This window comes from Periweissella ghanensis (genome assembly GCF_918814755.1).
Classification (GTDB): domain Bacteria; phylum Bacillota; class Bacilli; order Lactobacillales; family Lactobacillaceae; genus Periweissella; species Periweissella ghanensis.
Genome location: NZ_CAKKNT010000005.1, coordinates 57,672 through 99,965 on the forward strand (window position 1 = coordinate 57,672; position 42,294 = coordinate 99,965).

Sequence of the window (42,294 nt, forward strand, 5' to 3'; positions counted from 1 at the left end):
ATTCGTTTTCTGGGTATTTTAACCCTGCATCAAATATAAAAATTTCATCATTGTATGTGATTGCATACATGTTCTTTCCGTTTTCGCGTACTCCTCCGAACGGAATAATTGATAATTTATTCGTCATTGTTTACCTCTAAAAAATTTTTTTGTGAGGTTATCCTCACTTTTACTCGCACAAAATATTCTAATCACAATTTTAGCATAATTTTGTATCTATAAACAATCAAACGTTATGAACTCCGTTAAATTCAAAAAAACTACCTGGGCATAATTCCACCCAGGTAGCTTTAAATAGTTATTTGGTATTGTTATTTTGTGCGACTAATTTAGCATTCAAAGCATCATGTTCTTGAATGGTTTGGGTAAAATACACCTTCCCTGTCTTTAAATTAGCAATAAAGAATAAATACTTTTTATCCCGATCAATTGGATGTAACACCGCCAAAATTGATGTCAATGATGGTGAGTTAAATGGTCCCGGACCAAAACCTTGATTCTTGTAAAGATTATACGGTGAATCAACTTTAGTATCCGCAATTGATAAATTAGTTTTGGTAGTATTTAACGCATACTTAACCGCAACATCTGAACCTAAGGTCATTTTGTCATCAATCCGATTTAAAAAGACCCCGGCCACAACGCCCCGATCGTGTGGCGTAACTGCTTCACGCTCAACTAATGACGCTAACGTCAAAATTTGTTGCACGCTTAATTTTTGCTTTTTGATATCAGCATAATATGGTTGTAAGACTTGGTTCGTTTTAGCAACCATTTGAGTTGTAATATCCGCTGGTGTCTTGGCATTCCGTACATCATAGGTTGCCGGATATAAATATCCTTCCAACTTATAACGGGTTGGCGCATTAATTGCCGAGTTCAACAAATCAGGATATTGTTTGGCTAATTTTTGTAAATATGCTTGATCATTAAGGGTCGCCAACCATGCTTTTGCCGAAAACTTAGTCTGTTTAGCGACCGTTTGCGCAAATTGGGCAGCATTTTCACCTTCACGCATGAGGACAAACCCTGGTTGAAGCATACCTTCTTTAGGCGTTAGTGCCCCTGGCTTTTGTAATTGGGCGACAATGGTTGCAATACTCATCTTAGGCGATAAGGCAAAATAACCAGCATTTAAATTATTAACGTTATTCAAATCAACGTAATTTTTAAAGGCACTCGCATATTTAATAACCCCAGCATTTTGCAATTGCTGACCAATCATGCCCGCATTGGCCCCTTGTGGCACTTTAAATTCGATGATTTTAGTACTCTTAAGATCTTTAGCACTAAAATCACTTCGTTCGTGTAAATAAGTTCCACCCACAGCTAACAGTATTAACACGCCTAAGCCAATAATTGTGATAATTATCCAGCGAAGTTTGGCCCCATGTCCCCCACTTGTCATGCCCGAACGACGTGTTAATGGTCCATCAAAGTTATTGTTATCTTTCAAAGTAAATCTCCCCTAGCGAATTTCAGCAGTTAATTGTTCCTCTAACGCTGTAACAACGTCAGTAAATGCTGAGTTAACTTCTTCTTCAACTAGTGTCTTATTTACATCTTGATATGTCAACGTAAATGCTAATGATTTTTTGCCTTCAGCAACATTGCTACCTTGGTAAACATCAAATAAATCAATATCAACTAAGTGTTGACCACCATTTTCACGAATGATTTCAGCGATTTGGGTATAAGCCACATTTTCGTCAACCAAAATCGCGATATCACGACTCATCCCTGGGAATTTTGAAATGGCTTCATAACCACGATCATTTTTAGCAAGATCAAGTAATAATTGTAAATCAAGCTCAAAAACATATGTGGCTTTAATTTTAAACGCTTTGGCAATAGTTGGGTGCACTTGCCCAACAAACCCAACCACTTGTTCCCCAACAAAGATTGCTGCCGTTCGACCTGGGTGCATTTCTTTAAACTCAGCACTTGGTTGGTATGAAATTGGCGCCACAAAATCAAATTGATTCAAGTAAGCCGCTACTAAACCTTTAGCGGTGTAAAAATCAACTTCTTTGGCCTTACCTTGCCAAGTATCCCGACCAAATTTACCAGCAATCGCACCGGCAATGTGTTCAACTTCAGTTGGTCGCACGGCATCCCCAAAGCGGTAGAAGACGCGTCCTTGTTCATATAAAGCCACATCTTGTTGTTTCCGGGCCACGTTATAAGCTACGTCATCCAACAAACCGGTTACTAAACTCATCCGAGTAGCGGTACGTTCTTGCGTCATTGGGTAATCTAACTTAGTAATGTTAGCCGTTGCATCCAAGGTGAACATTTGGGCTTTTTCATCCGTCGTTAAACCATATGAAATTGCTTGGTTCAAGCCAAGACTTTCAAGGAAGTGCCGTGATTTACGAATTACTTGTTGCTTGTAAGTTAATTTACCAACTGTTGCCGTCGTTACTGGCAAGGTCGCTGGAATATTGTCGTAACCATACATCCGCGCGATTTCTTCAATTAAATCAGCAGGAATGCTAATGTCCCATCGACGACTTGGGATCGTCACCGTAAAGGTTTCATCGGCAACTTGGGTTGGGAATTGCAGTTGCGCAAAAATGGTCGTAATATCAGCCACCGTTAAATTCAAACCTAACACGTGGTTAATCCGTGATAACGTAACAGCGACCTCAACTTTAGCTTGCGCTGTATCAGTTGCGACTACTACGCCAGGTTGCACTTGACCATTACCAAGTTCAGCAATTAATTGAGCGGCAAAATCAAGGGCTTGTTCAGTCGCATTCCAGTCAATACCACGTTCAAAGCGTTGTGAAGCTTCTGAATGTAAATCATGACGGCGGGCAGATGAACGAATATTACGTGGGTTAAAGTTAGCAGCTTCAAGCACAATCGTTGTTGAGTTAGCATCAATTTCAGTTGATTGACCACCCATGACACCGGCTAACATAATTGGCGTCGCACCGTCTGTAATAACGATATCTTGGTCCGCCCGTAAATCACGTTGTTCACCATCAAGTGTCACTAAGGTTTCCCCGGCAGTTGCTAAACGAACACCCAATTGTTTAGTCGTTAATTTATCGTAATCAAAAGCGTGCATTGGTTGGCCAAAAGTCATCAAAGCGTAGTTAGTAATATCAACAATATTATTAATTGGGCGCATGCCAACATTCCATAACTTACGTTGTAACCACAATGGTGAATCTTGCACCGTAACATTTTCAATCATACGGACTTTATATTTAGGTGCTAATTGTTCATCCGCCGTTGCACTAATTAATTCGCTCGTTGCTTTTGAACCATTTTCAACTAATTGAACCGTTGGTAAGGTTGGGGTTTGATTCAACATGGCTCCAACTTCCCAAGCCGTACCATTCATTGACAACATGTCAGCACGGTTAGGCGTAATACCCATTTCGAAGATAAAATCATCCATGCCTAAAGCGACTAAGGCATCATCCCCAGGTTTAACACCGTCATTTTCATTGAAAACCCAGATACCATCTTCAAAATCTTTAGGTGACACTTTTTCATCAAAGCCAAGTTCTTGTAAAGCACACAACATCCCGTTTGATGCCACGCCCCGTAACTTACCTTTTTTAATCTTTTGACCATTTGCAATGCGTGAATTGTGCTTAGCTAAAATAACTAATTGACCTTCCGCCACATTAGGGGCCCCCGTTACGATTTGGATGAGGTCGTCTTCACCCGCATCAACTTGGGTAATTACCATGTGATCTGAATCAGGGTGGGGTTTCACTGACATCACTTTGGCAACGACAACTCCACTCATTCCAGCTCCTGGTTGCGTTACATCTTCAACTTCAACTGAAGTCCGTGCAATCCGTTCTGCTAAAACATTTGGATCACCAGTAATTTCTAAATATTCTTTTAACCAATTAAGAGATACTTTCACTTGCTTGACTCCTTTTATTTAAATTGTGATAAGAACCGAACATCATTTAAATAGAAGTTCCGGATATCATCAACACCGTATTTCAACATTGCAAAGCGGTCAGGTCCAAGCCCAAAGGCAAACCCACCGTATACTTCAGGGTCAACTCCCGCCATTTTTAAGACATTGGGATGAACCATACCGGCTCCTAATACTTCAATCCATTCAATATCTTCTGGTTTTGTATTTTCATCAACGTCATTCCATGACACATCAACCTCAACAGATGGTTCCGTGAATGGGAAGTATGAAGGCCGTAAACGAATTTGGTGTTTTTCACCAAATAATTCTTGGGCCACTTTAAGTAAAGTCCCCTTTAAGTCAGCCATCGTGATGTGCTTGTCAATTACCAATCCTTCAACTTGGTGGAATTGGTGAGAGTGGGTGGCATCATCAGTATCACGACGATATACCCGACCGGGTGAAATCATCTTTAAGGCCCCTTGCGTGAAATCGTGCTTTTCCATTGTCCGGGCTTGGACTGGGGATGTTTGCGTTCGCATTAAAATTTCAGGTGTAATGTAAAATGTATCTTGCATATCACGGGCTGGGTGATCTTTAGGCAAGTTCATCATTTCAAAGTTATACTTATCTTCTTCAACTTCAGGTCCTTCAGCGATTTGGTAACCCATACCTAAAAATTGATCTTCAAGTTGTTCAATAATTTGTTGGATCACATGGGCATGTCCTGGTTCAAAGTTCGCCCCTGGTAAACTAACATCAATTTGTTCGGCCGCTAATTGGGCATTTAAGGCTAACGTTTCTAATTCTGCTTTTTTAACTTCTAAGGCATCTTTAAGTAAATCCCGAATTTCATTTGCAAACGCCCCGATAACTGGTCGTTCTTCGGCTGAAAGGTCTTTCATTCCCCGTAATACTTCGGTAATCGGTCCTTTCTTTCCTAACGTGTTAACGCGGATTTCGTTAAGTAGATCCAAATGCTTGGTATCATTAATTTGTGTCAATACAGTTGCTTTTAATTCATTTAAACGATCTTGAAGTGACATATAAGGCTCCTTTTTATTGTTTTAGCGCCAAAAAAAGCCCCTGTGTAAAAAATTACACAGGGACGCTTCACCGTGGTACCACCCATCTTTAGTCAATTGACTACTCAATTGTCACGTAACGGGTGACGCTCGATAATTGTTACCGAATAATTCGTTCCAATTATTGCTCCAAGAGTGAATTCAAATTAATTAACATAATATTGTTAGTCTCAGTCATGCTAACAAATCCCTGGATTAATCATTAATTTTACTATTTCTTTTCAACGCTGCTATATATACTTCAGTAAGTATAGCACATTTTAAAAATTGCTTCAGCTTAATTTTTGCAACAAAAAAGACCGACACAACGGCCGGCCTTTGATTAGACTGTCGTCGCGTAAGTTTGATCAGCCCATCGATGAATCTCATCCATTAATGGCCGCATCGCTTCACCGCGTTCAGTCAAGGCATATTCAATTAATGCTGAATCGACATATGTCCGTCGTTCAACCAAACCTTCTTCTTCTAACTCTTTTAAGCGTTCTACTAAAACCCGATCTGAGCACGTACACACTGCCCCGGTCAAATCTTTAAAACGTGATGGTCCATTACTCAAGAGAACTTCAATAATTAAGCCATTCCATTTGCGACCTAGAATTTCGAAAGTTTTCATGAACTTTGGACAAAGCTTACCATCTTCTTTAATTCCCATTTCATTCATACCTGCAACTTTCTTTCATAATATACCTTCAAGTAAATCACTTACTTTTAGTCAACTATGATTATAGCACGCATGCATAAAATTTACATTGTCTAAATCTTAAAACTGTTATTTTATTATACTATTAGTTAACCATTAAAACGGGCCTTAACCGCTTGCCATTTAGGTGCAAAATATTCTTGCACAGCCGCCACATTATCAACCATGTCAACCAGAAAACTTTCGCGATATTGCGGTAATTCTAACGTTGCACCAAACATATGCTTCAAAATGATATCTTTTTCCATTGGGCTCAAAGGCGTTAATTTCTCAGCATTACGTAGTGATACCCGTGGATGAATATAGGCATGCGTCCCCAGTTCAAATTTAGTTTCGCGCCAATCATAGTAAAATAAGTCATGTAACAAACCGGCGCGGGCAACTGCTTTAGCATCTAATTTTAATTTTTTTGCCCACAGATAACTTTGATAAGAAACTGAAATTGAGTGTGTTAACCGATCAGAATGATGATGTTGGACATAATTTTGCAACCGTAAAACTTCTGGCCGCGCTAATAAATCAGCCACATACATATTGTACTCTTGATCATCTTGCCAATTTATTTTTTTCAAATGTGTACCTCACCTTCGCATGTGGAATCTCCCACTGAGGCAATAATACAATATCTCACGGCCAAAACCAACTCTTGTGTTTAATTTTTGTTAACGTGTTTTCGTTGGTAATCGGCAATCGCTTCATACTCTGATTTTAATTGCCGATCAAGGCGAATATAGATGGGCATTAAGTCGCGATAGGCACCATAATTAGCTGGTTCTGGTTGATATGTTTTCGTCGTGCCAATCACTTTTTCCATAATCTCGTAGGAATCAATAATCCCTAACGCCTTCATTGCAACTACCGCAGCTCCTAAGGCTGAGGACTCAAAAGAATCAGGAATAGTCACCGGTTGTTCAAAAACATCCGCTAACATTTGCCGCCATAACGCTGAGCGCGCAAATCCACCGGTAGCTTGAATTGCGGTTGGCTTACCAACTACTTCTTCTAATGCTAACGTCACTGAATATAAGTTATACACAATCCCTTCAAGCACTGCCCGGAGCATATGTGCCCGCGTATGTTTTTGGGTTAATCCAAAGAACGAACCGCGGGCATTGGCATCCCAAATGGGAGCCCGTTCACCACCAAGATATGGATGGAAAATTAACCCATCCGCACCGGCCGGAACTTTCGCGGCAATATCTGTTAATAAATCATACGCGTCCATCCCTAACAATTTCGCGGTACTTTTTTCAGCATCAAACATATTATCGCGGGCCCACCGAAAAACGACTCCCCCGTTATTAACTGGGCCACCAACCACCCACATATTTTGGTCTAAATAGTAGGTAAAAGTCCGCCCTTTGGGATCAATAACTGGTTTATCAGTCACTACTCGGACTGCTCCTGATGTCCCAATTGTAACGGCTACGACACCTGGTTTAATTGCGTTGACCCCTAAGTTTGATAAGGTCCCATCTGACGCCCCAAAGACAAACGGCACATCGGCAGCTAACTGCATAAATTGTGCATATTCAGGTTTTAAACCCGTTACATAATCAGTTGGCGCAACTGGGGTTGGTAATTGTTCCCGTTTAAGACCCGTAATGGCTAACGCTTGTTCATCCCAATCTAAATTAAAAATGTTAAAAATTCCCATTGCTGAAGCAATTGAGTAATCAACTTTATTGACGCCTAATAAGCGATAAAATACATATTCTTTGATTCCCATATAATGGGCCGCAGCTTGATAAATCGTTGGTTTTTCCGCTTTGAGCCAAAGTAATTTAGCTAAGGGCGCCATCGGATGAATTGGGGTTCCGGTTTTAGCATAGATTGCTTGTCCAATTCCGTTGGTCTTTAAATCAGTTGCATATTGCTCCGCCCGATTATCGGCCCACGTCAACACGCGCGTCAAGGGCTGATAATCCTTATCTAAGGCTATGAGGCTGTGCATAGCACTGGAAAAAGAAACGGCACGAATAGTATCCCTTGCAGCATCTGTTTTTTGCACGACTTCACGAACTCCTTCAAGGACCGCCTGAAAGATTTCTTCTGGATCTTCTTCTGCCATATCTGGAATATCTTGATATAAAGGATATAATTTATTGGCATAACCGTGGACTTGGCCTTCCAAATCAAATAAAACAACCTTAGTTGATGTTGTTCCTAAATCTACCCCGATAATAAATTCCATGCTATCTACCTCAATTCAAAATAAATTTTATTAGTACTAACTGTTATTATTTCTCTTATCATCTCTTATATCTAATGGTACTATATGTTGCCCAAAAGACCTAATCCTTGGTAACTATTGTCGTAATTTACTCGTTAAAATATCATGAAATAAAAAAGACCTAAACGAATTTTAATTTCGTTCAGGTCTTTAACTGATTTAAATTAGAGTTTTAAGGCAAACATCAAGACACCCGCGGCCACCCCAACATTAAGTGATTCTGCATCACCCGTAATTGGAATGTACAAGTTAGCGGTTGTTTTGGCTGCTAATTCTTCCGTCATTCCTTGACCTTCATTACCCATGATTAAGGCAAAATCAAGCGTTGGATCAATTTCACGGTAGTTTTTAGCTTCAGGGTTCAATTCTGAACCGTAAACTGGCAAGTTATTAGCTTGTAAAGCATCCGTCCAAGTGGCCAAATCACCCTTTAAAACTTCCAAGTGGAATTGGCTACCTTGCATTGCACGTACAACTTTAGGTCCAAAGACATCAGCAGAGCCTTCACCAAGCACAACTCCACGGAAACCAGCGGCATCAGCTGTCCGTACCATCGTACCAATGTTACCTGGATCTTGAATGGCATCAAGTAACAACCAAGCACCATCGTGAACATAACTTGGGTCAAATGTTTTTTCAGGTAAAGTTACTTCGGCAAAAATTCCTTGTGGTGTCACAGTGTCACCGATGAACTTGGCAATGTCAGCTGGCACAACAAAGACTGGTACTCCAAGTGGGAAATCTTCTTGGTGTTGGGCAAGTAATTCATCCGTTACGATAATGGCGTGAAACTTAGCTTTGTGGTTCAAAGCTTCTTGAACTAAGTGCCAGCCATCTAACAAGTAGGTGCCACTTGCTTCACGACCTTTTTTGGTTGCTAATTTCGCCCATGCTTTAACACGTGCATTTTGTTTACTGGTAATTTTTTCCATAATTATATCCGTCCTTTTCGTTAATGCTAGTTTAACATATTTTAGTAATAAAAAATTCGTTAGACTCACGTGAATCTAGCGAATTTCTAAATCTCGTTAATGACTACTTATGATTTTGCTTACCGGCGTTGCGCTTAGCATTATCATCGGTAGTTGAAGCTGGTTTAGTTGGTGTTACACCAGCAGTTGGCGTTGCCGTTTGACTCTTAATATTTTTAATAATATCATCGGCAACATTTTTAACGACAAAGTTAGTTGCCACATGTGTTTTAATCCGTGGTCGTAAAATATTAATGATTAATGTTTGAATAACCGCAAATACTCCGCCGACAAAGAAGTACAATCCTAACGCCGCACTAGTTTGCCATGAGAAGATTAAAATCATTACCGGGCTGAGTAACATCGTTGTCCGCATCATCTTCTTTTGATCGTCAGGTACCCCTAACATCATTAGGTAACCTTGTAATAAGTACACCACAAACGCCAAAATAGCCAAGATGGGACTTGAATGTTTCAATGCAATCCCAAAGAATTCAGTCCCTGAAAGGGATGGTGAATATCGCACGGCACCGTATAGCCCAGAAAAGATTGGTAGTTGAATCAATAATGGTAAACAACCAATTCCACCAGTTAATGACACATTATTTTCACGATAAACTTGCATGGTCGCTGCTGAAGCTGCCGTACGTTGTTCTTGGGTTTCAGCATTTTTGGCCAAATCTTGTAACTTTTCAAGTTGGGGCCGTAACATCCCCATCTTTTCTTGTTGAATTGTTGCCTTGTGTTGTTGTGAAACCATTAATGGTAACAATACTAAGCGGACAATCAAGGTCAAAATCATGATTGCAAACCCAACCGCATTGGGGGCATGAACACCACCGAATAAGCCGGCAATCGCATTCATTAATTGTTCTAACGGGTGACCTAAGTAATTCCAAATGAAACCGTAAGGAACTTCTTCATGATTAACATTTTTAACCCGGACACAACCGCTTAAAAATACTAGCATCATTGCAACAATCGCAATCATACCTAGTTTTTGCTTCTTTTTCATTAATATTTCTTCCTTTTACTACGTTCTTTAAAAATACACTCCCTATTATTCTACATAATTGTGAGCTGAATAACAATGCTTAGCTGAGCAATGTTAACAGATTTTCTTTCTAACGTAAAATGAAACGTTTGTGAAATATATGTCATAAAATCATAACCTGATAACAGTTAGTTAGTAATATTTACACGGTATATTTATTCTCAGATGCAAACCTATAATAAAAAAAGAAATTTATCCGCATCGTAAATTTCAAGGAGACTATATTAAACATGAAAAAATCAGTAAAATCCTCAATTATCGGTTCATTAACAACTTTACTTACTTTAGGTGGCGTCGTTAACATCGCCAATGCCGACACACAACAAGTTAAGAGTGGTGACACACTTTCAGGAATTGCTCAAGAAAACAACACAACGGTTGCTAACTTATTAGCTGCTAATAAAATTGCTAACCCTAACTTGATCTACATTGGTCAAGACATCAACATCAATGCTAAAAACAACACTCCTGCTAAAACAGTTACTGTACCAACTTCTGTTACTGTTAAAGCTGGTGACACGCTTTCAGGTATCGCACAACAATTCCACTTAACTGTTAGTGGTCTTGCTGCTGCTAACAACTTGAGCAACCCTAACGACTTAATGGTTGGTCAAAAACTTGTGCTTAAAGAAGCCCCTGTTCAACAACAAGCTCCTAAGGCTCCTGTTCAACAACAAGCACAACAAGCTCCTGTTCAACAACAAGCACAACAAGCTCCTGCTCAACAACAAGCACAACAAGCTCCTGCTCAACAACAAGTGCCACCAGTTGCCGCAGCAACATCACGCACTAACACATCATATGCTGCTAAGGCCGCTGCTAACGTAGCACCAACACAAACTGCAACTACGACTACTTCTGCTTCAAGTGCAGCTGCCCAAGCTGCTCAATACGCCCGTCAATTCGTAGGTAACTCATCATATGTATGGGGTGCTTCTAACGTTGCTGGTCACCAATTTGACTGTTCTGGTCTTGTAATGGCAGCCTTCCAAAGTGTTGGTATCTCATTACCACACCAATCTGGTGCACAAGCTGCCATGACTACGCGTATTTCAGCATCACAAGCACAAGCTGGTGACTTATTATTCTGGGCCAACGCAAGTGGTGATGTTTACCACGTGGCTATCTCACTTGGTAACGGTAACTTCGTAAACGCACTTGACCCACAAAGTGGTGTCGTTTACGGTGGTATGGGAATCGCACCTAGCTTTGCTGGTCGCGTTAACTAATTAACTTACATTAATTAAAAAAACGGGGAGAAATTTTCTCACCCGTTTTTTAGTACTTAAAATTTATGCATCAAACAAAAGGTCCCTTGAAGAAAATCTTCAAGGGACCTTTTTAATGTAATTCTTACTAGCATCTGACTACTGTCAGCCACTTTTTCTATTGTTTGTAAAGATCAGCCATTGGCTTAGTTACGATGTCGTTAATTTCACGCATCAAAGTATCCATGGCTTGTTCTTGCGTCATCAAGTCCTTAACCAATGGGTATTCTTCTAACTTAGCAGCAATTCCTTGCCATTCTTGCATTTTAGCTTCGTCAGGTGCTTCACCTTGACTCATCATCCGTTGAATTTCAAGTTGAGCACTTTGGAATTCCTTAAATACTGTGTATGAAACTTCGTCAGCTTTCATCGCTTTAAAAGTTTTTTCAAGTGTTTGGTATTGTTCCGTTGTACGCAAATCGCGTTCCAATTGGTTGGCTGTATCATAGATATTAGTCATATTATCACCCTTTTCTAAAAGTATACCATTATGATAACACGTCTTATATGCTCGTTTCTACTAATTTATTTGAATAAGCCACTAACTGAATCCCAAAGGTTTTTAGCTTGGTCTTTAACCTTATCAACCCCTTGTTCCACTGTTTTTTTGGCGTTATTCGTAAAATCACTAAAGATCCCATCACTTGAATCATTATCATTATTAGCTTTAGCCACTAATGTATTAACGTCAGGAACACTAAATTTAGTCCCTTTGGTGTATGGTAACATCGCCGTTAATTCTGATTTAAACAAGACACCGACATTTTGTGATGGATCAACTGATAAACTCTGACCAGCTTTATTGTTATCATAACCTTCCCAAGTTGCCACAGCAATATCAGGAGTATAACCAACAATCCACTTATCATTTGAACCCCCAGCGGTACTCTTAGTATCTTCGGTTGTCCCAGTTTTACCAGCAATCGCATAGCCATATGGTTTAGCGGTCGCCCCAGTCCCATACGTGAAGACCCCTTGCAACATACTAGTCATCTTATTAGCCGTGTTCGGTGAAATGACCCGCGTTGAAGCTGGATGCGTATTATCAACAATGACGTTCCCTGAAGCATCAACAATTTTACGAATAAAGTATGAATGTTGCATCACGCCGTTATTAGCAAACGTGCCATATGCTTGGGCTAATTGAATTGGTGAAACCCCAGTATGGGTTCCGCCAAGGGCTAATGATAGATTTTTATCACTATCATTTAAATTCATGCCAAATTTTTGGGCCATTGCAAAGCCAGTATCAATCCCGATTTTGTGTAATAGCCATACCGCCGGAACATTAATACTTTGTTGTAAGGCTTGATACATTGGAATGGTATCTTGATACACGCCATTTTCATTAGTCGGCGTGTAGTTATTAGAACCATATGAATTTTTTTGATCATTTAACTTAGAATCATACGTATAGCCATTTTGAACCGCTGGTGCATAGACTGCCAATGGTTTCATGGTTGATCCCGGTTGCCGTTTCATTTGCGTAGCACGGTTAAAGCCCCGGAAAACATGCTCACCCCGGCCACCAACAATCGCTAAGACACCCCCCGTTTTAGGATTAACTGCTACGGAAGCTGCTTGCACATTTTGGGTTGGGTAATTATATTGAGCATCAAATTGCGTTTGCATGGCTGTTTGTAGTCGTTGACCGAGCGTAGTGTAAATTTTATAACCGTGATTCATAATATCCGCTTCACTAAGCCCATAACGGTTAATCGCTTCATCAATGACCGCATCAAAGAACCATGGATATTGATAAGTTGCTTCGCGTTTATAATTGTTCACAATTTGAATTGGTTGTTGCTGGTATGCTTTGGCCGCACTCGCTGATATTTTTTTATTTTCCGTCATTAAATCTAGAACTAAATTACGACGGGCAAACGCATTTTTAGGATTTCCAATCGGATCATAAATCACCGGTGAGCGTAACATTGCTGCTAACATTGCTGCTTGAGGAACGTTCAATTGACTAGCATGCACTCCAAAATATCGTTCTGACGCATCTTCAACACCCCAAATACCACGGCCAAAGTAGGCATTATTGAGATACATCGATAAAATTTCTTGCTTTGAATAGATATTTTCAACTTCAACTGATAGAAAAATTTCACGTGCTTTCCGATCAAGCGTTTGTTTTTGTGAAAGGAGCGCATTTTTTACTAGTTGTTGCGTAATCGTTGAACCCCCACCAGAAATATAATTTCGCCGTAAAATTTTATTTTTAACTGCTAATAACGCCGCACGGCCAATCCCTTTAATGGAAAATCCGTATTCATGGTAGAAATTACGATCTTCGGTTGATAAAACCGCATTTTGTAAATTTGGTGAAATTTGATTTAAATTCACAAAAGTCCCTTTTTGTGAATAGAGCGTTCCAGCTTTATCGTTATCTTTATCATATACGACCGTTGTTTGTGATAACGCAGCTTTTAGGCCCCGTACATTGGCTGTTTTGGCTTCAATTGTTAAATAGGCACTCGTCACAAAAATCAAACTAAGGATAATTACAATTATCCACCGGTTAATTTGAAAACGCCGCCAAAACGGTCCAAAAATTGCATCTATTTTGTGACCAACTTTGCTAAGCAAAATCCATCCTTTTGTATTTCTCATTTTAACTCCGTTATATATTATTCTCTAAAATTTAGGGCCTGTACTAGTACTTCATGTAACCGCACTGCCGCGTCTTCAGTTGGACTAGTAATGTAAATAGTATCATGTCCCGCTAAGGTCGCCAAGACATCTGGTAATTCCTGCTCATCGATCAAGGCAGCTAATAAATTTCCATTAGCTGGTAATGTTTTAACAATATTCATAAATTGGACGCGGGTCACACTTAACATCACTTCACTCATTAATTCATGTAATTGATTTACTTTATTACTAGCCTTATTAGCCATGGCTTGGTAACTCACGAAACCATGTTGATCAGCCACTTTAGCATAATTCAACGTTTTTAAATCACGTGAAATTGCGGATTGTTTAACTTCAACTCCCCGTTTTTCCAAAGCGACCATCAATCCTTTTTGACTCCCAATTTGTTCTTGTTCGAGTACTTCTTTTATAATTTCTAATCGTTGCTTTTTATTCATCAGACGTCCTACTCTTACTCCCCTTAGTTTAAGTCAAACAAAGCCATTATACGTTGTTAGAAACTATTTTATCAAAAAATTGCTTAAATAAATAATTTATTTAAATATCTTTTTGATTGCTAATCATAGCGTAAGTGAACTACTCGTCCATGAATGAACGAGCTTCAATTTTTAATTGAAAACGTTTAGGCAATGCACTCTCGTGAGTGGTTTCCACATTGGAACTCGTTGGATATATCGCACTTATTTTGCACGCTCAAAGTGATACGCACATATCCGTCCTCAAAGCCTTTAAAGACGACTAGGTTCTGTCTCGCCTATCTTAAAACTAATTTATTGCAATCAGACTACTTGGCTTAATCGTTGGGTAGTCTTTTAATTTGATGTGTTTTTCTGGGTCCAAGCCCCATGCCAAAATATTTTTAGAAGCATTTAAGTCACGAGAAACCATGTTTCCAGTGTGTTTTGAAATCCAATCACGGACGGCCACGGGGTGCTTTTCTGCAAATTCGGTGCCATATTCAACTTGTGATGTTTTATAACTATCAACGCGAATCAACGTTTTACCAGTTTTATTAGCGGTCATTTCAATTAATGCCATGAGCCGATAAGGTTTGATTTTTGCGAGTTTCCGGTTTAACCCCGTATTGGTTCGTTTTACGGCCCGCATTTCCTTACTATCGAGTTGTTCAACAACAACTAAATCGGTAGCTTGGAACAGCGCCCGTGCTAATTTTTTATAAGTTTCATCCAAGATATTGGTCCGTTTAATATTTAAATATTTAATCTGCTGATTTAGCTTAATCAACCGTTGGCTAGTGCCCCCCAACCAAATCAGTTTGTCGCGTCTGGATTTTAAAGTATTAATTTGGGTTTCTAAATAATCTGCTTGGTCTGCAATCGCAGTGGCAAGGTAATGTGTTTGATCAGTCGAAGTATGAAAAATTTTATTATCTTTCATATTCCAATCAACGCCAATTTTATTGTTAGGTTGCTTACGCGTAATTTGTTCACGGATTACCAATTGTAATTCGTAGTGTCCATTGCCTTTTAGCTTTAAGTTAGAAATCACAATCTGTTTATTAGCAAGGTTTTTAATATTTTCAACAACTTGTAGTACCCCAAAATCTTGAATCTTGATACCGTGATTTGAAACCACTTTAATTTGCTTGTTATCAGGCAATGAAATCGTTTTGTAGGAGTTGTTTTTACGTAAGAAGTTGAGTGAACCTTTGCGATACCACGACCTATGCTTTGTGTTGTTACCATGTTCATTATTTTTATAGTTGCTCTTTTCCTGGCTACTCATCTTAAAAGCTTTAAACAAGGTTTTGCGGTACTGGCTAAAATTAGTTAGTAATGTCAGCAAAAACAACCGTGCTCCTTGCGAGTGCAAGCCAATTTTATTAGCTTGCCAACGATCTAAATCATAGCAATCTTTAGCAAATTTGCCGGCAATTTCTGCAACTAAAAACTGTTTAGCGGTTAATGTTCTGGGGAAAGGGCGTAATACGTGTTTACGTCCGTATGTTTTTTCCAAATATTTAACGGTATAGTTATGCAATTCATTTTGGACATGTAACCCCCGTTGATGTTTTAACACCAACGCTGGGGTAGTTACGATACGATAGTGTCGTACGTAAACATATTCAGTTGTTGGTGTTAATTTAAGCATTATTCTGGTAAGTCCTTTTCTTTGAATAGGCAGATTGTACCATATTTAATCGGAACTATAAGGAAAAATAATTTGAAGATAGGGGCTTTCGTCACGGCTTTGAAAAACCGTGTCTTTCGCCCCTAAAGCAATAAAAAAAATCGATCAAAAGATCGATTTTTTTACTATTACATTTCTTTAGGAGCATGCACTCCAAGTAAGCGTAAACTTTCAGTTAACACAATTGATACGGCTTGAACGAGTGCCAAGCGGGCATCTTTTTCATTATCTTCAACCAAAATCTTAGAGTTAGCATAGTACTTGTTGTATGCCCGTGATAAGTGCAAGGCATACTTAGCAATTACTGATGGTTCGCGGTCGTTCAACGCCCGACGAACGGTTGCTGGGAATTCACCCAATAACTTCAAGGTATCCCAAGCAGCCGCATCCGTTAAGCTCAATTCAGCATTCACAAGGTCTGGGTTACCAGCTTTACGCAAAATTGAGTTAGCCCGGGCATTTGAATATTGTACGTAAGGACCAGTATCACCTTCAAAACGAACAACTTCAGCTAAATTAAAGTCAAAACTGTTCATCCGTTCATTTTGTAAATCGTGGAAAATCACGGCACCAACCCCGACTTCTTTAGCAACTTGTTCCTTGTTAGCTAAATCAGGGTTTTTGTCATTGATTTGTTCATTAGCAAGCTTAACCGCATCATCTAAAACGTCTTGTAATAAGATAATCCGACCTGAACGCGTTGATAACTTCTTACCATCAACAGTAATCAAACCAAATGGAATGTGTTCGATATCGTCTGCCCATGCCAAACCAGCTTCTTTAAGCACGGCCTTTAATTGTTGGAAGTGTTCACGTTGTTCACCACCAACGACATAAAAGCTCTTATCAAAGTCGTATTCACGCTTACGATACATAGCAGCGGCTAAATCACGCGTCATGTAAAGGGTTGCTCCATCGGTCCGCTTAATCATCGCAACGGGTAAGTTGTATTTTTCAAGGTCAACAATTTGGGCCCCTTGTGATTCAACAAGTAAGCCTTTATCTTCAAGTAAATTAACAACTTCATCCATTTTATCGTTGTAGAAAGCTTCACCATTAAATGAATCAAACGTAATTTCAAGTTGATCGTAAATATTTAAGAATTCTTGTAATGATTCATCACGGAACCATTTCCAAAGTTGTTGGGCTTCGACATCACCATCTTCAAGCTTTTTAAACCAGGCCCGACCTTGGTCATCAAGTTCAGGATTAGCTTTGGCTTCTTCGTGGAAACGCACGTAGTAACCCACTAAAGTGTTGATTGGGTCAGCTTTAACTTCGGCTTCTGAACCCCACATTTTGTAGGCCACCATTAATTTACCAAATTGTGTTCCCCAGTCACCTAAGTGGTTAATTTTAACAGGGTTGTAACCATTTTTAACAAGGATGTTCGCCAAGGCATTTCCGATAACAGTTGAACGTAAGTGCCCCATTGACATTGGTTTAGCAATGTTTGGTGATGACATATCGATTGGCACATTGCGCATTTCACCATCGGTATTATTACCGTAAGCCGCACCATCGGTTAAAATCTCATGTAAGATGTTGGCTCCAACCAACTTCTTATCAAGGAAAAAGTTAACATATGGGCCGGTCGCCACAACTTTTTCAAAACCTGTTTGATCAATTTCAGCAACGATATCTGCGGCAATTTGTTGGGGTGCCTTTCGTAAAGCTTTCGCCAACATAAACGTTGGAAAGGCTAAATCTCCTAAATCAGAAGTTTTTGGCATTTCAATTTTGTTTTGAATATCAGCAACACTAAGTTGGTCTTTTAGAACGGTTGCCAAGGCATTAGCAACTTGTAACTTGTTATCCATGTTATATCCTCTTTTTTATCTTTGATTATAATGAAAACGGGGTCAGATTCATACGAAAAAGACTCGCCCCTTACACTACTGTAAGAGACGAGCCTTCACCCGTGGTACCACTCTAATTGAATTGAAAATTCCACTCAAATTATGTAATTTTAATAATTAGCTAACGCGCCTAACAGTTATTTTGATTTGGCTTCCATCATCCCAAATTTGCTAAACAAAATAAATCTGTCTTCCTTTAACTAATAAAGCTTAATCTGACTAAGCGAAGTACGGGAATCGGACCCGCGACCACAGCTTGGGAAGCTGTTGTTTTACCACTAAACTAACTTCGCAATACAAGATTAATTATAGCCTATTACTTAAAATATGCAATAACTAATCTAACATTTATGGTTATTCTGCATCCGTATCAGTAGCTTCAGCATCTTCAGCTGGGACTACTTCAGGTACTTCAGCGGCAATTAAAACCTTAGTTTCACTCATTCGCACAACTGCGCGGTGATTGTATTCATTAACTGTGGCTTGATCTTCTGGATCATTTTCAGTTACTAATACAAGTAATGAGTGTTCGTAAATTTTTTCAACCACACCTTTAAAATCGTGTTCAAAGTTGGCGAATTTCTTAGCTGCAACAAAGTCCCCAATGTTAAAACCTGAATCATTAACAATTTCTTCTACTGCCATATCACGCCTCCAGTCATATAACTATCCGATATATATTATCAAACCCACTATAAAATAGCAACAATTTTTAACCTTTAATATAAATGTAATATGCTATAATCAAGCTAACATATCTTGAAAGGTGGCTTTTTATGTTTATTTTAATCCATTTAATTGCAGCAATTATTTTACTCGTTATCGCATGTGGCGTGATTCTTGCCAAAACCAATAAGCAACTTGGAGCGTTAATGGTTGTTAGTCGGATTTTATATCTTGTCCTATTAGTAACTGGCGTGCGGTTAGCTTTTTTCACGTTTGCGCCCCATCCAGTGTTAACCATCATTAAACTCTTAGTCGCGCTTGGCTTAATTGGTACAATTGAAGTTCTCGGCGCTCACAAAAGCCAATCAAAAGTCGGCTTCCGTCAAATTTTGCCAGTCGGATTATTGTTTGTCGTGGTAATTGTTTTAGGATTTTCACTACATTAAAAATTTATATGCAAAAAGCCGAAGAAATGTTCTTCGGCTTTTTTACGCGCACAATCAAATGATTATGGGCATTTTATATTAATCACTAAATTCAAAACGGAAGTTCAAGATGGCAACTTCATCCCCGTTTTCAGCACCGGCTGCACGTAAAGCATCATCAACACCCATTGAACGTAATTGACGAGCAAAACGAAGGACACTTTCATCATGGGCTGTATTAGTCATGCGGAAGAGTTTTTCAATCTTCTCACCACTCAAGACCCATTCACCGTATTCACCAGTTGAAATTGTAAAGGCTGGTTCATCATCCTCTTCAAATTCGTAGTGTGCAATCGTTGGATCGTCTTCAATCATCATATCCTTCATTGGGAATTCAGGTGTGACATCAAGAAGATCTGCTGTCCGGTTAAGTAATGGTTCTAACCCCGTGCGTGTAATGGCTGAAATTGGCATAATTTCAGGTTCATTTTCAAGGTAATTACCAGCGGCTAATTCTTCTTTAAACTTAGCTAAGTTTTCAGCTGAATCAGGCATATCCATTTTAGATGGCACGATAATTTGTGGCCGATCTAATAAGGCTGGATCATATTGCTTCAATTCTTCATTAATCTTAACAAAACTTTCGTAAGGATCGGTTTCATTCATACCACTCATATCAATGAGGTGCAAGATTACTCGAGTCCGTTCAACGTGCCGCAAGAATTGAATCCCTAAACCGACCCCTTGTGAGGCCCCTTCAATCAACCCTGGTAAGTCAGCCATAACAAAGTCACGACCATCATCCAAACGAACCATTCCTAAGTTTGGTACCAACGTTGTAAAGTGGTATTCCGCAATTTTAGGCTTAGCAGACGTTACAATTGAAAGTAATGTTGATTTACCAACAGATGGCAGACCAACCAAACCAACATCGGCCAATACTTTTAATTCGAGTTTAATAGTCCGCACTTGACCAGGTTCACCATTTTCGGCAATTTCCGGTGCTGGATTATTAGGGGTCGCAAAGCGCATGTTACCACGACCACCACGACCACCTTTAACAACGACGAATTCTTCACCGTTAGTTGTTAAATCGGCTAAAATTTCACCAGTTTCAACATCGGTAACAGTTGTTCCTTGTGGGATTTTAACATATAGGTTGTCAGATGAACGACCTGTCATCCCCTTAGTACCACCCTTAGCTCCATTTTCAGCTTTAAAGTGGCGTTTGTAACGGAAATCCATCAAAGTCCGCAAACCTTCATCAACTTTAAGAATGATTGAACCACCACGGCCACCATCCCCTCCGAAAGGACCACCCATATCAACAAATTTTTCACGACGGAATGAGACAATCCCATCTCCACCACTTCCGGCTTTAACTTCTATCTTAACTTGATCGACAAATGCCATTTATTTCCTCCACCAATCTATTTTTGATTGTTATCTTTTAATATTTCCACAGCTATATCGCGCAAAATTCCACTATTTAGTATACTAGTTAAATGTCAATGGGTAAAGTAGTCAAATCAATAGTTCCGGAATATCTCACGCTTTCCTACCCTTATTATCTTATTTTGACCGTTAAATACCAAAAAATCAGCCCAACAATATCGCTTGGGCTGATTTTCATTATATATATTAGTAGATATCGAGGTAGTTATCGATTTCCCATGTTGAAACTTCCTGACGGTAAGCTCGGTATTCAATCTTCTTAGCATCAACAAATTGTTGTGCTAAATCTTTACCAATCGCATCTTTAACCGTTTCGTCACCTTCAAGGTTAGCAACCGCTGCAAGGAGGGTATCTGGTAAATCAAAGATACCAGCCTTTTGACGTTCTGCTTCGTCCATCAAGTAGATGTTACGATCAACAGAAGCCATTGGTTCGATGTGGTTAACGATTCCATCAAGTCCTGAAGCTAAAATAGCTGACAAGGCAAGGTATGGGTTAGCAGTTGGATCAACGGCCCGTAATTCAAGACGCGTTGATTGGCCGCGCGCAGCTGGGACCCGAACCATTGGTGAACGGTTTGAACCTGACCAAGCAACGTAAACTGGTGCTTCGTATCCAGGTACTAAACGCTTGTATGAGTTAACGGTTGGGTTAGTAAAGGCCGCAAAGTTAATCGCGTGCTTCAACACACCACCTAAGAAGTTGTACGCAATTGGTGATAATTGCATATCATCAGTTTCATTAAAGAATTGGTTTTTACCATCGGCAAACAATGACATGTTGATGTGCATTCCGCTACCGTTAATCCCTGAAACTGGCTTTGGTAAGAAAGTGGCGTACAAATTATTCTTACGTGCAATTGTCTTAACAATTAATTTAAAGGTTTGGATGTTATCAGCGGCTTCAAGGGCATCAGCATACTTAAAGTCAACTTCGTGTTGACCAGGCGCAACTTCGTGGTGGGCAGCTTCAACTTCAAAGCCCATTTGTTCTAACGTCAAAACAATTTCACGACGCACGTTTTCACCTAAATCAAGCGGTGCCAAGTCAAAGTATGAACCAGTGTCATTTAATTGCGTTGTAGGCTTACCATCAGCATCAAGTTTGAACAAGAAGAATTCTGGTTCTGGTCCAATGTTAAAGGCATCAAAGCCGTTTGCTTTCATGTTTTCGATGTTTTTAATCAAAACATTCCGAGGATCACCCATGAATGGTTGGCGATCAGCAGTGTATACACTTGCAATAATCCGCGCAACTTTACCACCATGTGAATCAGTTGCCCATGGGAAAATCATGAACGTTGATAAATCAGGGTATAAGTACATATCAGATTCTTCAATACGAACAAATCCATCAATTGAAGAACCATCAAACATCATATTATTGTCTAAAACTTTTTCAAGTTGTGATACTGGTACTTCAACGTTTTTGATCATTCCAAACATGTCAGTAAATGTTAAACGTAAAAATTCAACGTTTTCTGATTTAATTAAGTTACGGATATCATCTTTAGTGTAGTCGTGCTTTGGCATTATTAGAGGCCCTTCCTATTCTGATTAACTTTAAAACCAACTAAATTCAAAAATTCTGATTGTAATGCTTGTCGTGCTTGATGAGCAGTCATATTATCACTCTCGCGCTGTGCTTGCTTTGCATATATTTTTTTAATATTTGCAATTGAATCACCAACCAACAAATAATCTTTTATCTCAAGTAAACGATCGATATCATTTAACGAATACACCCGTTGATTGCTCGCTGTCCGTGCCGGTGTTATCAATCCTTGCGCTTCATAATAGCGAATTTGTCGGTCAGTTAAATCAGTTAATTTCCGAACCGTCCCAATTGGTAACACGGCCATATTACGTCGCAACTCTTTTTCAGCCATTCGTTATATCTCCGTTTATTAAGATAAGTTAATTTTAGCAGATTTTTACTACAGGGCAATCTCTCGTGTTAGGAAACCTCACATGAAACTTTTTTATTTTTCCATTAAAAATTGTTCAGCCGTTTTGATGATTGTCGGAATTTGTTCTGGGCTTTGGACTAAATCAAACCATTGAATTGCTTCAATTTGATGGCGGAACCACGTTAACTGCCGCTTGGCAAAGCGCCGAGAATTGCGTTTAATCAATTCAACGGTGGTTGTTAAATCACTTTGCTGTTCGAAGTATGGATACCATTCTTTGTAACCAATCCCTGTGCCACTTTGTAATTCTGGCCCCCCCGCCATAAATAGCGTCCGGGCTTCAGCTTCGAGCCCTTGCGTTAGCATTTCATCAACCCGCGCATCAATGCGTTGGTATAATACTGAACGTTCAGTATTTAACCCAATAATAAAGGCATCATATTCACGTTGGCCAACGGTACGAGGTTGTGCTGAAAATGGTACGCCCGTCAATTCAAATACTTCCAGGGCACGAATAATGCGCCGATTATTATTAACCGGAATTTTTTCAGCTGCTTTAGGATCAACTTTCGCTAATGCTTGCCATAAAGCAACGGGTCCAAATTCATCAACAAACGTTTGCCATTTTGTTCGAATCGTTTCATCAGCCCCGGCATCATTACCACCAAGCGGCATATCACCTAAAAGTGCGGCAATATAAAATCCTGTCCCACCGACAATAATCGGTACCTTGCCCGCCGCACTGATGGTATCAATGGCTTGGCGGGCTTCACTAACCCATTCAGCAACGGTAAAGGTATCATCAACTTTTTTCGTATCTAATAAATAGTGTTTAATCCCGGCTTGTTCTTCAGGCGTGGCCTTAGCTGTCCCGATATCAAGCGTTTGATACACTTGCATCGAATCTCCCGAAATAATTTCACCATTTAATGCTTGGGCTATCTGAATTGATAGCGCTGTTTTACCGACGGCAGTAGGACCGACAATTACAATTATTTTTTTCAATCTTGAATTTCCTTTCGTAACTTAACCGCTAAGGCAATATCATCCGTAATAATACGACCTAATTGCGCTTTAAAAACTGCCCGCATCGCCCGTTCAGTATTAACCGTCCATGGTGATACATGGGCTTTTTTTAACCAAAATAACCGATTAATAAACCACCGATTATCGGGGTTAATCGCCGTAATAATTCCTTGGCGATACATTTTCATGACCCGTAGCGTTGGATAAAATACTAACGCATTCAATGTTAATGTTTGGTCTAGGGCAGCAAGTTTTTGTAATGTATCTAAATTAAAACTTTGATAAACTACCTGATATTGTGGAGCTTCTTTTTGCATGCGTTGCCATAAAAGTAATTCAATATCAGGATATGCGATATGATCAGTTTTAACTTCGATTAATAACGTTTTATTAAAGTTAGTTTCGCGTAATAACTTTAACACATCTTCCAGACTTGGCAGATGCTGTGATGCAAACTGTCCGTCAAACCAACTGCCGGCATCCATGGCTTGTAACTGCGCTAACGTATGTTCATGAACGTACCCATGTTGATTAGTTGTCCGTTCGAGTTTTTCATCATGAATTACTACCAACTGGCGATCTTTAGTCAAATGAACATCAATTTCTAAAACATCTAATTCCCTAAAAGCTAGTGCTTGTTGATAGGCAATCAAAGTATTCTCTGGTGCGTTTTTGCGATCACCACGGTGGGCAACAATTTGTGTCCGCATAATTTCTCCCTTAAAACTTAGCCTTTTATCAACAAATTATTTTAAATTCATATATAATTTATAGTAAGACTACTATGTACATTTAATTATAAACTATGGAGGCAATTTAAGATGAAAAAATTTGGTGTTGGAATTATTGTTGGGGTTGTTGCTACCGTTGCTACAGGTGTTGGGGCCTTTCTTGGTTTTAAACAAAAAGTTGTTAAGCCAATCGAAGATGAAGAGGCTAAATTTGATGCCACACGGATTCAATCTGCACGTAAAGCCCATCAAGCCCATAACGCACGCTATTAATTAGTACGTGCATGTGATTACATCTTTAACACTCGTACTCGCATAAACGCTAAACAGGCTGAAGATTTTCTTCAGCCTGTTTTTAATATGTTATACCGTTGCTAAATATCACTTGTCACACTTATTTTAGTGTTGCGTACCAATGCTATCCAAACGCTTTTCGACATTTAAATTTTTAGCTAATTGCGTACTAACTTTTTGTGCTTGCGTATCCGAATTAGTAACAGCTTTTGCGGTGGCAGCAATAATCACCGCAAAATTATCATGAAATTGTGAGGCGACACTGGGATCTACCGCATATTTATTTTTAACTGCCGATTGAATAATGCCTTTAATGCCGTGTGGTGAATTATCCAATTGAATATCTAAGCGTTCTTTTTCGGTAGTTGTTAAACCTTTTGCATTATCATGCATGACCGCATCAACCGCTTCATATACTTGATCAGCCGAACTGGTTTTTTGGTAATTAAACGTATTCAAGCGTGTTAATAGAGTATCAATATTCTTATCATTCTTCATTAATTGTTCGTATTCACCACTATCCAATTGCACACCGGCGTAATTTTTTTGTCCACAGGCAGCCAACGTTCCCCCTAGCAATAATGTGCATACTACTAACCAAAATTTTTTCATATCCAAACTCCCCTAGGAATGCCTACTGACATTGCTTATATCAATAAGCATACAAGATATTTTTTGCCCTTCCGTTTAATTTCTGTAAATCTCTTGTATCCTTTAGACAAATATTGACTATTCGGTTTGTAGCAATTATACTTTTAAGTATTGTGTCGGGCTAGCTCAGCTGGATAGAGCAACAGTCTTCTAAACTGTAGGTCATGGGTTCGAATCCCATGCTCGACATCATATCAACCGGGCTAAAAACCACAGCGTGTTATAAACATGCTGTGGTTTTTATTTTAAGAGCGCTATGCTAATCGCGAGATAGCCATCCAAGCTATTTGAAATACGAAAATAACCCCCTCGAAGCAGAGTGCTTCAAGGGGGTTATTTAGTGTATTTATCGCTAGTAGTCGACTACTGTCATGCGCTAGCTTTTAAAATTATTCTTCAAATCCTTCAGCAACAACTTCTGGATAGTATTGACGCACAATATCAGCTTCATGTTTACTCAACATTGGGAAGGCTGCATCGGCACCTAAATCAGTGTGGTACAAGCGGTCACGGGCACTAACTTCCCCTTCAGCATGGGCCACAACTAACTTAAGACCTTCAATGTCTTTGGCATCGGCTGGCGCATCAACGCTCGCTGCTAAGTGTAATTGTGATACTAATAACATCACGCGCACATCAACGGCTAAGCTATCAATCAAAGCCTTTTGATCGTCATCCAAGTAAAGGGTTACCGCTGCTTCAGCTGGCTTACCAATTAACTTTTCATCACGGGCTTCTTCAAGGGCTTTATTAACGTTATCACGTAAATCACGGAAAGCGGCCCAACGGTTAATTAATTCAGTTGTATCGCCTAAGTCTTCAACAACGGGCATTTCTGACAAGTAACCAAACTCTTCAGTTTCCGCTGGCAAGTATTCCCAGATTTCTTCACTTGTGTGTGGCAAGATTGGCAAGAGTAACTTAGTTAAGTTTACCAAAGTCTTGTAGATGACTGTTTGCATTGAACGACGTTGTAAGCCATCTGGTGCTTCAACGTAAACAACATCTTTAGCGTAATCTAAGTAGTAAGCTGATAAATCAACGTTAATGAAGTTAAGTAAACGCTTTGAGAGACTTACAAAGTTATAAGCGTCATAGTCGTTTAATAATTCCGCCGTCAAATTATTAACCAAGGCGTAGAAGTATTGGTCTGATTGTGGCATATCAGCAAACGCAATCGCATCCTTAGTGGCATCAAAATCATCCGTATTAGCTAACAAGAAACGCATCGTGTTACGAATCTTACGGTAGGTTTCTGAAGATTGCTTCAAGATATCCATTGATACCCGTACATCACTGTCAGTATCAACTGAAGCTACCCAAAGGCGGATAATTTCAGCCCCCATTTGCTTAATAACATCGTTTGGAGAAATAATGTTACCAAGTGATTTTGACATCTTCAAACCTTTACCATCAAGGACAAATCCTTGTGATAATAATGATTTGTATGGGGCCTTACCTGTTACAGCCACTGAAGTGATTAATGAAGAGTTAAACCAACCACGGTATTGGTCAGAACCTTCAAGGTACATATCAGCTTGATCAGGTAAGTAGTCACGCGCAGCCATAACGGCTTGGTGTGATGAACCAGAATCAAACCACACGTCCATAATATCTTCTTCTTTAGTAAAGATACCATTTGGTGAGTGTTCTGAAGTGAAGCCTTCAGGAAGTAAGTCCTTGGCTTCACGTTCAAACCAAACATTTGAACCAAATTCAGCAAATAAATCAGCTACATGGTTAACTGTTTCTTCAGTAAGAATGGCTTCACCATCTTCAGCATAGAAGATTGGCAATGGCACACCCCAAACCCGTTGACGTGAAATTACCCAGTCACCACGGTCACGAATCATGTTGTAAAGACGTGTTTTACCCCATTTTTGCACAAATTCAACATCATCAAGCGAATCAAGAATTTGTTGACGGAATGCTTCAACAGAAGCAAACCATTGTGGCACGGCCCGGAAAATAACCGGCTTTTTAGTCCGCCAGTCAAATGGGTAACTGTGTGTAATATCTTCTTGTTTTAAAAGCAAGTTTAAATCAGCAAGTTTTTGTAATGAAATCGCATTGGCTTTTTCGTAGAAGACGCCTTCAAAATCAGCCCCAGCTTCTTCAGTCATCATACCTTGGTCATCAACTGGTACGGCCACCTCAAGGCCGTATTTTTGTCCAACCCAGAAGTCATCTTCCCCAAAACCAGGTGCCGTGTGTACTAAACCAGTTCCGGCATCAAGCGTTACGAAATCACCAAGCATGGTAACAAGCTTAATATCTTCATAGAATGGGTGTTGGGCGATTACATTTTCAAGGTCGGCCCCTTTGACCGTCTTTTCAATGCTGTATTCATCCCAACCAAAGTTTTCAGCCGCTTTGGCTACTAAGTCAGTGGCAATCACAAATTTGCGATCATCATTAGCGGGCTTAACTACTGAATATTCGTACTTGGCACCAATCGTAATCCCACGTGAACCAGGAATTGTCCAAGGTGTCGTTGTCCAAACAACCATGTATGTATCAGTATCAAGAACTCCTTGACCATCAACAACCTGTTCCGCATAAAAGGCAGTTGGTGAAGTTACATCGTGATATTCAATTTCACTTTCGGCTAAAGCAGATTCAGATGACCATGACCAGAAAACAGGTTTTTTACCCTTGTAAATGTAGCCTTTTTTGGCCATTTCACCAAATGTGCGAATTTGAGCGGCTTCAAATTCAGGGTTAAGCGTCAAGTATGGGTTATCCCATTCGGCACTAACTCCTAAACGTTTGAAATCAGCCATTTGTGTTTCAACTTGTTCGCGCGCATATTGTTCGGCAAGCTTACGCCATTCAACTTTGCTAAGTTCCTTACGGTTGTGACCAGCTTTTGTCAATTGTTGTTCAATTGGTAAACCGTGCGTATCCCAACCAGGTACATATGGTGAGTAAAAACCATTCATTGACTTGTAACGAACGATGAAATCCTTCGTAATTTTATTTAAAGCGTGACCCATGTGAATGTTCCCATTCGCGTATGGAGGACCATCATGCAACGCAAAACTTGGTTTGCCCTCATTTAATGCTTGTCGCTTTTCATAGACTTTGTTTTCAAACCAGACGTTTTCACGTTCAAGTTCTTTAGTTGGTAAACTACCGCGCATTGGGAATTTAGTTTTACCAAGATTTAAAGTATCTTTAACTTTCATCTACATTTCTCCTTATTTTTTATTAAATAAAAACGCCCCTGCGTTCAAATTGAACACAGGGACGACTTTTTTAATCGTGGTACCACCCTAATTTGGCTAATTTAGCCCTCATTAAAGTATGCAATTGTTAAAATACGAATTGATAATTACAAATAATAGGGCCTACTAAGTTCTCACTTTTTCTTAGCTCACTAAAGGATATTATTGGTCATTTGCCTAATTAGGCTTCGTATTGGTTAGAATTTTTCACCAGGTGTAACTTCTGGCATAACGATAAATGTTTGTGGATCTTGATCTGTTGTTGCTTCTGCTTCAACAGCTTCTTCCACGTTTGAGTTTACGCTATCTTCAGCAGGAATGTCAATAACTTTAGGTTCATTTTCTGCAAGATATTCGCTCGTAGCTGGCGCGTCTGTAAGGCCCTTTTCAGTTGTGAGGCCGGCCCAGTCTTGGCTGTTAATTAAATCCATTTGTGCTTGTAAAAGTACTAATGCTTTCGCTTTGAATTCAGCCGTATCACGCTTAATTGCGTCTGTTTCACGTAACATTTTTTCATTTTCGTGAGCAGCGCTAGCTAACATTTCATTTGATTTACTTTCCGCATCGGCAAGCATTTGATTTGATTTAGTCAATGCTTCATCAACTAAACGGTGTGCTTCTTCTTGCGCCTTTGACAAAGTCTTTTTGGCTGATTCATCAGCTGTCCGTTTTAACCGATCAGCGGCTTCTTGGGCAACCAAGATTGATTGCGTAACTGATTGCTTCATTTCTTCAATTTGCGTATCGTTTGCTTCATAATCTGCAACACGCGTCTTTAATTGTTGATTTTCTTCAATGACCGCTGCAAAATCAGTAATAACTTGGTCTAAGTAATTATTAACTTCAGTAGCTTCGTAACCTTTACGACCACTTTTAGTGAATTCTTTATTCTGAATATCAATTGGAGTTAATGCCATTAATTTTTCCTCACTTTTTTTTATTTTGTATCATTGCAACCGTGATTTTAATTTTTTCTTTTTTCGTTAAACCGTTTACTTCGGTGACTTGTAAACGCCCGAATCCGCGCACGGAAACGACATCATTAATCGCCAATTCATAATCGGGTTTATTCATTTCTCGCCAATTCACCCGCACATTTCCAGCTTCGATATGTTCTTTAATGCGATTACGTGAAAAATTAAAGCAAGTTGAGATAACCGTATCTAACCGTAACGAAGCAACGGTAGTTGTCATTGTTTCCCAATCGTCTTGGGGCTGAATAATTTCAGCGAGTGTGATTGGGGTTAAATGGACTTTGATTTTACCAATTCGATCAATTTGTAAATCAAAAAATTCAACCATTTTTTGTTCAACAATAAATTGCCACGTTTCATCATTCCCAACAATATCACCAAAAATATTTCGTTCAATACCTTGATTGGCTAACGTTCCCAAAATTTGATGATGTTTAATTTCGGCAAATTTAACGGGATAAACGATTTGTAACGCCTGTAATTCAAAGTCAGCCACTTCAACTTCATGATATGCAGGATAAATTAACATCCGTTGCATTTCCGCATGTAAATAGCCACCATTACTAGCATGTTTAAGGTCATCTTCACGATTTACTAACGTTTCGGCAATTAAGCGTTCGCGAGGATTCAAAAAGTGAGTCAAAATTGGTCGATACTCATCATTTGCTTGGCGAATCCATCCTTGAACTTGCTCTATAAAGCCGATTTCATCGGAACGAAAATGCTGCGTAATTCTTGTATCGTCAATCATTTGACTCACCTTTCAAAGTACATATTAATTTATTAATAGGCGAAATACAGCAAATAAGCCTTGTTGCGCCATTTCTAGGACAATAATTGCCACTAGTGGAGAAAAGTCAATTCCTCCGAGGGTTGGAATAAATCGGAAAATATCTAAAAATGGTCGAACTAACCGCGTGATTATTTGACCAAGTTTTGATTGATATGCTCCCGGTAACCAACTCATTAAAGCATTCGCAATAATCAACCAAGTATAAATTTGGATGATAATATTGATCAGATTTAATACTGTGTATAAGGCCATGCATGTTCTCCCTGAAGGTTAATCATTTAAATGATTAGCCGCTGAAACTTCACCACTAATAACATAATTCGGTGGTGTTACTAAAAAGATTGCATCATCCACACGTTGAATTTCACCATTAATTGCAAAAACTGCCCCCGTTAAAAAGTCAACGATTCGCTTTGCTTGCGCGTCATCAATCGTTGAAAAATTAACAATTACGGCTTGATTTGCTAATAAATTATCCGTGATTTCTTTAACGTCTGAATATGCTTTGGGGGCAAAAAGGACAATTTTACGATTATCATCACCGTTTAACCCACGCTTTTCATCCATTGATACGACATTTTGGCGACGAACACGAGGAGCTTCATGCTTAGCAGTATTAACTGGTTCAGGGCCTGGTTCAAAGTTCTCCCGCATAGGTTCATCATCGAAGTCGTCACCTAAATTAAAAAAGTTTCGTAAATTAATTGCCATTGCTTCTCCTGTCCGTTTCTAAATTACTTACGCCGTTTAAAGAATACTGGTGTACTCAAATCACCTTCATCGTTATCATCGTTTTGTGATGGTGCATCATTAGTATTAAACACCTTAAATTCAGGTTTTTCAATTCCTGAGAATTGGTTATTTGCTTCAGGATCATCTAATACTGAACGAGATTGTAAATCATTCCAACCTTCAAAGCGATCTTGGCTCACTGGTGCTGATTGCATTGGTTGAGTTGGTTCAGCAGCTTGCACACTTTCAGTTGGCTTAGCTTCTGGTTGCGTTGGGCGTTCAAAAACTGAAACTGGTTTTTGAGCCGTTACTTGCTTGCCATTTTCGATACCAGTTGCAATTACTGTTACGCGAACTTCTTCGTTCATTTCCATATCAATTGATGTTCCAAAGATAATGTTCACTTCAGTACCGGCAGCTTGGGCCACAACATCAGAAGCTGATTGTGCTTCGTAAAGTGACATGTCTGGTCCACCAGTAATGTTAAGTAAGACTTGTTCGGCACCCGCAATTTCAGCTTCAAGCAATGGTGAAGAAATCGCTTTTTTAGTAGCTTCAGAAGCTCGGTTTTCACCATTTGAAGCTCCAATCCCCATCAAAGCAGTTCCTTGATTTGACATCACTGTTTTAACGTCGGCAAAGTCAAGGTTGATGAATCCAGGGTTCATGATCAAGTCAGAAATCCCTTGAACCCCTTGACGAAGTACGTTATCAGCTTCTTTAAAGGCTTCCATCATTGGCGCTTTTTTATCAACAATTTCCAATAAACGGTTATTGGCAATCACAATCAAAGTATCAACGTTTTCTTTTAATTTTGATAACCCTTCAGCCGCATATCGGCCACGACGAGGTCCTTCAAAAGTAAATGGGCGCGTTACAACCCCAACTGTCAAGGCCCCTTGTTCCTTGGCAATGCGTGCAACTACTGGGGCAGCACCGTTACCAGTACCACCACCCATTCCGGCAGTAACAAAGACCATGTCGGCACCAGCAAGGGCTTCAGCAATATCTTGTTCAGATTCTTGTGCTGCTTTAGTACCGACTTCAGGGTTTGATCCAGCCCCTAAACCTTTAGTTAGTTTAGGTCCCAATTGGATCTTCGTTTCTGCACGTGAAGCTTCAAGAGCTTGGACGTCAGTATTAGCAACTACGAATTCAACTCCTGAAACCCCCTCTTCGATCATGCGGTTAACGGCGTTTGATCCACCACCACCAACACCGATTACTTTGATTTTTGCGCCGAATTGCTCGGTTTCATCTACCATGAATTCCATGTTTTTTCCTCCAATTTTTAGTCAAAGAAATTCGCAATGAAGTTTTTGACTTTGTCTTTCACATTTTTTTGTGGTTCATGTTGAAAATCATTTTCTTCCATGGCTTGTTCATCAACCATCTTAGTAGATGCTTGATATTTTTCTTCGTTGCCAAAATTTGACGTAAAGAAACCATGCTTTTTTTCTTTTTCTAGTACTGGTTCATCTTGTTGTGCGGTTGTTAATTGATTACCAAAAATCACTTCTTTAACAACCCGTTCCGTCTGTGTTTGTGCAGCTGCATAGCGTGCAATCGCAAAACCAGCCATATAACTTGGATGGCGGATTCCAATTTGACTTGGAATTTCAATCCGAACATTCATCCCAAACATCTGTTGTAACAATTCTGGTACGCCACCCAAGAGTGATGAGCCACCGGTTAAGACGATTCCACCGGGCATTTCCAAGGCTCCTGTTGGTTGGAGCTGCTTGAAAAGATTTGAAAATATCTGATCAACGCGGGCTTCGATAATTTCTGATAAATACTTTTCAGAAACACGAATTGGTTCACGTTGACCAACACTTTCAATCAAAAATTCATTTTGTTCGGATGTTAACGTTGAATCAGCACAGCCATAATCGCGCTTGGCTTTATCCGCGTATTCATACGTCGTGTTCAAGACAGTTGATATATCACGCGTGATATATTCACCGCCTTCTTGATCAACCGTAATAAATTTCAGTTGGTGGTCATGAATAACGGCAGCCGTAGTTTGACCGGCCCCCATATCAATTAAAATTGTCCCAAAATCTTGTTCGCCATCATTTAGTGCTGTTCGACCAACTGCTAGAGGGGTTACCACAAATTCACGTAACTTTAAACCAGCACGTTCAACTGCCATCCGTACATTATGGGTAATTGTTTTAGGACCCGTAAATGCAATCCCGCGCATTTCTAAGCGCACACCAACCATATCGTATGGATCACTAATGCCATCAAAGCCATCAACAATGAATTCGGATGGTAAAACATCAATAATTTCACGTTCTGGTGGTAAATTACTAATTAATGCTTGGCGGGCTACTTCACGAACATCATCATATGAAATTCGCTTAGTATCGTTAACAATCGCTGTCATACCTTGGATTTGTTCAATTTTTAATTGGTTAGCTGGGATTCCGGCCACAACCTCGTCTATTTGGATATTTGCTTTTGTTGCTGCTTGTGCAACAGCTGCTTTAATTGCTGCTGCGGTTTCGTTGATATCAACAATCACACCGCGTTTAACACCCTGTGACGGTACGTTACCAACACCGATAACGTTCACCTGACTAGCTTGTGTTTCAACAACAATTACCTTTATCATTGCTGTTCCAATATCAAGGCCAACGTAAATTTCATTGTTATGCATCTGAGGTAATCCCCCCTAAGTTCCAACACTTTTAAGTTAAGTTTGTAATATTATATACTGTATAATTTTAGCATAGATTTTGCTTTAAATGGACAAAAAATTGTGATATACAGCTATATTTATTGACATTTTTTAAATCGCCGCTTCACCATAATTTATCCATAAAAAAAGCGTATAGTTCTCTTTTGACTATACGCTTTTTCTATTTAATTTTCATCTCAGAGCATCGCTAATTTTATCCATCAATTACCTATTAGTTAATTCTTACTGATGTTGCTCGAGATATTTAATAGCATCCATAAAACTCGTAACGGGGACAACTTTTAAATTCGGGGCATATTTTTTCGCGGTCGCCACCGCCACTTGATAATTAGTTGCCCCACCATCAATTAATTTGTTAATTTTTGTCGGTGGAATATACGGGGCAAAGAAAATCGTGGCCCCGGCGTTTTTTGCGGCAATGATTTTTTTATCAATGCCACCAATTTCACCAACTGAACCATCAAGGGAAATTGTTCCCGTACCGGCGATGTTGCGTCCTGCCCGTAAATTTTTACCGGTTAATTGGTCATAAATTTGCAAACTAAACATTAATCCACCTGAAGGCCCACCAATTGAACCCGGATCAACTTTAACCGTTGGTGTTGTGCTTACTTGGACATTATCCGCTAACACAATGCCCAAGCCAGCGCGGCCACCGATATCAATCAATTTTTGTGTCGTAGTCTTGGTAGCCTTATTACGAATATACGTAACTGTGACTTGGTCATTAGGTTTCTTAGTTGCTAAATAAGTCTGGTAACCTTTAGCGTTATTAAAGTGCTGACCATTAATTTCAGTCACGGTATCGCCAACTTTTAATGTCTTAGCAAAGTGTGATTTAGGATTAATATCTGTAATAAAAATACCAATGTATTTTGATGTTACTGGCTTATCCGCCGCTTTAAATGCAACCGCCACGGCTTCACTGATTGCATTTTGCATATAAAAATTTTGGACTTGATTATACGTGGCATTATCAACGCCACCCGTGATATCTTGTGCTTTATCAATTGATGCATGCGGATCAAAGTGGGCTGCTAGTAACTTAAATGGAGTTGCTCCAGCTAATTCTACATAGGTAATCATATATTTACCCTTAGCTTTATCAGGATGACCAGCGATACTGACAAATGGTTTTAAATCACTTGCCCCTCCTGGGGTTTCAACGTATGCATTGATGGGCCAAAAAAAACCAATCAGTAGGCCGATAACCAAAACAAATGGTAAGCCCCATGTAATAATTTTTCGCTTATTTTTCATGTGTAATCCTCATTACCTACTTGTGGGCGTGCTTAATCTCGAGAGCATCGTTAATTACTTTGGGGACCAATTTTGAAACATCCCCTCCAAAATGGGCAATTTCCTTAATCATACTTGAAGCAATATTTTGATTTTCATGATGCGCCATCAAAATCACCGTTTCAATGTCTGGCCGTAAACTCCGATTCATTTCGGCAATATCACGTTCGTATAAATAATCATTCTCATTTCGTAACCCGCGCACTAAATAATTAGCTTGGAGGTTATCCATGACATCAACTGTTAAGCCACTGATTTCGATGACATCAACATTTTTAAAGGCCGCCGTTACTTCATGAATCAAAGTAATTTTTTCTGGGGTTGAAAATAATGGTGTCTTGCTCGTATTCGTTCCAACCCCAACAATTAAGCGGTCAAATAATTTACTGGCTCGCTCAATGATGTCTAGATGACCATTCGTTAATGGGTCAAAACTTCCTGGATACAATGCAATTTTCATGTGCTTTAAATCCCTTCAAATTGATATACGGTCACTTCCGTAATCCCATAATTTTTTTGATTTGTAATTGAAAAGCCCTTTAAGGTATCATCTAAATCTGCTTTTTGATCAGTTTCAGCAATAATTCGAGCCGCTGGTGCCAATAAATTCAGCTGTACCATTAATTCAATATCTTGCAAAATTTGTTGTTTGGCATATGGTGGATCTAAAAAAATCAAATCAAACTTAATTCCTTGGCCACTTAATTCTTGTAAGGCGGCACGAGCATCGCGTTTGGTAACAGTAAAGCGGTTCGGTTGCTTAGTAACCGCGATATTTTCATTAATCGTTTTGATGGCGGCAAATTGTTTATCAACTAAGTAAGCATGGTCAATTCCACGTGAAACAGCCTCAATTGATAAACCACCTGAACCAGCGAATAAATCTAGACTATTACCACCATCAAAATATGGTCCAATCATGCTAAACATTGCTTCTTTAACCTTATCAGTGGTTGGTCGTGTTGCCATGCCAGGCACAGCTTTTAATGGACGGCCCCCAAATTCTCCTGCAATAATTCGCATTAAATCTCTACTCCCTCATTTGGAACTTCTAGTGTTTCGGTATCTTCTAATGAAAAACCACGGTCTTCATTATCAGCTTGTAAGTTAACGTTCAAATCTGGCCGGACTGAAATTTGCGTCCGTAAGACAAAACCAAGTTGCTCAATTTTATCTTGATTCATTAATATTTTGTCGTCGTTCATATATAAAACGACATATCGCATCCGCCGTGATACATACTCAACATTGCCATAGCGCCGTAAATTCCGGACTTGGCGGAGGTTACGCATATAGACAATTAAACTTCGACGGGCTGGTGCATTAAATGTTTGTTCCATAGTATTCTCCTATGCTCGGACGGGCTTTAGGTTTGTGCTGCTCCGTTGGCGATTAATATTAGCACTGGCATTCAATGCCAAACCAATCATCGTACCAATAACTAATGATGATGAACCCCCATATGACATGAATGGGAACGTGACCCCAGTAATTGGTAATAAACCTGAAACCGCCCCTAAATTAAAGAGGACTTGAATCGTAATGTAGGCACTTGTTCCCATTAAGATGGTTCGCATAAAGATATTATCAGTTTGATTTGCTAATTGCACCATCCGTCCAATAATCCAAGCTAACATCAATAAAATTAAGACGACTACAATCGCGCCCCATTCTTCAGCAATTACGGCCATAATAAAATCCGTATTCGGTTCCGGTAAGTAACCCGTTTTTTGAATTGAATTTCCTAATCCCACTCCAAACAACCCACCGTTACTAATTGCATAGTATGAATTAATCAACTGCGAACCTGACGTTTGGATATATTCCCACGGATCAACAAAGGCGACTAAACGTGCAAGGGCGTAATGAGTTGGATCAATGTGTAAGGCTTTAACTAACATTGGCAAGCAGGCCCAACCCAAAATCCCGGCTGAAAATAATCCAAGTGACCATAAAAAATTAAACCCAACGGACACCAACATTACTAAAATAATGAAGGCACAAATTGCAGCATTCCCAGTATCAGGCATCAAAAGGATAATCGTGACAATTATGCCGGGCCACAACCATTTATACCCATCAAAAGTGGTTGTTTTTAAATTATGGGGATCATATGGTTTCCGTTCAAAGAAATTTGCAAAGTATAACACTAAAATTACCTTAGCAAATTCGGCTGGTTGTAATCCAAACCCGGCCACCATAATCCAACCGTGCGCCCCATTAATTTCTGGCGCCAATAACCGCGCAATTAATAATAATGCGATTAAAATACCAATCGACCAGGCGCGAATTTTAAAGTTCCGTAAATGGTTTAAATTAATTTTAAACATAAATCCGGCACTAAAAACACCAACCACGACAAAGATAATTTGCTTAATCAAATAACTAAGCGCTGACCCAGAGGCCATATTTGAACTTGCTGAATAGACATTTACAATCCCAAACAATGCTAATAGCATGCTGGGAATTGCAATGTACCAATCCAGAAAATTGATTTTCTTTAATTTATTTTCTGTCATTTTTAATTCCTATATTTACTAATTTTTCCATCACCTAACTTATACTATGATACCACTTACTTTTTCAATTCATTAGCCCTTAATGTGGCTGCAACCGAAACTTTAATCAAATTAGCAGTTTTGCTAGCAATTCCTAAGGCTTCAATCTCCTCAAGGCTTGCTTGACTAATTTTCTTAAGTGAGCCAAATTGGCTTAATAACTTTTGCCGAGTCTTGGGGCCAACTCCTTGGATCTCATCAAGTCGGGAAGCTAACGTATTTTTACCATGTAATTGTCGATGAAAGGTAATCGCAAATCGGTGGACTTCATCTTGAATGCGTTGTAATAGCATAAATCCTTGCGACTTAGGATCTAAATGCAGATGTTCATCGCCCGCCGCTTTAATCAAATCAGCCGTTTTGTGATGCTCATTTTTGACCATTGCTGCAACCGGAATTGCTAAATCAAGTTCATTTTCCAAAACATCTTTTGCCGCATCTAATTGAATTTCACCACCATCAATCAAAATTAAATCAGGTAACTGCCCTTTTTCCTTCAGTAAACGCGTATAACGTCGACGAATAACTTCCCGCGTGGCGGCGGCTTCATCAGCATGGTCAAGTGTCTTTAACTTAAATTTACGATAAAGCTTTTTTTCGGGCCAACCATCATCAAAAACCACCATAGCCGAAACTAGGTCAACCCCTTGGGTATGTGAGTGGTCAAAAGCTTCAATACGGTGTCCTAATGGGATATCGAGAGCTTCGGCAAGTTCTTGCATTGCTCCAGTTGTTTTTTGATCACTGAGTAACATTAACCGCAATTTTTCATCTAATGCAATTTGAGCATTTTTCCCCGCTAACTCTAATAATTCACGTTTAGCGCCCCGTTGTGGTGTTTTGACGTTAACTTGTAAAATCTGTTCCAAGACATCCTTATCGATGGCTGTGGGAACCAAAATTTCACTTGGTAATTTAATGTTTTTCCGATTATAAAACTGCAAAATGAAACTAGCCATTGCTTCGGCGGGATCATCAACTAACGTAAAAATCCGTTTCTCACGTTTCATTAAACGTGCTTGACGGATAAAGAAGATTTGCACCGACAACCAGCCATCTTTGACGTAATAATTGAAGACATCTCGTGGGGTAGCGTCTTGTGAAATAATTTTTTGCTTTTCAACCGTTGCGTCGATAAATTGGATTTGATCGCGAATATCAGCTGCTTGTTCAAACGCTAAATTTTCAGCCGCCGCTTCCATTTTAACCGTTAGTTTTTTCTTCACTGCACCGGTATTACCGTTCAAAAAAGCTTTAATTTTTTTAATTTCAACGGCATATTCAGCTTCTGGTACATCGCGGAAACAAGCGCCTAAACATTGCCCCATATGATAGTAAAGGCACGGACGGCCTTGATAGCCATTACACCGCCGCAATGGATAGACTTTTTGCAAAAAGTGTAACGTTTCTTGTGCAGCATAGACATTTGGATACGGTCCAAAATAAAAGGCCCCATCTTTTTTTACTTCACTTACTAAAATAAGTTGTGGATCACGTTCATTAGAAATTTTGATGTATGGATAGCCCGTTCCACGCTTCAAGCGAATATTATAGTAAGGTTGCCACTTCTGAATTAACGTTATTTCTAACAGAAATGCTTCTTTATCAGAATTTGTTACAATAAATTCAAAATCAGCGATATTCTTGACTAACTCCGCGGTTTTACCAGTATGTTCAAGTTTAAAATATGAACGGACGCGGTTGCGTAAATTTTTGGCCTTACCTACATAAATAATTTTGCCGTTCTTATCTTTCATTTGATAAGAACCTGGTTCGTTAGGTAATAGGGCTAATTTATTTTCAATGTGTTCTGATACCACTTTGAACCCCCTTTTTGAACATTAATCGACTTCGGTATCTAAAATAATCGTGACCGGACCATCGTTAACTAACGCCACTTGCATATCAGCCCCAAAGACCCCGGTGGCAACTTTTAAACCACTAGTTGCCAGCTGGGTATTTAATTGTTGATATAATTCATTAGCATACGCTGGCGCACCGGCATCGGTAAAACTAGGCCGATTACCTTTTCGCGTCTTAGCATATAGCGTAAATTGCGATACCGATAAAATCTCACCTTCAATATCAAGTAGTGATTGATTCATTTTACCATCTGCGTCTTCAAAAATTCTTAAATGCAAAATTTTTCGGCAAAGATAGTCGATATCAGCTTGAGTATCGCTATCTTTGACGGCTACTAAGAGAAGCAACCCGTGCTTAATGGCACCTTGAATTTCATTTTCAATCGTAACTTGTGCTTCACTAACTCGTTGAACTATAACTCGCATACTTTCTCCTAAAAAAACGAGGATGGAATAAACCGTAGTTTGCATTCCATCCTCTAGTTTTGATTATTATTTAAACTTAAAAATAGCATTTACCCTAACGGTAGCATCCTAATGAAGCGCCCGTTTGACATCATAGACATCTGGAATGTTGTTTAACCCATTCATTAACTGATCCAAGTGCGTTTTATTACGGATACCGACAGACAATGAAATCAAGGCCAAACCATTATGGTCAACCCGCCCATTGACTGATGTTAAATATTTCGTATTATTATTAGCAACTTTAATCACGTCATTAAGTAAGCCATTACGGTTATTACCACTAATGGTTAAATCGGCATCGTAATTTGGCCGTTCACCATCTGGATTTTCCCATGAAACTTCAATTAACCGTTGCCCGTTATTTTCAGCATCTCGGACATTCGGACAATCCGCGCGGTGCACTGAAACGCCTCGGCCTTTAGTAATATACCCAACGATTTCATCACCTGGGATTGGTGTACAACAATGACTTAAGCGCACTAACAAGCCATCGACCCCTTGAATCATCACCCCTTCAGATGATGAATTACTACGCTTTTGTGTAAATTTAGAAGAGACATCCATTTGCTTGTGTTCTTCTAATAATTCACGTTGCTGTTGTTCAATCCGATCTGCTTCCATCTCGGCACGTTTTACTTCAGTTAATTTATTCGCCACACCTTGTGGGGCTAAATCACCAAAGCCTAGCGAAGCAAACATATCAGGAATACTCATTACGTGTAATTTACTGATGGTGCGTTCTTCGTTTTCCTCAGTTAAAATTTCATCCGGATCAAAGCCTTCATTTTGGAGGAAATCAACAATTAATGTTTTCCCGGCTTCAATGTTTTCTTCACGATTTTGCTTACGGAAGTATTGACGAATCTTATTACGCGCCCGCCGAGTTGAAACAATGTTAAACCAGTCACGGCTTGGACGGGCCGTGTTACTAGTAATAATTTCAACAATATCACCAGTTTTAAGCTCATAGTTTAATGGCACCATTTTACCATTAACGCGCGCGCCGGTTGTTTTATGACCAATTTCTGTGTGAATCGTATAGGCCATATCAAGGGGGCCAGCTCCCTTAGGTAATTCATAAACATCCCCTTTAGGAGTAAAGGCAAAGACGCGATCAGTAAATAAATCACCTTTAACGGAATCCATAAAATCATCCGCATCTTTGGATTCTTTTTGTAATTCCAAAATCCCTTGAATCATGTTCAATTTTTGCTGATCATTACTTTGGACATTGGCCCCATCAAAGTTACCTTCTTTGTACGCCCAGTGAGCAGCCACCCCATATTCCGCAATCCGGTGCATTTCATGTGTCCGAATTTGAATTTCAAGGCGCTTACCTTCAGGACCAATAACGGTCGTGTGTAAACTTTGGTACCCATTGGCTTTAGGTAAGGCAATATAATCTTTGAACCGTCCTGGAATTGGTGTCCATTTTGAATGAATAATTCCTAAAACAGCATACGTTTCAGGAATTGTATTGACCTCAATTCGAATTGCCAATAAATCATAAATTTCATCAAATTGTTTTTTCTTGTCGACCATTTTTCGGTAAACCGAATAAATGTGTTTAGGACGACCATAAATTTTAACGTTATGATAGCCTAATTCATCGGTTGCATTGGTGATATAGTCAATCGCATCACGAATATATTCCAATCGTTCATCCCGCCGACTATCCATTAAATGCGCAATGCGATGGTATTGCTCAGGATTTAAGTACCGTAGCGAAGTATCTTCTAATTCCCATTTAATGGTACTAATCCCCAAACGATCCGCTAAGGGGGCGTAAATTTCAAGTGTTTCTGCTGAAATTCGACGCTGCTTTTCGGGCCGTAAATGTTGTAACGTCCGCATATTGTGTAAGCGATCCGCTAGCTTAACAATAATCACCCGAATATCTTTTGACATTGCCAATAATAATTTACGGTGATTTTCAGCTAACTGTTCTTGGCTACTCTTGTATTCGATTTTACCAAGTTTAGTCACCCCATTGACAATTAGGGCCACGTTATCGCCAAATTTTTGTTGTAAGTCGGTAATTGTTGCATCGGTATCCTCAACAACATCATGCAAATATCCTGCGACAATCGTTTCCGGATCCATGTGTAATTGAGCTAAAATGCCGGCCACTTGGATGGGGTGGATAATATATGGTTCACCTGATTTACGTACTTGATCTTTGTGCAAAGATGCCGCATATTCATATGCGGCATCAACAAACGCAACATGCTCAGGATTCATGTACGTCGTTACTGCCTGATGAACTTCATCAGCGGTCCAATTTTTCTGTTTTGGCATTACTTTCACCTTACTTTCGGTAAGATAAATGTCCGATTCCGGAACAATAGCAGACAATTACCTTGCATGTTTAAATTAATGTATATTATAGCGTAAAATTTCTCGAAAATGTACTGTTCTAAATTTTAAATATTCGCTAATCCGTAATTTATTATTCAAATTCACTAAAGTAGCCGTTAAAAAAAGCCGGTGCTGCACTGACCCCCTCGAATTGGAGTAAATCCAATCGAGGGGGTTTTCTTATGTATTTTTCTCAAAAAATAAAATTAGATGCAATTATTGAGTACCAAAATGGTGTTCCAATTTCAGAGGTAATGCGTAAATATCAGATAAAAGGTTCGGCAACA

The 42,294-nt window shown here is 39.4% G+C and carries 39 protein-coding genes, 2 tRNA genes and 1 other annotated feature (1 of these 42 cut by a window edge); of the genes, 4 read left to right on the plus strand and 37 right to left on the minus strand.

The window, feature by feature from the left end; genetic code table 11:
• The 9 genes from LQZ76_RS03080 to yidC all read right to left on the minus strand — a co-directional run.
• On the minus strand, positions 1 to 127 hold the beginning of the coding sequence (locus tag LQZ76_RS03080; protein ID WP_230098302.1) for a ribonuclease J. The gene continues 1,745 nt to the left of window position 1, outside the view; 127 of the gene's 1,872 nt are visible here — the first part of the coding sequence; the start codon lies at positions 125 to 127; its stop codon lies beyond the left edge, outside the window.
• 171 nt (positions 128 to 298) lie between these two features.
• Positions 299 to 1,456, minus strand: a complete 1,158-nt coding sequence (gene mltG, locus LQZ76_RS03085; RefSeq protein WP_230098303.1) for an endolytic transglycosylase MltG — start codon at positions 1,454 to 1,456, stop codon at positions 299 to 301.
• A 12-nt stretch (positions 1,457 to 1,468) separates the two neighbouring features.
• Positions 1,469 to 3,892 (minus strand): phenylalanine--tRNA ligase subunit beta, encoded by a 2,424-nt coding sequence (gene pheT, locus LQZ76_RS03090; protein ID WP_230098304.1) that lies wholly within the window; start codon positions 3,890 to 3,892, stop codon positions 1,469 to 1,471.
• Between the two features lie 14 nt (positions 3,893 to 3,906).
• Positions 3,907 to 4,938 carry a phenylalanine--tRNA ligase subunit alpha gene (pheS, locus tag LQZ76_RS03095; protein WP_230098305.1) on the minus strand — a complete coding sequence of 344 codons (1,032 nt, stop codon included), beginning with the start codon at positions 4,936 to 4,938 and terminating at the stop codon, positions 3,907 to 3,909.
• A gap of 55 nt (positions 4,939 to 4,993) precedes the next feature.
• Positions 4,994 to 5,211: a binding site (T-box leader), on the minus strand.
• An 88-nt stretch (positions 5,212 to 5,299) separates the two neighbouring features.
• Complete coding sequence (locus LQZ76_RS03100) at positions 5,300 to 5,638, minus strand: winged helix-turn-helix transcriptional regulator (RefSeq protein ID WP_230098306.1); 339 nt, start codon at positions 5,636 to 5,638, stop codon at positions 5,300 to 5,302.
• Between the two features lie 128 nt (positions 5,639 to 5,766).
• On the minus strand, positions 5,767 to 6,210 hold the full coding sequence (locus LQZ76_RS03105; RefSeq protein ID WP_230098340.1) for an HD domain-containing protein: 444 nt from the start codon (positions 6,208 to 6,210) through the stop codon (positions 5,767 to 5,769).
• A gap of 119 nt (positions 6,211 to 6,329) precedes the next feature.
• Positions 6,330 to 7,871, minus strand: coding sequence for a gluconokinase (gene gntK, locus LQZ76_RS03110; protein ID WP_230098307.1), 1,542 nt, complete (start codon positions 7,869 to 7,871; stop codon positions 6,330 to 6,332).
• Positions 7,872 to 8,074: 203 nt separating this feature from the next.
• Positions 8,075 to 8,842 (minus strand): TrmH family RNA methyltransferase, encoded by a 768-nt coding sequence (locus LQZ76_RS03115; RefSeq protein ID WP_230098308.1) that lies wholly within the window; start codon positions 8,840 to 8,842, stop codon positions 8,075 to 8,077.
• Between the two features lie 103 nt (positions 8,843 to 8,945).
• Positions 8,946 to 9,896, minus strand: coding sequence for a membrane protein insertase YidC (gene yidC / locus LQZ76_RS03120; protein WP_230098309.1), 951 nt, complete (start codon positions 9,894 to 9,896; stop codon positions 8,946 to 8,948).
• Between the two features lie 269 nt (positions 9,897 to 10,165).
• Here yidC and LQZ76_RS03125 point away from each other — a divergent pair, with 269 nt between their 5' ends.
• Positions 10,166 to 11,164, plus strand: a complete 999-nt coding sequence (locus LQZ76_RS03125; RefSeq protein ID WP_230098310.1) for a C40 family peptidase — start codon at positions 10,166 to 10,168, stop codon at positions 11,162 to 11,164.
• A gap of 157 nt (positions 11,165 to 11,321) precedes the next feature.
• On the opposite strand, the gene LQZ76_RS03130 is transcribed toward LQZ76_RS03125, so the two are convergent.
• The 7 genes from LQZ76_RS03130 to LQZ76_RS03160 all read right to left on the minus strand — a co-directional run bounded on the left by LQZ76_RS03130 (position 11,322) and on the right by LQZ76_RS03160 (position 18,516).
• Positions 11,322 to 11,663, minus strand: a complete 342-nt coding sequence (locus LQZ76_RS03130) for a YlbF family regulator (RefSeq protein WP_230098311.1) — start codon at positions 11,661 to 11,663, stop codon at positions 11,322 to 11,324.
• A gap of 65 nt (positions 11,664 to 11,728) precedes the next feature.
• A complete protein-coding gene (locus LQZ76_RS03135) occupies positions 11,729 to 13,819 on the minus strand; it encodes a transglycosylase domain-containing protein (RefSeq protein WP_230098312.1) in 2,091 nt (696 codons plus the stop codon).
• Positions 13,820 to 13,836: 17 nt separating this feature from the next.
• Positions 13,837 to 14,298: an arginine repressor gene (locus LQZ76_RS03140; RefSeq protein WP_230098313.1), complete on the minus strand. Its 462-nt coding sequence runs from the start codon at positions 14,296 to 14,298 to the stop codon at positions 13,837 to 13,839.
• A 328-nt stretch (positions 14,299 to 14,626) separates the two neighbouring features.
• Complete coding sequence (locus LQZ76_RS03145) at positions 14,627 to 15,973, minus strand: transposase (RefSeq protein WP_230098314.1); 1,347 nt, start codon at positions 15,971 to 15,973, stop codon at positions 14,627 to 14,629.
• A 167-nt stretch (positions 15,974 to 16,140) separates the two neighbouring features.
• Positions 16,141 to 17,832, minus strand: a complete 1,692-nt coding sequence (argS, locus tag LQZ76_RS03150; RefSeq protein WP_230098315.1) for an arginine--tRNA ligase — start codon at positions 17,830 to 17,832, stop codon at positions 16,141 to 16,143.
• Positions 17,833 to 18,093: 261 nt separating this feature from the next.
• A tRNA-Gly gene (locus LQZ76_RS03155) sits at positions 18,094 to 18,164 on the minus strand.
• A 61-nt stretch (positions 18,165 to 18,225) separates the two neighbouring features.
• A complete protein-coding gene (locus LQZ76_RS03160) occupies positions 18,226 to 18,516 on the minus strand; it encodes a hypothetical protein (protein WP_230098316.1) in 291 nt (96 codons plus the stop codon).
• A 131-nt stretch (positions 18,517 to 18,647) separates the two neighbouring features.
• Here LQZ76_RS03160 and LQZ76_RS03165 point away from each other — a divergent pair, with 131 nt between their 5' ends.
• Positions 18,648 to 18,983 carry a DUF1516 family protein gene (locus LQZ76_RS03165; RefSeq protein WP_230098317.1) on the plus strand — a complete coding sequence of 112 codons (336 nt, stop codon included), beginning with the start codon at positions 18,648 to 18,650 and terminating at the stop codon, positions 18,981 to 18,983.
• 78 nt (positions 18,984 to 19,061) lie between these two features.
• Here the strand turns inward: LQZ76_RS03165 and obgE are convergent, their stop codons facing one another.
• From obgE to LQZ76_RS03190, 5 genes are all read right to left on the minus strand, one after another.
• On the minus strand, positions 19,062 to 20,375 hold the full coding sequence (gene obgE, locus LQZ76_RS03170; RefSeq protein WP_230098318.1) for a GTPase ObgE: 1,314 nt from the start codon (positions 20,373 to 20,375) through the stop codon (positions 19,062 to 19,064).
• Between the two features lie 228 nt (positions 20,376 to 20,603).
• Complete coding sequence (glnA, locus tag LQZ76_RS03175) at positions 20,604 to 21,950, minus strand: type I glutamate--ammonia ligase (RefSeq protein ID WP_230098319.1); 1,347 nt, start codon at positions 21,948 to 21,950, stop codon at positions 20,604 to 20,606.
• Positions 21,951 to 21,952: 2 nt separating this feature from the next.
• Positions 21,953 to 22,306, minus strand: coding sequence for a MerR family transcriptional regulator (locus LQZ76_RS03180; RefSeq protein WP_230098320.1), 354 nt, complete (start codon positions 22,304 to 22,306; stop codon positions 21,953 to 21,955).
• Between the two features lie 93 nt (positions 22,307 to 22,399).
• Positions 22,400 to 23,332, minus strand: coding sequence for a tRNA (adenosine(37)-N6)-dimethylallyltransferase MiaA (miaA, locus tag LQZ76_RS03185; RefSeq protein ID WP_230098321.1), 933 nt, complete (start codon positions 23,330 to 23,332; stop codon positions 22,400 to 22,402).
• Positions 23,329 to 24,063 (minus strand): glycerophosphodiester phosphodiesterase family protein, encoded by a 735-nt coding sequence (locus LQZ76_RS03190; RefSeq protein WP_230098322.1) that lies wholly within the window; start codon positions 24,061 to 24,063, stop codon positions 23,329 to 23,331. The genes miaA and LQZ76_RS03190 overlap by 4 nt, the downstream gene beginning before the upstream one ends.
• A gap of 111 nt (positions 24,064 to 24,174) precedes the next feature.
• On the opposite strand from LQZ76_RS03190, the gene LQZ76_RS03195 reads away from it, so the two are divergent.
• Positions 24,175 to 24,357: a DUF3042 family protein gene (locus LQZ76_RS03195; RefSeq protein WP_230098323.1), complete on the plus strand. Its 183-nt coding sequence runs from the start codon at positions 24,175 to 24,177 to the stop codon at positions 24,355 to 24,357.
• A 126-nt stretch (positions 24,358 to 24,483) separates the two neighbouring features.
• Here the strand turns inward: LQZ76_RS03195 and LQZ76_RS03200 are convergent, their stop codons facing one another.
• Positions 24,484 to 24,990, minus strand: a complete 507-nt coding sequence (locus LQZ76_RS03200) for an LptM family lipoprotein (RefSeq protein ID WP_230098324.1) — start codon at positions 24,988 to 24,990, stop codon at positions 24,484 to 24,486.
• Positions 24,991 to 25,144: 154 nt separating this feature from the next.
• Here LQZ76_RS03200 and LQZ76_RS03205 point away from each other — a divergent pair.
• Positions 25,145 to 25,218 (plus strand) — tRNA-Arg (locus LQZ76_RS03205).
• Between the two features lie 200 nt (positions 25,219 to 25,418).
• Here the strand turns inward: LQZ76_RS03205 and ileS are convergent.
• From ileS to LQZ76_RS03280, 15 genes are all read right to left on the minus strand, one after another.
• Entirely contained in the window at positions 25,419 to 28,217 is a 2,799-nt protein-coding gene (ileS, locus tag LQZ76_RS03210; RefSeq protein ID WP_230098325.1) for an isoleucine--tRNA ligase, read from the minus strand.
• Positions 28,218 to 28,453: 236 nt separating this feature from the next.
• The gene (locus tag LQZ76_RS03215; RefSeq protein WP_230098326.1) at positions 28,454 to 29,173 is read right to left on the minus strand and encodes a DivIVA domain-containing protein; all 720 of its coding nucleotides are present in this window, start codon (positions 29,171 to 29,173) and stop codon (positions 28,454 to 28,456) included.
• A 10-nt stretch (positions 29,174 to 29,183) separates the two neighbouring features.
• Complete coding sequence (locus LQZ76_RS03220) at positions 29,184 to 29,981, minus strand: YlmH family RNA-binding protein (protein WP_230098327.1); 798 nt, start codon at positions 29,979 to 29,981, stop codon at positions 29,184 to 29,186.
• 24 nt (positions 29,982 to 30,005) lie between these two features.
• Positions 30,006 to 30,275 carry a YggT family protein gene (locus LQZ76_RS03225; protein WP_230098328.1) on the minus strand — a complete coding sequence of 90 codons (270 nt, stop codon included), beginning with the start codon at positions 30,273 to 30,275 and terminating at the stop codon, positions 30,006 to 30,008.
• A gap of 18 nt (positions 30,276 to 30,293) precedes the next feature.
• On the minus strand, positions 30,294 to 30,734 hold the full coding sequence (locus tag LQZ76_RS03230) for a cell division protein SepF (RefSeq protein ID WP_230098329.1): 441 nt from the start codon (positions 30,732 to 30,734) through the stop codon (positions 30,294 to 30,296).
• A 23-nt stretch (positions 30,735 to 30,757) separates the two neighbouring features.
• Positions 30,758 to 32,029, minus strand: a complete 1,272-nt coding sequence (ftsZ, locus tag LQZ76_RS03235; protein WP_230098330.1) for a cell division protein FtsZ — start codon at positions 32,027 to 32,029, stop codon at positions 30,758 to 30,760.
• Between the two features lie 17 nt (positions 32,030 to 32,046).
• On the minus strand, positions 32,047 to 33,420 hold the full coding sequence (ftsA, locus tag LQZ76_RS03240) for a cell division protein FtsA (RefSeq protein WP_230098331.1): 1,374 nt from the start codon (positions 33,418 to 33,420) through the stop codon (positions 32,047 to 32,049).
• A 264-nt stretch (positions 33,421 to 33,684) separates the two neighbouring features.
• Complete coding sequence (locus LQZ76_RS03245; RefSeq protein WP_230098332.1) at positions 33,685 to 34,722, minus strand: SepM family pheromone-processing serine protease; 1,038 nt, start codon at positions 34,720 to 34,722, stop codon at positions 33,685 to 33,687.
• A gap of 16 nt (positions 34,723 to 34,738) precedes the next feature.
• Positions 34,739 to 35,221, minus strand: coding sequence for a pantetheine-phosphate adenylyltransferase (coaD, locus tag LQZ76_RS03250; protein ID WP_230098333.1), 483 nt, complete (start codon positions 35,219 to 35,221; stop codon positions 34,739 to 34,741).
• A gap of 5 nt (positions 35,222 to 35,226) precedes the next feature.
• A complete protein-coding gene (gene rsmD, locus LQZ76_RS03255; RefSeq protein ID WP_230098334.1) occupies positions 35,227 to 35,784 on the minus strand; it encodes a 16S rRNA (guanine(966)-N(2))-methyltransferase RsmD in 558 nt (185 codons plus the stop codon).
• Complete coding sequence (locus tag LQZ76_RS03260; protein ID WP_230098335.1) at positions 35,784 to 36,101, minus strand: YlbG family protein; 318 nt, start codon at positions 36,099 to 36,101, stop codon at positions 35,784 to 35,786. The genes rsmD and LQZ76_RS03260 overlap by 1 nt, the downstream gene beginning before the upstream one ends.
• Positions 36,102 to 36,110: 9 nt before the next feature.
• A complete protein-coding gene (locus LQZ76_RS03265) occupies positions 36,111 to 37,280 on the minus strand; it encodes an FtsW/RodA/SpoVE family cell cycle protein (RefSeq protein WP_230098336.1) in 1,170 nt (389 codons plus the stop codon).
• A gap of 56 nt (positions 37,281 to 37,336) precedes the next feature.
• Positions 37,337 to 39,139 (minus strand): excinuclease ABC subunit UvrC, encoded by a 1,803-nt coding sequence (uvrC, locus tag LQZ76_RS03270; protein ID WP_230098337.1) that lies wholly within the window; start codon positions 39,137 to 39,139, stop codon positions 37,337 to 37,339.
• Between the two features lie 21 nt (positions 39,140 to 39,160).
• Complete coding sequence (gene dtd, locus LQZ76_RS03275; RefSeq protein ID WP_230098338.1) at positions 39,161 to 39,607, minus strand: D-aminoacyl-tRNA deacylase; 447 nt, start codon at positions 39,605 to 39,607, stop codon at positions 39,161 to 39,163.
• Between the two features lie 108 nt (positions 39,608 to 39,715).
• Positions 39,716 to 41,947, minus strand: a complete 2,232-nt coding sequence (locus tag LQZ76_RS03280) for a RelA/SpoT family protein (RefSeq protein WP_230098339.1) — start codon at positions 41,945 to 41,947, stop codon at positions 39,716 to 39,718.
• Between the last annotated feature and the right edge of the window lie 347 nt (positions 41,948 to 42,294).

Excerpts from the sequence above, each read along its gene's own strand:
- pheS (WP_230098305.1), bottom strand. The coding sequence starts at position 4,938 with ATGTCACTTCAAGATCGTTTAAATGAATTAAAAGCAACTGTATTGACA.
- LQZ76_RS03100 (WP_230098306.1), bottom strand. The coding sequence starts at position 5,638 with ATGAATGAAATGGGAATTAAAGAAGATGGTAAGCTTTGTCCAAAGTTC.
- LQZ76_RS03105 (WP_230098340.1), bottom strand. The coding sequence starts at position 6,210 with ATGTATGTGGCTGATTTATTAGCGCGGCCAGAAGTTTTACGGTTGCAA.
- gntK (WP_230098307.1), bottom strand. The coding sequence starts at position 7,871 with ATGGAATTTATTATCGGGGTAGATTTAGGAACAACATCAACTAAGGTT.
- LQZ76_RS03115 (WP_230098308.1), bottom strand. The coding sequence starts at position 8,842 with ATGGAAAAAATTACCAGTAAACAAAATGCACGTGTTAAAGCATGGGCG.
- yidC (WP_230098309.1), bottom strand. The coding sequence starts at position 9,896 with ATGAAAAAGAAGCAAAAACTAGGTATGATTGCGATTGTTGCAATGATG.
- LQZ76_RS03125 (WP_230098310.1), top strand. The coding sequence starts at position 10,166 with ATGAAAAAATCAGTAAAATCCTCAATTATCGGTTCATTAACAACTTTA.
- LQZ76_RS03130 (WP_230098311.1), bottom strand. The coding sequence starts at position 11,663 with ATGACTAATATCTATGATACAGCCAACCAATTGGAACGCGATTTGCGT.
- LQZ76_RS03135 (WP_230098312.1), bottom strand. The coding sequence starts at position 13,819 with ATGAGAAATACAAAAGGATGGATTTTGCTTAGCAAAGTTGGTCACAAA.
- LQZ76_RS03140 (WP_230098313.1), bottom strand. The coding sequence starts at position 14,298 with ATGAATAAAAAGCAACGATTAGAAATTATAAAAGAAGTACTCGAACAA.
- LQZ76_RS03145 (WP_230098314.1), bottom strand. The coding sequence starts at position 15,973 with ATGCTTAAATTAACACCAACAACTGAATATGTTTACGTACGACACTAT.
- argS (WP_230098315.1), bottom strand. The coding sequence starts at position 17,832 with ATGGATAACAAGTTACAAGTTGCTAATGCCTTGGCAACCGTTCTAAAA.
- LQZ76_RS03160 (WP_230098316.1), bottom strand. The coding sequence starts at position 18,516 with ATGGCAGTAGAAGAAATTGTTAATGATTCAGGTTTTAACATTGGGGAC.
- LQZ76_RS03165 (WP_230098317.1), top strand. The coding sequence starts at position 18,648 with ATGTTTATTTTAATCCATTTAATTGCAGCAATTATTTTACTCGTTATC.
- obgE (WP_230098318.1), bottom strand. The coding sequence starts at position 20,375 with ATGGCATTTGTCGATCAAGTTAAGATAGAAGTTAAAGCCGGAAGTGGT.
- glnA (WP_230098319.1), bottom strand. The coding sequence starts at position 21,950 with ATGCCAAAGCACGACTACACTAAAGATGATATCCGTAACTTAATTAAA.
- LQZ76_RS03180 (WP_230098320.1), bottom strand. The coding sequence starts at position 22,306 with ATGGCTGAAAAAGAGTTGCGACGTAATATGGCCGTGTTACCAATTGGG.
- LQZ76_RS03190 (WP_230098322.1), bottom strand. The coding sequence starts at position 24,063 with ATGCGGACACAAATTGTTGCCCACCGTGGTGATCGCAAAAACGCACCA.
- LQZ76_RS03195 (WP_230098323.1), top strand. The coding sequence starts at position 24,175 with ATGAAAAAATTTGGTGTTGGAATTATTGTTGGGGTTGTTGCTACCGTT.
- LQZ76_RS03200 (WP_230098324.1), bottom strand. The coding sequence starts at position 24,990 with ATGAAAAAATTTTGGTTAGTAGTATGCACATTATTGCTAGGGGGAACG.
- ileS (WP_230098325.1), bottom strand. The coding sequence starts at position 28,217 with ATGAAAGTTAAAGATACTTTAAATCTTGGTAAAACTAAATTCCCAATG.
- LQZ76_RS03215 (WP_230098326.1), bottom strand. The coding sequence starts at position 29,173 with ATGGCATTAACTCCAATTGATATTCAGAATAAAGAATTCACTAAAAGT.
- LQZ76_RS03220 (WP_230098327.1), bottom strand. The coding sequence starts at position 29,981 with ATGATTGACGATACAAGAATTACGCAGCATTTTCGTTCCGATGAAATC.
- LQZ76_RS03225 (WP_230098328.1), bottom strand. The coding sequence starts at position 30,275 with ATGGCCTTATACACAGTATTAAATCTGATCAATATTATCATCCAAATT.
- LQZ76_RS03230 (WP_230098329.1), bottom strand. The coding sequence starts at position 30,734 with ATGGCAATTAATTTACGAAACTTTTTTAATTTAGGTGACGACTTCGAT.
- ftsZ (WP_230098330.1), bottom strand. The coding sequence starts at position 32,029 with ATGGAATTCATGGTAGATGAAACCGAGCAATTCGGCGCAAAAATCAAA.
- ftsA (WP_230098331.1), bottom strand. The coding sequence starts at position 33,420 with ATGCATAACAATGAAATTTACGTTGGCCTTGATATTGGAACAGCAATG.
- LQZ76_RS03245 (WP_230098332.1), bottom strand. The coding sequence starts at position 34,722 with ATGAAAAATAAGCGAAAAATTATTACATGGGGCTTACCATTTGTTTTG.
- coaD (WP_230098333.1), bottom strand. The coding sequence starts at position 35,221 with ATGAAAATTGCATTGTATCCAGGAAGTTTTGACCCATTAACGAATGGT.
- rsmD (WP_230098334.1), bottom strand. The coding sequence starts at position 35,784 with ATGCGAATTATTGCAGGAGAATTTGGGGGCCGTCCATTAAAAGCTGTG.
- LQZ76_RS03260 (WP_230098335.1), bottom strand. The coding sequence starts at position 36,101 with ATGGAACAAACATTTAATGCACCAGCCCGTCGAAGTTTAATTGTCTAT.
- LQZ76_RS03265 (WP_230098336.1), bottom strand. The coding sequence starts at position 37,280 with ATGACAGAAAATAAATTAAAGAAAATCAATTTTCTGGATTGGTACATT.
- dtd (WP_230098338.1), bottom strand. The coding sequence starts at position 39,607 with ATGCGAGTTATAGTTCAACGAGTTAGTGAAGCACAAGTTACGATTGAA.
- LQZ76_RS03280 (WP_230098339.1), bottom strand. The coding sequence starts at position 41,947 with ATGCCAAAACAGAAAAATTGGACCGCTGATGAAGTTCATCAGGCAGTA.